The 54,918-nt window shown below is 48.4% G+C and carries 68 protein-coding genes and 1 pseudogene (2 of these 69 only partly in view); 63 read left to right on the top strand and 6 right to left on the bottom strand.

The genetic code is table 11. From position 1 onward, the window contains the following. The 44 genes and pseudogenes from rpsC to groL all read left to right on the top strand — a co-directional run. Positions 1-308, top strand: the 3' portion of a protein-coding gene (gene rpsC, locus A1sIA79_RS05605) for a 30S ribosomal protein S3 (RefSeq protein WP_095675217.1). Its footprint begins 493 nt before the window's first position; only the last 308 of its 801 coding nucleotides appear in the window; the start codon falls outside the window, past its left edge; the stop codon is at positions 306-308. Then, positions 308-721, top strand: coding sequence for a 50S ribosomal protein L16 (gene rplP / locus A1sIA79_RS05600; RefSeq protein WP_095675216.1), 414 nt, complete (start codon positions 308-310; stop codon positions 719-721). Before rpsC ends, rplP begins: the two co-directional genes overlap by 1 nt. A 2-nt stretch (positions 722-723) precedes the next feature. Beyond that, positions 724-936: a 50S ribosomal protein L29 gene (gene rpmC / locus A1sIA79_RS05595; protein ID WP_095675215.1), complete on the top strand. Its 213-nt coding sequence runs from the start codon at positions 724-726 to the stop codon at positions 934-936. Next, positions 936-1,208: a 30S ribosomal protein S17 gene (gene rpsQ, locus A1sIA79_RS05590; protein ID WP_095675214.1), complete on the top strand. Its 273-nt coding sequence runs from the start codon at positions 936-938 to the stop codon at positions 1,206-1,208. The genes rpmC and rpsQ overlap by 1 nt, the downstream gene beginning before the upstream one ends. A gap of 17 nt (positions 1,209-1,225) precedes the next feature. Then, positions 1,226-1,594, top strand: a complete 369-nt coding sequence (gene rplN, locus A1sIA79_RS05585) for a 50S ribosomal protein L14 (RefSeq protein ID WP_095675213.1) — start codon at positions 1,226-1,228, stop codon at positions 1,592-1,594. 2 nt (positions 1,595-1,596) lie between these two features. Further along, positions 1,597-1,908, top strand: coding sequence for a 50S ribosomal protein L24 (gene rplX, locus A1sIA79_RS05580; RefSeq protein ID WP_095675212.1), 312 nt, complete (start codon positions 1,597-1,599; stop codon positions 1,906-1,908). Continuing rightward, on the top strand, positions 1,908-2,465 hold the full coding sequence (rplE, locus tag A1sIA79_RS05575) for a 50S ribosomal protein L5 (protein ID WP_095675211.1): 558 nt from the start codon (positions 1,908-1,910) through the stop codon (positions 2,463-2,465). The genes rplX and rplE overlap by 1 nt, the downstream gene beginning before the upstream one ends. Before the next feature lie 2 nt (positions 2,466-2,467). Then, positions 2,468-2,653, top strand: a complete 186-nt coding sequence (locus A1sIA79_RS05570; RefSeq protein ID WP_018207218.1) for a type Z 30S ribosomal protein S14 — start codon at positions 2,468-2,470, stop codon at positions 2,651-2,653. 67 nt (positions 2,654-2,720) lie between these two features. Next, positions 2,721-3,125, top strand: coding sequence for a 30S ribosomal protein S8 (rpsH, locus tag A1sIA79_RS05565; RefSeq protein WP_095675210.1), 405 nt, complete (start codon positions 2,721-2,723; stop codon positions 3,123-3,125). Positions 3,126-3,132: 7 nt separating this feature from the next. Then, positions 3,133-3,672, top strand: coding sequence for a 50S ribosomal protein L6 (gene rplF / locus A1sIA79_RS05560; RefSeq protein ID WP_095675209.1), 540 nt, complete (start codon positions 3,133-3,135; stop codon positions 3,670-3,672). Next, on the top strand, positions 3,672-4,049 hold the full coding sequence (rplR, locus tag A1sIA79_RS05555) for a 50S ribosomal protein L18 (RefSeq protein WP_095675208.1): 378 nt from the start codon (positions 3,672-3,674) through the stop codon (positions 4,047-4,049). The genes rplF and rplR overlap by 1 nt, the downstream gene beginning before the upstream one ends. Next, complete coding sequence (gene rpsE / locus A1sIA79_RS05550) at positions 4,049-4,669, top strand: 30S ribosomal protein S5 (protein WP_095675207.1); 621 nt, start codon at positions 4,049-4,051, stop codon at positions 4,667-4,669. The genes rplR and rpsE overlap by 1 nt, the downstream gene beginning before the upstream one ends. Next, positions 4,669-4,851 carry a 50S ribosomal protein L30 gene (gene rpmD / locus A1sIA79_RS05545; RefSeq protein WP_017955281.1) on the top strand — a complete coding sequence of 61 codons (183 nt, stop codon included), beginning with the start codon at positions 4,669-4,671 and terminating at the stop codon, positions 4,849-4,851. The genes rpsE and rpmD overlap by 1 nt, the downstream gene beginning before the upstream one ends. Positions 4,852-4,853: 2 nt before the next feature. Further along, the gene (gene rplO, locus A1sIA79_RS05540; protein WP_095675206.1) at positions 4,854-5,294 is read left to right on the top strand and encodes a 50S ribosomal protein L15; all 441 of its coding nucleotides are present in this window, start codon (positions 4,854-4,856) and stop codon (positions 5,292-5,294) included. Between the two features lie 37 nt (positions 5,295-5,331). Further along, positions 5,332-6,627, top strand: a complete 1,296-nt coding sequence (gene secY / locus A1sIA79_RS05535; protein ID WP_095675205.1) for a preprotein translocase subunit SecY — start codon at positions 5,332-5,334, stop codon at positions 6,625-6,627. After that, the gene (locus tag A1sIA79_RS05530) at positions 6,627-7,262 is read left to right on the top strand and encodes an adenylate kinase (RefSeq protein ID WP_095675204.1); all 636 of its coding nucleotides are present in this window, start codon (positions 6,627-6,629) and stop codon (positions 7,260-7,262) included. Before secY ends, A1sIA79_RS05530 begins: the two co-directional genes overlap by 1 nt. A 9-nt stretch (positions 7,263-7,271) precedes the next feature. Beyond that, entirely contained in the window at positions 7,272-8,084 is an 813-nt protein-coding gene (gene map / locus A1sIA79_RS05525) for a type I methionyl aminopeptidase (protein ID WP_095675203.1), read from the top strand. A 161-nt stretch (positions 8,085-8,245) separates the two neighbouring features. Further along, a complete protein-coding gene (infA, locus tag A1sIA79_RS05520; protein ID WP_017955276.1) occupies positions 8,246-8,467 on the top strand; it encodes a translation initiation factor IF-1 in 222 nt (73 codons plus the stop codon). Between the two features lie 32 nt (positions 8,468-8,499). Next, positions 8,500-8,613 (top strand): 50S ribosomal protein L36, encoded by a 114-nt coding sequence (gene rpmJ, locus A1sIA79_RS05515; protein WP_017955275.1) that lies wholly within the window; start codon positions 8,500-8,502, stop codon positions 8,611-8,613. A gap of 135 nt (positions 8,614-8,748) precedes the next feature. Continuing rightward, entirely contained in the window at positions 8,749-9,126 is a 378-nt protein-coding gene (rpsM, locus tag A1sIA79_RS05510; protein ID WP_095675516.1) for a 30S ribosomal protein S13, read from the top strand. Then, complete coding sequence (gene rpsK, locus A1sIA79_RS05505; protein ID WP_095675202.1) at positions 9,126-9,545, top strand: 30S ribosomal protein S11; 420 nt, start codon at positions 9,126-9,128, stop codon at positions 9,543-9,545. Before rpsM ends, rpsK begins: the two co-directional genes overlap by 1 nt. Before the next feature lie 16 nt (positions 9,546-9,561). Beyond that, the gene (gene rpsD / locus A1sIA79_RS05500) at positions 9,562-10,188 is read left to right on the top strand and encodes a 30S ribosomal protein S4 (protein ID WP_095675201.1); all 627 of its coding nucleotides are present in this window, start codon (positions 9,562-9,564) and stop codon (positions 10,186-10,188) included. Between the two features lie 61 nt (positions 10,189-10,249). Then, complete coding sequence (locus A1sIA79_RS05495; protein ID WP_095675200.1) at positions 10,250-11,260, top strand: DNA-directed RNA polymerase subunit alpha; 1,011 nt, start codon at positions 10,250-10,252, stop codon at positions 11,258-11,260. Between the two features lie 11 nt (positions 11,261-11,271). After that, a pseudogene (gene rplQ / locus A1sIA79_RS05490) lies at positions 11,272-11,625 on the top strand (50S ribosomal protein L17); the annotation flags it as partial. A gap of 23 nt (positions 11,626-11,648) precedes the next feature. Beyond that, positions 11,649-12,488: a tRNA pseudouridine(38-40) synthase TruA gene (gene truA / locus A1sIA79_RS05485; RefSeq protein ID WP_095675198.1), complete on the top strand. Its 840-nt coding sequence runs from the start codon at positions 11,649-11,651 to the stop codon at positions 12,486-12,488. Between the two features lie 124 nt (positions 12,489-12,612). Further along, positions 12,613-13,065: a 50S ribosomal protein L13 gene (gene rplM / locus A1sIA79_RS05480; protein WP_095675197.1), complete on the top strand. Its 453-nt coding sequence runs from the start codon at positions 12,613-12,615 to the stop codon at positions 13,063-13,065. A gap of 17 nt (positions 13,066-13,082) precedes the next feature. Beyond that, positions 13,083-13,568, top strand: a complete 486-nt coding sequence (rpsI, locus tag A1sIA79_RS05475) for a 30S ribosomal protein S9 (RefSeq protein ID WP_095675196.1) — start codon at positions 13,083-13,085, stop codon at positions 13,566-13,568. 48 nt (positions 13,569-13,616) lie between these two features. Continuing rightward, entirely contained in the window at positions 13,617-14,963 is a 1,347-nt protein-coding gene (gene glmM / locus A1sIA79_RS05470) for a phosphoglucosamine mutase (RefSeq protein ID WP_095675195.1), read from the top strand. Positions 14,964-14,966: 3 nt separating this feature from the next. Further along, a complete protein-coding gene (gene glmS / locus A1sIA79_RS05465) occupies positions 14,967-16,805 on the top strand; it encodes a glutamine--fructose-6-phosphate transaminase (isomerizing) (protein WP_095675194.1) in 1,839 nt (612 codons plus the stop codon). A gap of 2 nt (positions 16,806-16,807) precedes the next feature. Further along, on the top strand, positions 16,808-17,476 hold the full coding sequence (locus A1sIA79_RS05460) for a phosphatase PAP2 family protein (RefSeq protein WP_223298142.1): 669 nt from the start codon (positions 16,808-16,810) through the stop codon (positions 17,474-17,476). A 20-nt stretch (positions 17,477-17,496) separates the two neighbouring features. Continuing rightward, positions 17,497-17,838, top strand: a complete 342-nt coding sequence (locus A1sIA79_RS05455) for a holo-ACP synthase (protein WP_095675193.1) — start codon at positions 17,497-17,499, stop codon at positions 17,836-17,838. After that, positions 17,835-18,938, top strand: coding sequence for an alanine racemase (gene alr / locus A1sIA79_RS05450; protein WP_095675192.1), 1,104 nt, complete (start codon positions 17,835-17,837; stop codon positions 18,936-18,938). The genes A1sIA79_RS05455 and alr overlap by 4 nt, the downstream gene beginning before the upstream one ends. 42 nt (positions 18,939-18,980) lie before the next feature. Continuing rightward, complete coding sequence (locus A1sIA79_RS05445; protein WP_095675191.1) at positions 18,981-19,778, top strand: ABC transporter ATP-binding protein; 798 nt, start codon at positions 18,981-18,983, stop codon at positions 19,776-19,778. Continuing rightward, the gene (locus A1sIA79_RS05440) at positions 19,771-20,484 is read left to right on the top strand and encodes an ABC transporter ATP-binding protein (protein WP_095675190.1); all 714 of its coding nucleotides are present in this window, start codon (positions 19,771-19,773) and stop codon (positions 20,482-20,484) included. Before A1sIA79_RS05445 ends, A1sIA79_RS05440 begins: the two co-directional genes overlap by 8 nt. Then, positions 20,484-21,395, top strand: coding sequence for a branched-chain amino acid ABC transporter permease (locus tag A1sIA79_RS05435; RefSeq protein ID WP_095675189.1), 912 nt, complete (start codon positions 20,484-20,486; stop codon positions 21,393-21,395). Before A1sIA79_RS05440 ends, A1sIA79_RS05435 begins: the two co-directional genes overlap by 1 nt. After that, positions 21,388-22,380: a branched-chain amino acid ABC transporter permease gene (locus A1sIA79_RS05430; protein WP_190277047.1), complete on the top strand. Its 993-nt coding sequence runs from the start codon at positions 21,388-21,390 to the stop codon at positions 22,378-22,380. Before A1sIA79_RS05435 ends, A1sIA79_RS05430 begins: the two co-directional genes overlap by 8 nt. A gap of 187 nt (positions 22,381-22,567) precedes the next feature. After that, a complete protein-coding gene (locus A1sIA79_RS05425; protein WP_190277046.1) occupies positions 22,568-23,929 on the top strand; it encodes an ABC transporter substrate-binding protein in 1,362 nt (453 codons plus the stop codon). Between the two features lie 4 nt (positions 23,930-23,933). Next, entirely contained in the window at positions 23,934-25,538 is a 1,605-nt protein-coding gene (locus A1sIA79_RS05420; protein WP_095675186.1) for a hypothetical protein, read from the top strand. 77 nt (positions 25,539-25,615) lie between these two features. Further along, positions 25,616-26,053, top strand: a complete 438-nt coding sequence (gene tsaE, locus A1sIA79_RS05415) for a tRNA (adenosine(37)-N6)-threonylcarbamoyltransferase complex ATPase subunit type 1 TsaE (protein ID WP_223298339.1) — start codon at positions 25,616-25,618, stop codon at positions 26,051-26,053. Beyond that, on the top strand, positions 26,050-26,583 hold the full coding sequence (gene tsaB / locus A1sIA79_RS05410; RefSeq protein ID WP_095675185.1) for a tRNA (adenosine(37)-N6)-threonylcarbamoyltransferase complex dimerization subunit type 1 TsaB: 534 nt from the start codon (positions 26,050-26,052) through the stop codon (positions 26,581-26,583). The genes tsaE and tsaB overlap by 4 nt, the downstream gene beginning before the upstream one ends. Continuing rightward, entirely contained in the window at positions 26,580-27,032 is a 453-nt protein-coding gene (rimI, locus tag A1sIA79_RS05405; protein WP_095675184.1) for a ribosomal protein S18-alanine N-acetyltransferase, read from the top strand. The genes tsaB and rimI overlap by 4 nt, the downstream gene beginning before the upstream one ends. After that, positions 27,032-28,060, top strand: a complete 1,029-nt coding sequence (gene tsaD, locus A1sIA79_RS05400; protein ID WP_095675513.1) for a tRNA (adenosine(37)-N6)-threonylcarbamoyltransferase complex transferase subunit TsaD — start codon at positions 27,032-27,034, stop codon at positions 28,058-28,060. The genes rimI and tsaD overlap by 1 nt, the downstream gene beginning before the upstream one ends. 148 nt (positions 28,061-28,208) lie before the next feature. Next, a complete protein-coding gene (groES, locus tag A1sIA79_RS05395) occupies positions 28,209-28,502 on the top strand; it encodes a co-chaperone GroES (RefSeq protein ID WP_095675183.1) in 294 nt (97 codons plus the stop codon). A gap of 3 nt (positions 28,503-28,505) precedes the next feature. After that, positions 28,506-30,140 carry a chaperonin GroEL gene (gene groL, locus A1sIA79_RS05390; RefSeq protein WP_095675182.1) on the top strand — a complete coding sequence of 545 codons (1,635 nt, stop codon included), beginning with the start codon at positions 28,506-28,508 and terminating at the stop codon, positions 30,138-30,140. Between the two features lie 69 nt (positions 30,141-30,209). On the opposite strand, the gene A1sIA79_RS05385 is transcribed toward groL, so the two are convergent. Then, positions 30,210-30,512 (bottom strand): WhiB family transcriptional regulator, encoded by a 303-nt coding sequence (locus tag A1sIA79_RS05385; RefSeq protein WP_095675181.1) that lies wholly within the window; start codon positions 30,510-30,512, stop codon positions 30,210-30,212. Positions 30,513-30,657: 145 nt separating this feature from the next. On the opposite strand from A1sIA79_RS05385, the gene A1sIA79_RS05380 reads away from it, so the two are divergent. The 6 genes from A1sIA79_RS05380 to A1sIA79_RS05355 all read left to right on the top strand — a co-directional run bounded on the left by A1sIA79_RS05380 (position 30,658) and on the right by A1sIA79_RS05355 (position 37,925). Next, complete coding sequence (locus A1sIA79_RS05380; RefSeq protein WP_095675180.1) at positions 30,658-31,545, top strand: MerR family transcriptional regulator; 888 nt, start codon at positions 30,658-30,660, stop codon at positions 31,543-31,545. A gap of 44 nt (positions 31,546-31,589) precedes the next feature. Beyond that, positions 31,590-32,705: an IMP dehydrogenase gene (gene guaB, locus A1sIA79_RS05375; protein WP_095675179.1), complete on the top strand. Its 1,116-nt coding sequence runs from the start codon at positions 31,590-31,592 to the stop codon at positions 32,703-32,705. A gap of 2 nt (positions 32,706-32,707) precedes the next feature. Then, on the top strand, positions 32,708-33,820 hold the full coding sequence (locus tag A1sIA79_RS05370) for a GuaB3 family IMP dehydrogenase-related protein (RefSeq protein WP_095675178.1): 1,113 nt from the start codon (positions 32,708-32,710) through the stop codon (positions 33,818-33,820). Continuing rightward, positions 33,810-35,360, top strand: a complete 1,551-nt coding sequence (guaA, locus tag A1sIA79_RS05365) for a glutamine-hydrolyzing GMP synthase (RefSeq protein ID WP_095675177.1) — start codon at positions 33,810-33,812, stop codon at positions 35,358-35,360. The genes A1sIA79_RS05370 and guaA overlap by 11 nt, the downstream gene beginning before the upstream one ends. 12 nt (positions 35,361-35,372) lie before the next feature. Next, positions 35,373-36,011 carry a peptidylprolyl isomerase gene (locus A1sIA79_RS05360; RefSeq protein ID WP_095675176.1) on the top strand — a complete coding sequence of 213 codons (639 nt, stop codon included), beginning with the start codon at positions 35,373-35,375 and terminating at the stop codon, positions 36,009-36,011. A 186-nt stretch (positions 36,012-36,197) separates the two neighbouring features. After that, positions 36,198-37,925, top strand: coding sequence for an IlvD/Edd family dehydratase (locus A1sIA79_RS05355; protein WP_095675175.1), 1,728 nt, complete (start codon positions 36,198-36,200; stop codon positions 37,923-37,925). 14 nt (positions 37,926-37,939) lie between these two features. Here A1sIA79_RS05355 and eno read toward each other — a convergent pair whose 3' ends face one another. The 5 genes from eno to A1sIA79_RS05330 form a co-directional block, all read right to left on the bottom strand. Then, positions 37,940-39,208, bottom strand: a complete 1,269-nt coding sequence (gene eno, locus A1sIA79_RS05350; RefSeq protein WP_095675174.1) for a phosphopyruvate hydratase — start codon at positions 39,206-39,208, stop codon at positions 37,940-37,942. Further along, positions 39,205-40,200, bottom strand: coding sequence for a phosphotransferase (locus A1sIA79_RS05345; RefSeq protein WP_095675173.1), 996 nt, complete (start codon positions 40,198-40,200; stop codon positions 39,205-39,207). Before A1sIA79_RS05345 ends, eno begins: the two co-directional genes overlap by 4 nt. A 3-nt stretch (positions 40,201-40,203) precedes the next feature. Further along, complete coding sequence (locus tag A1sIA79_RS05340; RefSeq protein ID WP_095675172.1) at positions 40,204-40,899, bottom strand: SDR family oxidoreductase; 696 nt, start codon at positions 40,897-40,899, stop codon at positions 40,204-40,206. A 3-nt stretch (positions 40,900-40,902) separates the two neighbouring features. Next, complete coding sequence (locus A1sIA79_RS05335; protein WP_095675171.1) at positions 40,903-41,826, bottom strand: U32 family peptidase; 924 nt, start codon at positions 41,824-41,826, stop codon at positions 40,903-40,905. Between the two features lie 80 nt (positions 41,827-41,906). After that, positions 41,907-42,797 carry an SMP-30/gluconolactonase/LRE family protein gene (locus A1sIA79_RS05330; protein ID WP_095675170.1) on the bottom strand — a complete coding sequence of 297 codons (891 nt, stop codon included), beginning with the start codon at positions 42,795-42,797 and terminating at the stop codon, positions 41,907-41,909. 84 nt (positions 42,798-42,881) lie between these two features. On the opposite strand from A1sIA79_RS05330, the gene A1sIA79_RS05325 reads away from it, so the two are divergent. From A1sIA79_RS05325 to A1sIA79_RS05265, 13 genes are all read left to right on the top strand, one after another. After that, positions 42,882-43,679, top strand: coding sequence for an SDR family NAD(P)-dependent oxidoreductase (locus A1sIA79_RS05325; protein WP_223298337.1), 798 nt, complete (start codon positions 42,882-42,884; stop codon positions 43,677-43,679). 243 nt (positions 43,680-43,922) lie between these two features. Beyond that, complete coding sequence (locus tag A1sIA79_RS05320; RefSeq protein WP_095675169.1) at positions 43,923-44,942, top strand: sugar ABC transporter substrate-binding protein; 1,020 nt, start codon at positions 43,923-43,925, stop codon at positions 44,940-44,942. Between the two features lie 79 nt (positions 44,943-45,021). Next, complete coding sequence (locus A1sIA79_RS05315; protein ID WP_095675168.1) at positions 45,022-45,792, top strand: ATP-binding cassette domain-containing protein; 771 nt, start codon at positions 45,022-45,024, stop codon at positions 45,790-45,792. A gap of 7 nt (positions 45,793-45,799) precedes the next feature. Continuing rightward, positions 45,800-46,804, top strand: coding sequence for an ABC transporter permease (locus A1sIA79_RS05310; protein WP_095675167.1), 1,005 nt, complete (start codon positions 45,800-45,802; stop codon positions 46,802-46,804). 18 nt (positions 46,805-46,822) lie between these two features. Next, positions 46,823-47,725: a dihydrodipicolinate synthase family protein gene (locus A1sIA79_RS05305; RefSeq protein ID WP_095675166.1), complete on the top strand. Its 903-nt coding sequence runs from the start codon at positions 46,823-46,825 to the stop codon at positions 47,723-47,725. Further along, a complete protein-coding gene (locus A1sIA79_RS05300) occupies positions 47,718-48,656 on the top strand; it encodes a sugar kinase (RefSeq protein WP_095675165.1) in 939 nt (312 codons plus the stop codon). The genes A1sIA79_RS05305 and A1sIA79_RS05300 overlap by 8 nt, the downstream gene beginning before the upstream one ends. Then, on the top strand, positions 48,653-49,273 hold the full coding sequence (locus tag A1sIA79_RS05295; protein WP_190277045.1) for a bifunctional 4-hydroxy-2-oxoglutarate aldolase/2-dehydro-3-deoxy-phosphogluconate aldolase: 621 nt from the start codon (positions 48,653-48,655) through the stop codon (positions 49,271-49,273). Before A1sIA79_RS05300 ends, A1sIA79_RS05295 begins: the two co-directional genes overlap by 4 nt. Beyond that, positions 49,270-50,433: a galactonate dehydratase gene (gene dgoD, locus A1sIA79_RS05290; protein ID WP_095675163.1), complete on the top strand. Its 1,164-nt coding sequence runs from the start codon at positions 49,270-49,272 to the stop codon at positions 50,431-50,433. Before A1sIA79_RS05295 ends, dgoD begins: the two co-directional genes overlap by 4 nt. A 4-nt stretch (positions 50,434-50,437) precedes the next feature. After that, entirely contained in the window at positions 50,438-51,196 is a 759-nt protein-coding gene (locus A1sIA79_RS05285) for an SDR family NAD(P)-dependent oxidoreductase (RefSeq protein WP_095675162.1), read from the top strand. Positions 51,197-51,289: 93 nt separating this feature from the next. After that, positions 51,290-52,501: a CaiB/BaiF CoA transferase family protein gene (locus tag A1sIA79_RS05280; protein WP_095675161.1), complete on the top strand. Its 1,212-nt coding sequence runs from the start codon at positions 51,290-51,292 to the stop codon at positions 52,499-52,501. A 3-nt stretch (positions 52,502-52,504) separates the two neighbouring features. Further along, on the top strand, positions 52,505-53,299 hold the full coding sequence (locus A1sIA79_RS05275) for an enoyl-CoA hydratase/isomerase family protein (protein WP_095675160.1): 795 nt from the start codon (positions 52,505-52,507) through the stop codon (positions 53,297-53,299). A gap of 4 nt (positions 53,300-53,303) precedes the next feature. Beyond that, positions 53,304-54,392 (top strand): glycoside hydrolase family 88 protein, encoded by a 1,089-nt coding sequence (locus A1sIA79_RS05270; RefSeq protein ID WP_095675159.1) that lies wholly within the window; start codon positions 53,304-53,306, stop codon positions 54,390-54,392. Next, positions 54,389-54,918, top strand: the 5' portion of a protein-coding gene (locus tag A1sIA79_RS05265; protein WP_095675158.1) for a FadR/GntR family transcriptional regulator. 190 nt of this gene lie beyond the right edge of the window; only the first 530 of its 720 coding nucleotides appear in the window; its start codon is at positions 54,389-54,391; the stop codon falls past the right edge of the window. Before A1sIA79_RS05270 ends, A1sIA79_RS05265 begins: the two co-directional genes overlap by 4 nt.

Here is a 54,918-nt window from a genome sequence, read left to right as displayed (position 1 = left end):
AGTTCTATCGTGAAGGTCGCGTTCCACTACACACACTTCGCGCTGATATTGATTACGGCTTCTACGAAGCTGCAACAACCTTCGGTCGCTTGGGTGTAAAGGTCTGGATCTATAAGGGTGAAGTTATTGGTTCACGCGCAGAGCGTGCTGAAAAGGCACTTGCAGAAGCACGCGCACCAAAGCCAGAACGTCGCGGACCACGCACACCACGTGCTCCACGCGCTGAAGTAACAACTTCACACGTTGCAACTGCAGATTCAACTCCTGCAGCTCCAGCAACAGAGACTTCAGAAGGAGGAGCGCAATAATGTTAATTCCTCGCAAGGTTAAGCACCGTAAGCAGCACCACCCATCACGTTCAGGTGCGTCAAAGGGTGGAACACAGGTTGCATTTGGAGACTTCGGTATCCAGGCACTTGCTCCTGCTTATGTCACTAACCGTCAGATTGAGGCAGCGCGTATCGCGATGACTCGTTATATCAAGCGTGGTGGAAAGGTTTGGATCAATATCTATCCAGATCGCCCACTCACAAAGAAGCCTGCTGAAACTCGTATGGGTTCCGGTAAGGGTTCTCCAGAATGGTGGATCGCAAACGTGAAGCCAGGTCGCATTATGTTTGAAATTTCAGGCGTAACAGAGGCGGTAGCTAATGAAGCTATGCGCCTTGCGATTCACAAGCTCCCAATGAAGTGCCGCGTTGTAAAGCGTGAGGAGGCATAACCATGGCGATTACTACTGAAGAACTTCGTCAACTGTCAGCTGATGAGTTAACTGCAAAGCTTCGTGAAGGTAAAGAAGAACTCTTTAACCTTCGCTTCCAAGCAGCAACAGGTCAGCTTGAATCACATGGTCGTCTCGGTGCAGTTCGTAAAGAGATTGCTCGTATCTACACAATTATTCGTGAACGCGAACTAGGAATTGGAGGCGCTGCGTAATGGCTACAAATCCAACAGAAGATCGCGGATCCCGCAAGACTCGTGAAGGCATCGTTGTCTCAGACAAGATGGATAAGACCATCACCGTTGCAGTATCAAACCGTGTTGCACACGGTATGTACTCAAAGGTTATGAGCCGCACACACAAGCTCAAAGCACATGATGAGACAAACTCAGCAGGCACAGGCGATCGCGTATTGATCATGGAAACACGACCAATATCAGCCTCAAAGCGCTGGCGTTTAGTTCAAATCATCGAGAAGGCTAAGTAAGGGAACGGGTGGAATAAATGATTCAACAAGAATCGCGCCTACGCGTCGCGGATAACACAGGAGCTAAAGAGCTTCTCTGTATTCGTGTGCTCGGCGGAACCAAGCGCCGTTACGCCGGTATCGGAGACATCATCGTATGTTCAGTCAAGGATGCAATCCCTGGTGGACAGGTAAAGAAGGGTGAAGTCGTCAAGGCTGTCATCGTTCGCACAGTAAAAGAACGTCGTCGTCCAGACGGTTCTTACATCAAGTTTGACGAGAACGCGGCAGTTATCCTCAAAGCGGATGGCGAACCACGCGGAACTCGTATCTTCGGACCAGTTGCTCGCGAACTTCGCGACAAGAAGTTCATGAAGATCATTTCACTCGCTCCGGAGGTGCTCTAACCATGGCGAAGATTAAGAAGAATGACGAAGTTTTGGTTATCGCTGGCAAGAACAAGGGCGTAACCGGCAAGGTTCTTCATGTAGATGGAAGCCGCGTCACTGTTGAAGGCGTTAATCGCATTCAGCGCCACACAAAGGAATCAACTTCTGACCGTGGCGTCAAAGTAGGCGGAATCATCACACAAGAAGCATCAATTCATATTTCAAATGTCATGGTCGTAGATGGAGATGGCAAGGCAACACGTCTTGGCGTTCGAGTCGATGAAGAAGGCACAAATGTTCGCATCTCACGTCGCACAGGAAAGGACATCTAATGAGCACTGCTACAGATGTTCGTCTCAAGGCTCGCTATAAGAGCGAAATCCAAGCAACTCTTAAGGGTGAATTTGGATATAAGAATCCAATGCAGATTCCTACGCTGACAAAGATTGTTGTCAACATGGGTGTTGGTGAAGCTGCGCGCGATGCCAAGCTCATCGAAGGTGCAATCCGCGACCTAGCAATCATCACTGGCCAAAAGCCACAGGTTACTAAGTCACGTAAATCAATTGCCCAGTTCAAGCTTCGCGAGAACATGCCAATTGGTGCACACGTCACTCTTCGTGGAGATCGCATGTGGGAATTCGCAGACCGTCTTCTCTCAATCTCTCTGCCACGTATCCGCGACTTCCGTGGTCTTTCTCCAAAGCAGTTCGATGGAAAGGGCAACTACACCTTCGGTCTCACCGAGCAGGTTGTATTCCCAGAAATCGAACAGGACAAGATCGATCGCACTCGCGGTATGGATATCACAGTTGTAACAACAGCTAAGAACGATGACGAAGGTCGCGCACTACTTAAGGCGCTCGGCTTTCCTTTCAAGGAGGCATAAGAATGGCTAAAACATCACTCAAGGTTAAAGCTGCTCGCAAGCCAAAGTTCAAGGTTCGCGGTTACACACGTTGCCAGCGTTGCGGCCGTCCGCATGCTGTCTATCAAAAGTTTGGAATCTGTCGCGTCTGTTTCCGTGAAATGGCGCACCGCGGCGAGCTTCCAGGTATCACCAAGGCTTCTTGGTAATAGTACAAACGAAAAAAGTCCAAGCAGATCGCTTGGGTACTAATTCGAGAAAGGCCACAGGCCACGTATGACAATGACAGATCCGATCGCAGACATGTTGTCTCGTCTGCGCAATGCGAACTCTGCCTACCATGACACGGTTTCAATGCCGTCATCATCGGTCAAGGTACGTATTGCAGAGATCCTCAAGCAAGAGGGTTTCATTGCAGAATACCGCGTTGAAGCAATGGCAACTGGAGTAGGCAAAAACCTCACTCTTGACCTTAAATTCGGCACAAACCGCGAACGTTCAATCGCTGGTCTTCGCCGCGTGAGCAAGCCAGGACTTCGCGTATACGCAAAGTCAACTGCGCTTCCTAAAGTTCTTGGTGGTCTCGGAGTTGCAATCATTTCAACTTCATCTGGACTACTGACAGATAAGCAAGCCAATAAGAAGGGTGTAGGCGGAGAAGTTCTCGCCTACGTATGGTAAATCTCCCATGTCACGTATTGGTCGTATGCCTATCACCGTTCCAAGTGGTGTAGAAGTTTCAATCACAGGTCAGAGCGTTGCAGTGAAGGGACCTAAGGGTTCACTCGCAATTGCAGTTCCAGCACCTATCCAAGTTTCACAAGCAGACGGTGTTATCACCGTTGCTCGTCCAAATGAAGAGCGCGTAACACGTTCACTCCACGGTCTATCTCGCTCACTCGTAGCGAATATGGTCGAAGGTGTAACAACTGGTTACTCACTCACAATCAACATCGTTGGTGTTGGTTACCGTGTGGCTGAAAAGGGCAAGGATCTTGAATTCCAGCTCGGTTACAGCCACTCAATTCTTTTCCCAGCCCCAGAAGGAATCTCCTACAAAGTTGAATCACCAACTAAGTTAATTATCAATGGAATTGATAAGCAGCTTGTTGGAGAGACAGCAGCGAAGATCAAAAAGCTTCGCAAGGCTGATCCATATAAGGGTAAGGGCTTGCGTCTTGAAGGCGAAGCAGTTCGTCGCAAGGCTGGAAAGGCAGGTAAGAAGTAATGGCAATCGGAGTTAAGGTCCGCAAGGGCTCAGCGCAAAACGCGCGTGCTCGTCGTGCTTTCCGTCTTCGTAAGAAGATTTCAGGCACACCATCACGTCCACGCCTAGTCGTTTCACGTTCATCACGTCACCTCTTCGTACAGGTTATTGATGACACCCAAGCAAAGACAATTGCTTACGCATCAACAATGGAGCTCGAACTTCGCAAGTCATCTGGCGATAAGACAGATAAGTCGAAGCAAGTAGGAGCACTCATTGCTGAACGCGCTAAGAAGGCTGGAATTTCGACGGTTGTCTTTGACCGCGCAGGTAATAAGTACCACGGTCGTATTGCTGCAGTTGCAGATTCTGCACGAGAGAATGGATTGGAGTTCTAATGGCTGTTAATCCAACTAACGATGCAGCGTCCACAACAGGCGCACCTTCAAATAAGGGTCGCGGCGAACGTCGCGAACGTCGTGATGATCGCGAGAAGGAGAAGTCTCCATACACCGAGCGCGTGGTTTTCATTAACCGCGTGTCAAAGGTGGTAAAGGGCGGACGTCGCTTCTCATTCACAGCACTCGTTGTTGTGGGAGATCAGAACGGAACCGTTGGCGTTGGCTACGGAAAATCTAAGGAAGTTCCACAAGCTATCGCTAAGGCAGTTGAAGAAGCTAAGAAGTCATTCTTCGTAGTGCCGCGCGTTCAAGGAACAATTCCTCACCCAGTACAGGGTGAAACAGCAGCGGGTGTAGTTCTACTTCGCCCAGCTAGTCCAGGTACCGGAGTTATTGCCGGAGGCCCTGTTCGCGCCGTACTTGAGTGCGCTGGTGTTCACGATGTACTGACAAAGTCTCTCGGTTCTTCAAATGCAATCAACATGGTTCACGCCACTGTTGCAGCACTGAAGATGCTTGAGTCACCTGCACAAATTGCAGCACGCCGCGGTCGTCCGTTGGAAGATGTTGCTCCTGCAGCAATTATTCGCGCCTCACAGATGACAGTTGGTGTCTAATGCCACGTTTAAAGATCACACAGGTCAAATCAACAGTCGGCAATAAGCCAGAGATTCGCAACACCGTTCGTTCACTCGGACTCAAGCGCATCAATGACGTTGTTGTCAAAGAAGATCGTCCGGAAATTCGTGGCATGGCAGTAGCTGCTCGCCACTTAATCAAGGTAGAGGAGGTCGAATAAAGATGACACTTAAACTTCATCATCTTCGTCCAGCTCCAGGTGCTAAGAAAGACAAGACTCGTAAGGGTCGCGGAGAAGCATCAAAGGGTAAGACTGCTGGTCGTGGCGGTAAGGGAACACATGCTCGTAACACGGTTCGTCCTGGTTTCGAAGGTGGTCAGCTTCCACTCGTCATGCGTCTACCAAAGCTTCGCGGCTTTAAGAACCCGGCACGTATTGAGTACCAAGCAGTGAATGTCTCAACAATCAACGCACTCTTTCCAAAGGGTGGCGCTGTAACAGTTGCAGATCTCATTGAAAAGGGTGCAGTTCGCGATTCACTACCTGTAAAGGTTCTTGGAAATGGCGAAATTGCAGTTAAGGTATCTATTACGGCACATGCATTTTCTGCATCAGCGATTGAGAAGATCTCAGCTGCTGGTGGATCGACAGCAACTCTGTAATACAAACAAACGCTATTGAGCTAGAGGGAGAAGATTGATGCTTTCAGCATTTGGAATGGCATTTAAGACGCCTGAACTTCGTAAGAAAATCTTCTTCACTCTCTCAATCATGGCCCTCTTCCGCTTTGGTTCCGTCGTTCCAACACCGGGTGTTTCATACACAGCGGTAAAGGGATGTCTTGCCCAAGCGCAGACTGGCGGCCTATTCGGGCTTATCAATCTTTTCTCAGGTGGAGCGCTCTTGCAGCTCTCTGTCTTTGCACTTGGCATCATGCCTTACATCACCAGCTCAATCATTATTCAGTTGCTGACCGTTGTTATTCCTCGCTTTGAAACACTGAAGAAGGAAGGACAGTCAGGTACTGCAAAGCTCACTCAGTACACCCGCTACCTCACCATCGGACTTGCAATCTTGCAGTCAACAGGTCTTGTTGCAGTTGCTCGTACACCTGGTCGCTTGATTTCCGGTTGTAACGTTCCCATCATTCCTGACACTTCATGGCAACGTATCTTGACCATGATTGTTGTGATGACAGCAGGAACATCAGTAATTATGTGGCTCGGTGAGCTCATCACTGATCGCGGTGTTGGTAACGGAATGTCCATTCTCATCTTCACATCAATCGCATCAACTTTCCCCGGTCAGCTCTGGTCAATCAAGCTTCAAAAGGGCCTCTTCGCATTCCTATTCGTTTGCGCAGTAGGAGTCGTTGTAGTTGCCGCTGTTGTATTCGTTGAACAGGCGCAGCGTCGAATTCCGGTTCAATACGCCAAGCGCATGGTGGGACGTCAGGCATATGGCGGAACATCAACCTATATTCCAATTAAGGTAAACCAGGCTGGTGTTATCCCGGTTATCTTCGCATCATCACTTCTCTATATTCCATCGCTGATTGTGAACTTCACTAATAGCCAAGCAGGATGGGCAGTCTGGATCTCACGTAACTTAGTGACCGGTGATCACCCAATTTATATGGTTACCTACGCAGCTCTCATTATTTTCTTCACTTACTTCTACGTTGCAATCACATTTAACCCAGAAGAGGTTGCAGATAATATGAAGAAGTACGGTGGATTTATTCCAGGAATCCGTGCCGGACGACCAACAACTGAATACCTTCAGTATGTTCTCTCTCGTATTACCGCCCCTGGTGCGCTCTATCTGGCACTTGTTGCACTCATTCCAGTCTTCGCACTCGTTCTCTTCGGTGCCACCCAGAACTTCCCATTCGGTGGAACTGCAATTCTGATTGTGGTTGGCGTTGGTCTAGATACAGCAAAGCAGATCGAGAGCCAGTTGCAGCAGCGTTCATATGAAGGTTTCTTGAAGTAATGCGTTTAGTCCTGGTAGGTCCACCAGGTGCCGGTAAAGGAACTCAAGCTCAGTTCCTGGCTGCGCACTATTCAATTCCACATATCTCCACCGGTGATATTTTCCGGGCAAACCTCAAAGCCAGCACACCGCTCGGTCTTAAGGCAAAAGGATTTATGGATTCCGGACAACTAGTTCCTGATTCAGTGACTAATGAGATGGTCAAAGATCGCCTTACTCATGACGATGTTGCAAACGGATTCCTACTCGATGGCTTTCCACGTAACACCGTGCAAGCTGAAGTCTTGCGTGCTTTCTTAACTGAAAAGGGCGCACCGCTTCAAGCTGTCCTAGAACTAGCGATTGAAAATGAAATCATTATCAAACGCCTATCCTCGCGCCGCACCTGTAAAGAGTGTGGGGCACCGGCTGCCGCCAACCTTGAGAAGTGTGCGGCATGTGGTGGTGAGCTCTACCAACGCGAAGATGATAAAGAAGAAGTGATTGCAAAGCGCCTTGCTGTCTATGAAGAGCAGACTGCGCCAATCGTCACTTTCTATCGCAACGAAGGTTTGCTTATTACTATTGGCGCCGATGGCGATGTAGCAGATATAACTGAGCGCGCGATTACAGCGTTAAGTCGCGTTCACGGCTAAGAAATAACTATGGCAATTCAAATCAAAGACCTTGAGCAACTCAAGGTGATGCGTCGTGCCGGTCTTTTGGTCGGTCAAACATTGCAACTTCTGCGGGAAAATATCAAAGCTGGCATGACAACAGCTGCCCTGGACGCAATAGCGGCAGCAAATATCAAACGTGGGGGAGGCACCTCAAACTTCCTTGGCTACCACGGCTTTCCAGCAACTATCTGCGTCTCAATCAACGATGAAATCGTCCACGGCATACCTGGTACGCGCGTGATTAACGACGGGGATATTGTCTCTATTGATTGCGGAGCGATTATCGATGGTTGGCATGGAGATGCCGCATTTTCTATCGGCATCGGAAACCTTGATCCAGCTGATCAGAAATTGATGGATACATGCGAAGAATCGATGTGGGTTGGTATCGCAGCCGGCAAAAACGGCGCTCGACTTTCCGATATTGGTCACGCAATCGAGCAATACATTGATTCGCAAGGTGAGTATGGAATCTTGCAAGAATACGGTGGCCATGGAATCGGCACTGAGATGCACCAAGAGCCACATGTGCTTAACTTTGGAAAGGGCGGAAATGGCCCAGAAATCATTCCTGGAATGGCACTTGCCATCGAACCGATGATTACTCGGGGATCGCCCAAGACCAAAGTCTTGAGCGATAAATGGACCGTGGTTTCAACGGATCAATCTCGTGGCGCCCACTTCGAAAACTCATATGTCATCTGCCCTGATGGAAAGCCTTTTGTGCTGACCGCACTCGATGGTGGCAGGTCCGAACTTGCTCGCTTTGGCATAGAGACCTCCGAACTCCTCGCCTAGGCGGCGTGTTGGGTGCGGTCAATACGCTCTTTTTGGGCGATTTCCCTTTATAAGGGGCTCTGCCATAGAATGACCCTTCGCGCCACATTCAATTCCTTCCGGTTTTGAGCGTGGTTCGACCCTGTTCGTTCACATGAAAAAAGAGAAGAAGGTATTGATCCTTGGCAAGTAAAGATGGTGCGATCGAAATCGAAGGCACTGTTGCTGAGGCGTTACCTAATGCGATGTTCCGTGTTGAACTTACAAATGGACATAAAGTCTTGGCACATATCAGTGGAAAGATGCGAAAGAACTACATTCGTATTTTGCCGGCAGATCGTGTGATTGTAGAACTTAGTCCATATGACCTTACAAAGGGTCGAATTATTTACCGTTACAAGTAAATCTTTCGCCCCCACTAACAAAAGGAAAACACGTGAAGGTTAATCCAAGCGTGAAGAAGATTTGCGACAAGTGCAAAGTCATTCGTCGCAAGGGTCGCGTAATGGTGATCTGCGAAAATCTTCGTCACAAGCAGCGTCAAGGGTAACTCCGAGACAAAGATAAGTACGCGTGATGCGACTTAACTAGAAATAGTTAAGACCCCCGGACCGGTAGGCCAGGGCTCGATAAATATGTCGAGGAGCATTGCGAAGGACCTCCGGATATAGAAATGGTTGAACATATGGCACGTCTAGTCGGTGTCGATCTTCCACGTGAAAAGCGTGTTGAGATTGCACTCACATACATTTTCGGAATGGGTCTTACCCGTTCCCACGAAACTCTCGCGGCAACTGGTATTTCACCAGATACTCGCGTAAAAGATTTGCAAGAGTCAGAACTTGCTCAGCTTCGTGAATACATCGAAGCCAATTACAAAATCGAAGGAGATCTTCGCCGCGAAGTTGCTGGCGATATCCGTCGTAAAGTTGAAATTCAAAGCTACCAAGGTATTCGTCACCGCAAGGGACTTCCTGTACGTGGTCAGCGCACTCACACAAACGCTCGTACTCGTAAGGGTCCACGTAAGGCAATTGCCGGCAAGAAGAAGGTGACTAAGTAATGGCCACTCCTAAAGCAAAAACAGCAGCCCCAGCAAAGGGCAAAGTAAAGCTTCGTAAGAAAGAGAAGAAGAACGTTGCAGTAGGTAAGGCTTTCATCAAGTCAACCTTCAACAACACAATCATCTCAATCACTGATCCAACAGGGGCTGTTATCTCTTGGTCATCATCTGGCCAAGTAGGTTTCAAAGGCTCACGTAAGTCGACTCCATTCGCAGCACAGCTTGCAGCAGAAGCAGCAGCTCGTCGCGCACAGGAGCACGGCCTAAAGAAAGTAGATGTTTTCGTAAAGGGACCTGGTTCCGGACGCGAAACTGCAATCCGTTCATTGCAAGCAGCAGGCCTAGAAGTTGGAGCTATCTCAGATACAACTCCAGCTCCACACAATGGCTGCCGCCCACCGAAACCACGTCGAGTTTAAGGAAGGAAGAGAATAAATGGCTCGTTATACCGGAGCAGACTGCAAGCGTTGCCGTCGCGAAAAAGTAAAGCTCTTCCTTAAGGGCTCAAAGTGCGATGGACCAAAGTGTCCGATCGAATCTCGTCCTTATCCACCAGGACAGCACGGCCGCGGCCGTTCAAAGGAATCTGAATACCTATTGCAGATGCGCGAAAAGCAAAAGTGCGCACGTATTTATGGTGTTCTCGAAAAGCAGTTCCGTGGTTACTACGAAGAAGCGAACCGCAAGCAAGGTAAGACTGGTGAAAACCTTCTTATTCTTCTTGAGACTCGCCTCGATAACGTTGTATTCCGCGCAGGATTTGCAAAGTCTCGTGACATGGCGCGCCAGTTGGTTCGCCACGGTCACTTCGTTGTCAATGGTAAGAAGGTAAACATTCCTTCATATCGTGTATCTCCAATGGACATCATTGATGTTCTTTCAAAGTCACACGACCTCACACCATTTATCGTCGCAAGCGCAGAGTTCGGTGAGAAGTCTGTTCCAGCGTGGATGGAAGTTGTTGCAGCACAGATGCGCATCATCATCCACGGTGTACCTGCTCGATCAGTGATCGATACCCAGGTTCAAGAACAGCTCATCGTTGAGCTCTACAGCAAGTAATTTTTCAACCCCCTAGAGGAAATCAAATAGAGGATTTCCACGAGAAGAAAGAGGAGCACAAGTGCTAATTGCACAACGCCCAACGCTTAGCGAAGAAGTAATTTCCGAGAACCGCTCACGTTTCATCATCGAACCACTTGAGCCAGGTTTCGGCTACACACTCGGCAACTCAATGCGCCGTACTCTGCTCTCATCTATTCCAGGTGCTGCAGTAACAAGCATTCGCGTTGCTGGAGCTCTCCACGAGTTCACAACTCTTGAGGGTGTAAAGGAAGATCTCACAGATATCGTCTTGAACATTAAGAACCTTGTTCTTTCAAGTGATAATGATGAACCTTCAGTAATTTACATCCGTAAGTCAGGTACTGGTGCTGTCACAGGTGCTGATATCGCTGTTCCAAGTGGAGTAGAAGTTCACAACCCAGAGCTTCACATCGCAACACTAAACGGCAAGGCAAACCTTGAAATCGAGCTTACAGTCGAGCGCGGTCGCGGATACGTAACTGCAGTTCAGAACAAGCAAGCTGGCGCAGAGATTGGTCGCATTCCTGTTGACTCAATCTATTCGCCAGTTCTTAAGGTGACCTACAAGGTTGAAGCAACTCGCGTTGAACAGCGCACAGACTTCGATCGTCTTGTTGTTGATGTTGAGACAAAGCCATCAATGAAGCCACGCGATGCCGTTGCATCTGCTGGAAAGACACTTGTTGAGCTCTTCGGACTTGCTCGCGAACTTAATCTTGATGCAGAAGGTATTGAGATGGGGCCATCTGTTATGGATGCCGCCCTCGCTGCAGACCTTGCTCTTCCTATCGAAGATCTCGATCTCACAGTACGTTCATATAACTGCTTGAAGCGCGAAGGCATTCACACAGTGGGTGAACTCGTTAATCGTTCAGAGGCTGACCTACTTGATATCCGTAACTTCGGATCAAAGTCAATCGATGAGATCAAGGCAAAGCTTGTATCAATGGGAATGTCACTTAAGGACAGCCCAGCAGGATTTGATCCTTCACAACACCAGAACTACAACGTGTCAGATGAAGACTTCGCTGACGCAGATCAGGCATAAAGGAGAAAACAATGCCAAAGCCAACTAAAGGCCCACGTTTGGGTTCAGGCCCATCACATGAGCGCTTGATTCTTCGTACTCTTGCCGAGCAGTTGTTCGAGCATGGAAAGATCACAACTACCGAAGCAAAGGCGAAGCGTCTTCGTCCACTAGCTGAAAAGTTGATTACCTTCGGTAAGAAGGGTGACCTCTCTGCTCGCCGTGAAGTAATGGCGCGTATTGCTAACAAGAGCGTTGTTCACACACTCTTTACAGTAATCGCTCCAACCTTTGCTAACCGCGAAGGTGGATACACACGAATTACAAAGATTGGTCCACGTAAGGGCGATAACGCTCCTATGGCAGTTATCGAACTCGTAACAGATAAGTAAAAACACTTACCTTTACCATGGCGGCGCCCACTCTCTTTCCTGAGAGTGGGTTTCGTCGTTTACGGCTCGATATTGCCTACGATGGCACCCACTTCTTTGGCTGGGCAACACAACCAGGCCACCGAACACTGCAAGATCTTATTGAAGAAGCTATTTCCCGAATCTCACAGACAAATATTGATTCAATAGTTGCCGGGCGCACCGATGCCGGAGTCCATGCAACAGGGCAAGTAATTCATGTTGATGTGCCTGATGCTATGTTTGAGCGAGACCTCACCTACCTAGATCTGCGCTATAAACTAAATAGAATTCTTGATGAAGATGTGCGCATCATGAATGTCAGCGATGCCCCTGAAGGCTTTCATGCCCGTTTTTCTGCCTTGCGCAGGTATTACAGCTACAAGATTCTTGATAACAACGATGTCATCGCACCTCTTTCTCGCCACGATGTCGCATCCTGGTATCGCCCACTTAATGCTGATCGCATGAATGAAGCTAGTGCGCTGCTTTTAGGCCACCATGATTTTGCTGCATTCTGTAAATTTAAGGTAGGCGGAACAACTATCAGAACTCTAGAAAAATATGAGTGGCACCGTAGTGACGAGGGCTTGCTGGTTGCCGATGTTGTTGCCGATGCCTTCTGTTACTCCATGGTGCGCAATCTTGTGGGCGCAGTTGTCTGTGTTGCTGACGGGCGGCAAAGCCCTGCCTGGATTGCGCAATTACTGGCCAATAAAGAGCGAGTCTCAGATTCCCTGGTATTTCCCGCCCGCGGCCTGACTCTGTATCAAGTTGATTACCCCAATAATGATCAGCTGCTAGAGCGGGCTAAAATCACTGTCGCCAAGCGTGGATAAAGCGTTTTTCACGCTCAGAGGCCGATTTGGCCTGGCACTCCAGGGCAGGTAAAGTTCATCCCCTGCGCCAGATTAGGTGCCGAAAGTAGTCCCCAAGATAAAGAAAAGAAGAAGGTAATAAAGCATGCGTACATATAGCCCCAAGGCAGGCGACGCCGACCGTAAGTGGCACGTTATTGATGCACAGGATGTTGTGCTCGGTCGTCTTGCAACCCATGCAGCCGTTCTTCTACGCGGAAAGCACAAAGCAACATTTGCACCGCACATGGATATGGGCGACTTCGTTATCGTCATCAACGCCGAAAAGATCGCGCTCTCTGGCAACAAGGCGCTGACAAAGTTTGCACACCACCACTCAGGTTTCCCAGGCGGCTTAACTTCAACTGTCTACGGTGAACTGATTGAAAAGCACCCAACCCGCGCTGTTGAAAAAGCGATCAAGGGAATGCTTCCAAAGAACCGTCTTGGTGCACAGGTTGCATCAAAGCTCAAGGTCTATGCCGGACCAGAGCATCCACATGCAGCACAGTCACCAGTTCCATATGTATTCACTCAAGTTTCTCAAGTAGCCAAGTAAGGGATAAGTAAATAAACATGTCAGATACAACTTTCAACGAGATCGACGAGACAGAGACACTTACTTCCTACTCTTCAGCCACTCCTGCTGCTGCAACTAACCGCAAGGCAATCACAGCACCAGGTGCTGGCACAGGTCGCCGCAAGGAAGCAGTTGCTCGCGTTCGCCTAGTTCCAGGTACAGGCCGCTGGGTTGTAAACGGCAAGACACTCGATGGTTATTTCCCAAATAAGGTTCACCAACAACTAGTTTCAGAACCATTTCGCACAGTAGGTGCAGAGGGTCTTTACGATGTTTTTGCTCGCATCAACGGTGGTGGAGTTTCAGGTCAAGCTGGCGCACTACGTCTTGGTGTTGCACGTTCACTTAACGAGATCGATACAGAGGCTAACCGTCCAGCACTTAAGAAGGCTGGCTTCCTCAAGCGCGATGCTCGTGTGATTGAACGTAAGAAGTACGGCCTTAAGAAGGCACGTAAGCGTTCACAGTACTCAAAGCGTTAATTCTTTTTATCCAGATATCCCGTTTGTTCCTGCAGTAAAGGAGTTGTTATGGCTCTCTTTGGAACAGACGGGATTCGTGGTTTAGCAAACGGGCAAACACTTACCGCTGAAATAGCAGTTGATGTGGCGGTAGCGGCAGCGCATATTCTCGTTGAATCATCGAGTAATAAAGGCAAGCGCCCTAGAGCCATAGTTGGTCAAGATTCACGTGCCTCAGGAGAATTCTTAGAAGCAGCTGTTGCTGCCGGTTTAGCCAGTGCAGGTATCGATGTGTATCGAGTCGGTGTATTACCAACCCCAGCGATTGCCTATCTTGTGGGTGAATCAGGGGCCGATCTCGGGGTCATGATTTCAGCATCGCATAACCCGATGCCAGATAACGGAATTAAATTGTTCTCTCGCGGAGGTGGAAAGCTTGATGATTCCATTGAAGCGGCTATTGAAAAGCGTATGGGTGAACCATGGACACGTCCTACCGGGCGAAATGTTGGACGCATTACCTTTGATGAGACCGCCAGCGCTCGCTATCTCAACCATCTAGCTGCTTCGGTAACTACACCCCTTAAAGGTCTGAAAATTGTTGTTGACTGTGCAAACGGAGCATCTTCTTTTGTCGCACCCCTTGCATATGAAAAAGCTGGTGCAACCGTAGTTGCAATCCATCGTTCTCCAGATGGCTGGAATATTAACGAGAACTGTGGTTCTACCCACTTAGAAGATTTACAGGCAGCTGTTGTTAAAGAGGGCGCCGACTTTGGAATTGCCCACGATGGCGATGCTGATCGATGCCTGGCTATCGATGGTGCCGGCAAGGTTGTCGATGGCGATGCCATCATGACAATTCTTGCTATCGGATTCAAAAACCGCGGTGGCCTTACAGCTAACACAATCGTTGGCACTGTCATGAGCAACCTAGGTTTTATGCACGCTATGAAAGATGCTGGCATTTCAGTCATCAGCACAGCAGTCGGTGACCGCTATGTCCTGGAGAAGATGATTGAAGGCGATTTCTCACTAGGTGGAGAACAATCAGGACATTTGATTATGCGCGAATTTGCCAACACTGGCGACGGAATTCTTACCGCCCTGCAATTGGCACAAGAAGTAGTTCGCAGCGGGAAGTCGCTGGCAGAACTAGCTTCACAAATGCAACGCTTCCCACAGGTTTTGATCAACGTCTCTGATGTGAAGAAAGATAAGTTGGATGAATCAGCAGCGATTGCAAAGGCTGTGGCTACTGCCGAATCAACTCTTGGCGAGAATGGTCGAGTCTTATTGCGCGCATCTGGTACTGAGGCGCTGGTAAGAGTGATGGTTGAGGCCGCGAGTGATAACCTTGCGCAAGACATCGCAACATCTCTTGCAGCTGTTGTGAAAGCAGAACTGGGGAACTAATTCGTGTGCGGAATCGTGGGTTACACCGGACCACAATCTGCAATCACGCCCATCGTTGAAGGTCTTCGCCGACTTGAATATCGCGGATATGACTCTGCCGGAATCGCACTTGGTACCAACAACTCTCTCTTTGTGGAAAAGCGCGCCGGCAAACTTGCAAATCTTGAAGCCGCGCTCCCAGCAAATTTACCTACTGTACATTCTGGAATCGGACACACGCGTTGGGCAACACACGGTGGCCCCACTGACAGTAATGCCCACCCTCACTTAGATAATGAAGGCAAGCTGGCAGTTATTCACAATGGAATCATTGAGAATTATTCAGAGCTACGCAAAGAGTTAGAAGCTCGCGGTCATGCCTTCTCATCTGAGACAGATACCGAATCTGTAGCCCACTTACTTTCTGACCTTCACAAAGAACATGGTGGTGATCTCACCGCGGCCATGCGGGCAGCGGTCAAGCGACTGCGTGGCTCTTTCACGCTTCTTGCCATTCACGCCGATGCCCCACAAACAATCGTGGGAGTGCGCCGTAATTCGCCATTGGTAGCCGGTATTGGCAAGGGTGAAAATTTCTTAGCATCTGATGTCGCTGCCTTTATCGATTACACCAAGCGCGCAGTTGAACTTGGCCAAGATGAAGTTGTCACTATCAGCCCGGAAGCAATCACAATCTGTGACCTCGAAGGCCGGGCTGTTGCACTTCGTGAATATGAAATCACATGGGATGCAGCCGCTGCGCAAAAAGGTGGTTTCACCCACTTCATGCTCAAAGAGATCTTCGATCAACCAAAAGCAATAGCCGACACTCTTATTGGCCGCCTGAGTGATAACAACCAGATACTTCTTGATGAATTACATATGAGCGATGATGAAATGAGACAGATTAAGAGAATTTCGGTCATTGCTTGCGGCACCGCCTATCACGCAGGCATGGTGGCAAAGTATGCAATCGAAAAATGGGCAAAGATTCCCGTTGATGTGGAGATCGCTTCCGAATATCGCTATCGTGATCCGATTATTGATAAATATTGCCTCGTCATTGCAATCTCACAATCAGGTGAAACTATGGATTTGCTGATGGCGGTGCGCCATGCAAAGGCAGCTGGCGCTCGAGTATTGGCAGTCTGTAATACAAACTCATCTACGATTCCACGTGAGTCGGACGCGGTTCTCTATACCCATGCAGGTCCTGAAATTGCTGTTGCATCAACGAAAGCTTTCCTCACACAAATTGTTGCTATCTATCTCATCGGTCTAAAACTGGCACAGGTGCGAAAGCAGCTCACCGAAAAAGAAGTACGCGATCTATATAGCCAGATGCTTGAGCTTCCTGGCAAGGTGGAACAAATCTTGGAAACAATCGAACCCCTTCGTGAGTTAACTCGTAAGTTTGTAAAGAACGACACCATTCTCTTTCTAGGGCGCGGAATTGAATATCCCGTTGCACTTGAAGGGGCACTCAAATTAAAAGAGCTTGCATATATTCATGCTGAAGGTTTTGCGGGCGGCGAACTTAAACATGGGCCTATCGCTTTGATTGAAGAAGGCACTGCTGTGATTGCAATCTTGCCTCCTGCCGATGAGCATGGCTTGGATGAGAAGATGCTCAGCAACATTCAAGAGGTAAAGGCACGCGGTGCTCGTGTAGTTGTCATCGCCCCAGAAGGTGCCGAAGTCATTGGCGCAGAACACATTATTCGTATTCCTGTGACATCTTCCTTATTCCAGCCGGTCCTTGCAACCGTTCCACTGCAGGTCTTTGCATATGAAATAGCTGTGGCTCGTGGTACAGATGTAGACCAACCTCGTAACTTGGCTAAATCGGTCACCGTCGAATAACTATGTCAACGATTGTCGATCCTCGCCAGCGCCAAATGCGCCGTGCTCTGAAATGGTCAGCAAGCCTATTCGCAGGTTACTTATTTGTTACTTATCAGGTACTCACCAACGGATTTCTCATTGAGATTGACCGCACTTTTAACGATGTAGATCACCCGAAATTCCAAGGTTTATCTAACTTTGTTATTCGCAGGCTAGATGACCTAGGTCTGCGTGGCGTCTCTGGGGTTGCGCTGCTTATTGTTGCCGTTTACATCTCGCGCCGATTTAAAACATGGCGGCCAATTAATTTAGGAGTGCTCTCATTTCTTGCCCTCAACGTAGTTGTTGGTGCATTTAAATATGGGTTAGGCCGCACAAAGCCAAAAGAGGGTTTCGATCTCTTGCATGCTGGTGGAATGTCATATCCCAGCGGTCATGCATCAAATGCCATTCTTATTTGGGGGATGGTTGCATATTTGATTTACCGATACGCCCATGTCAATCGCTATCAAGGAAGGCTTGCTAGCGCCGGCGTTGGCCTGCTCGCCTTAACTGTTTGTGTAGTCTCATTGCTGCGAAATACCCACTGGTTCTCAGATCTCTTCGGTGGCCTCTTACTTGGGGGTTCCCTTTTGGTTTTGATAATCGCGATAGACCGATATTTCCCATCTGATAGCCAACTTCACTAACCACTAATAGACTCAGTGTCATGATTGATGGAATTGGCATCGATGTCGTAGACATTGCCCGATTTAAGCAATCCCTCGAGCGCACCCCACATTTGGCGCAAAAACTATTTACCGAATCTGAACGGACCAAATCCGCACCATCACTTGCCGCCCGCTTTGCCGCCAAAGAGGCGCTCTATAAAGCTTTGAGTCCAACTCATGGGCTGCAGTGGCACGATGCCGAAGTCATTAACCATGAAAACGGAAAACCCGACTTTCTCTTTCGTGGTGCAATCGCAGAACTCATTGACGGCGCCACCGTGCACCTTTCACTTTCACACGACGGTGGTATCGCATCGGCGATGGTGGTGATTGAGCGATGAGAGCAGAAGCACTTATTGATCTCAGTGCAATTAAACATAACGTTGAACTACTTAAAGACGTTTCCGGAACAAATCTTCTGGCAGTTGTGAAAGCCGATGCCTACGGCCATGGACTCATTCCGGTTGCAAAGGCAGCGCTATCAGCCGGTGCTTCATACCTTGGCGTTGCCCTCCTGGAAGAAGCAGTTGCCCTGCGTGAAGCAGGAATTACTGCGCCAATCTTGGCGTGGCTTGTGCAACCTGGCTCAGATTTTGCACAAGGCATTGAGTTAGATATTGAAATTGCGGTCGCATCACTAGCTGCGCTGCAAGAAATTTCGGCAGCAGCTAAGTCTAAGAAAGCGCGCATTCACTTGGAAGTTGATACCGGAATGACCCGAGGTGGGTTTCTGAATGAATGGGATCAACTCACTACAGAGCATCTAAACGGTGTGGACGTTGTCGGAATCTTCTCGCATTTTGCCCGGGCAGATGAGCCAGCTGAAAAACAAAACAGTGATCAACTGGGGCGATTTAGCGCTGCCGTTGCACATCTGAATTCTCTTGGCCACGTCAACATCATGAGACATTTATCGAACTCAGCCGCAACACTTAAAAATGGTGCTGCTAGCTTTGACATGGTGCGCACGGGTATTGCGATGTATGGACTTTCTCCCGATGTGCAGACACTCGGTGATTCGAAATCACTCGGCCTTCGTCCAGCTATGCAGCTACGGGCTGCTCTCTATTTAGTTAAAGATGTTCCAGCCGGATCACCTGTTGGTTATGGGGCAACCCAGAGCACAACGGTCGACACCAAGTTAGGTGTAGTTGCGATGGGGTATGCAGATGGAATTCCACGGATCGCGCGCACTGCTGGGGTGTGGTCTGCAGGAAAGCGCACACCCATTATTGGTCGAGTATCGATGGATCAATTTGTTGTCGATTTAGGTGCAGATTCCAAGGCTCGCTCGGGAGACTGGGTGACAGTTTTCGGTAACGGTTCACACGGTGAATACACAGCAGATGACTGGGGAGCAGCGTCTCAATCAATTAATTATGAGATAGTCACACGAATAGGCCCGCGTGTGCCTAGAATCTACGCGCCCCATGTTTACTAATTCCAGATTGAATGCTCTGAGATTGATGAAAGAGAGGTTGTTATGAGTGCTGGTCCTGCTCTATCAATTTCTCATCTCAGCGTTAAATTCGGCGGCCTTACCGCACTCGATGATGTATTTCTTGAAATCGCACCCAACACAATTGTGGGTCTGATTGGCCCCAATGGTGCGGGTAAGACAACAATATTTAATGCGATTTCAGGACTTGTCACGCCTGCTTCTGGGGCAATTGCTATTCATGGCAAAGAGATGAAATGGCCAGCAAGTCATGATTTGGCCGGACTTGGCATAAGTCGCACATTGCAAGGTGTTGGACTCTTTAGCGGATTGAGCGTTATTGAAAATGTCATGATGGGCGCCAATCACAGCAGCGGTACCAACTTTTTTAGAGATTTATTAGGACTCTCAGGGCGAGCAGAAGCAAAGCTGCGCCGGCGTGCAAGTGATGCACTTGCGTGGGCTGGTGCGCTGGATTTAGCCGAGAAGATGCCTGGCGAACTTACCTATCCAGAGAGCAAGCGAGTTTCTATTGCTCGGGCGCTAGTTTCTCAACCCGAGATACTTCTTCTAGATGAACCTGCTGCCGGATTAGGTCAAGATGACATTGATAAATTTGCTTCACTTCTCAAGCAATTAAAGCAACGCTGTGCAATCGTCATTGTCGAACATCATGTGGACTTTATTGGCGCGATCTCAGACCAGGTCTATGTTTTAAACTTTGGAAAAGTCATCTCAAGTGGAAGCTTCGACACCGTTAAGCGCGACCCAGCTGTGCTCGCTGCCTACCTGGGCACCTCACAGCAAACCGGCAGTGAAAAGTTGGGCGGTGCGCATGCTTAAGATTGACAATCTCGTCACTCGCTTCGGTTCTGTTGTGGCCATTGATGGCGTATCGATGCAGGCACAGGAATCAAAGATCACTACCGTGATTGGCGCCAACGGCGCTGGAAAGAGCACGTTACTGCGCACGATTTCAGGTCTGGAACATCCCAGTTCCGGTTCCATCACATGGAAAGGGCAATCAATCCTAGGAAAGCGCCCAGAAGATATTGTCCGATTGGGAATCGCACATGTTCCTGAGGGGCATGCAGTTATTTCAGAGTTGAGCGTGGAAGAAAATATCTCGATGGGTTCTCTTTTCCGCCGTAGAAAATTTAAGTCAGATATAACAACTGCAATAGATGAGATGTATGCACTCTTTCCGCGACTTAAAGAGCGCCGTAAGCAATTAGCAGGCACGCTCTCTGGCGGAGAACGTCAGATGTTGGCTATCAGCCGCGCCTTGGTCTCGCGCCCACAACTGCTTCTTCTAGATGAACCATCACTGGGATTGGCACCTCTTGTTGTTGAACAAATCATTGATTCCGTAAATATCCTGTGTCGCAGCACTGGGCTTTCGGTTTTACTTGTCGAGCAAAATGCCAATACCGCACTCGGTGTGGCAGACCACGGTGTGCTGCTCGCACTTGGAAAAGTTGTGGCAGATCGCCCTGCAGCAGAGCTCAAAGCTGATGCAAAACTACGCGCTGCATATTTGGGGTATTGATGAATACTTTCTTAGCAGCCCTATCTTTAGGCACATCTCGTGGCGCGATCTTCGCACTCGTTGCGCTCGGGCTTGTCATTGTCTGGCGCGGTGCCGGCATTGTTAACTTTGCCCAAATGGGTCAGGCGATGTTTAGCACCTACATCGCTTCAACGCTGATCACTAACGGCTATTCATATTGGCTTGCCTTCTTTGTAGCCCTTCTTTCTGGGGCCGCACTTGGTGCGCTCCTTGATATTTTCATCATGCGACCGCTCTCAAATAAGAAGCAGAGTGAGTTACTGAGCAGTGAATCAATGCGGGCGGCAGTTCCTGTTATTGCATCCCTTGGAATCCTAGGCGCGCTGCAAGCACTTGCCGGAATTATCTGGGCTGCAGAAGAGCGAGGATTTCCCTCACCAGCAAAGCAGGAAGGCTTCACTGTGGCCGGCAATGTTTTGCCCTTTACCTCATTCGATGTTTTCGTAGTGTCAATTGTGGCTGTCACATTAATTCTCACAACACTCTTCTTTACCAAGACTGGCATTGGCCTAGCAATGCGCGCAACAGCGCTTAATCAAGAAGTAGCAAAACTCAGTGGAATTCGAACAAATCGCACTCGCACAATTAGTTGGGCTATATCAGGTGCGGCATCTTCACTTGCTGGACTTCTCATTACTCCCATATCAAATTTATCGCCGAACACACTTGATCTCGTTCTCATCGTGGGCTTTACCGCTGCAGTTGTTGGCGGACTCGATAGTCCGGCAGGAGCAGTACTTGGAGGATTCATTCTCGGAATGGTTATCTCATTTGTGACCTTCTATGACACCCCAGAAGATGTATATCTGGCTATCTTGGCGGTGCTTCTCCTGGTTTTGATTATTCGCCCGCGTGGCATTCTCGGATCAAAGGATGCGCGCCGTGTCTAATCTCAAAGTGAAATCAATAGCACGCACCAGCCTTATTCGCACGCTAATTTTCTCAGCCCTAATACTGCTGGTTGGTCTGCAATTTGATGCCTACAACCAAGCACAACTAGCTGTGGTGCTGATTTTGTTTATTGGCGTTCTATCAATCACGTTGCTGACTGGAATTTCAGGGCAATTGTCCTTGGGTCAAGGCGCACTGATGGCGGTGGGCGGATATTCCACAGCGCTGCTGATGATTAATTACAAACTTTCACTCTGGGTTGCGATTCCGCTCTCAATTATTTCTTCAGCCATTGCTGGCCTTCTACTCGGTGTTGCGGCAGCTCGACTGCGTGGTCCCTACCTTGCCGGAACCACGCTAGTAATTGCACTTGCAATTCCAACTATTGCAAATAGATTTATGTCAGTCTTTAAAGGCGATGAAGGGTTGCAAGTAGATGTGGGGTATCCACCACAGTGGTTCTCCTCTCTCTTTGGCGAACCCACCTACGAGCAATGGCAGCTCTACGTGGCACTGCCATTTGCAGCGGTAGCACTCTTTTTTGCATCCAACATTCTCTTATCGCGCACTGGGCGGATGTGGCGATCTATTCGAGATCATGAAAGTGCGGCATCACTTGCCGGTGTGAACTTCGCTCGCCAGAAGATTTATGTCTTTGTTATCTCATCAACATTTGCCGGGTTATCTGGCGCCCTCTACGGGCTTCGTGGATTAGTGGGTCCCAGCGTCTATCCAGTTTCACTCTCACTGTTGTTATTGACCGCTGCAGTACTTGGCGGAATCCGCAGTATTGCCGGCGCCTTTATCGGTACTGTCATCGTTGTTTTCTTACCTGACTGGATCGAGCTAATTCTTGGAAACTTCGAATTAAGCGAACAGGTCTCCAACTACTTACCGGCGCTAATCTCTAGCCTCTTACTTATTCTCACAGTGGTGATAAACCCTGCTGGAGTAGCTGGTGTGAAGCTTCACAAACATAAATAAGTTATATATCTTTTTGTTATAAACAAAAATTATAGGCATTCCCGTAGGCAGGGACTCGCCCGTGAGGACTCTTTCCGTTCACTTACCGTTCGGTATCTGTTAGCGTGAGGTCGTTCTAGCCCACCTCGGGGCTAGTGGCGATATGGCGGCTTATGTCCCCTTATCGCATATAAGGCAAAGAGAAAGAGTGAATGCAGTGAAAAATCGTGCATCTCTGTCCCGATCACCTCGTAAGTCCATCGTAGTTATCTCTGTAGCCCTCGCTGGCGCGCTCGCGCTCACAGCGATGCCGGCTCAGGGTGCGAGCACACCAGGTGTAAGTGACACTGAAATTGTTTTAGGAATGCAGCTGCCACAGACAGGCGCAGCGAGCCCGGGATATAACAAAGTAGATGACGCCATGCGCGCCTACTTCGACTACGTCAATTCAAAGGGCGGCGTCTATGGCCGCAAGATCACTTTGGTTGCCAAAGATGACGCATACAAGGCTGGCCTCACAGTTTCAACTGCGTCAGCACTGATTAATAAGGATAAAGTCTTTGCGATGGTGGGCTCTATTGGAACCCAGACACATATCTCTGTTATCAAGGATATTAATCGTCGTGGAATCCCTGACCTATTCGTCCTAAGTGGATATAGCGGTTTCTACACAGATCCTAAGAAGTATCCAACAACCTTCGGTTCTTTGGGAACCTACGTTGTTGAAGCGAAAATTCTTGGAAAGTACATCAAGGAGAATCTGTCTACAAAGAGCGTTGGAATTCTCTATCAGACCGATGACTTCGGTCGTAACACTGTGGAAGGTCTAGCAACTGCTGGAGTAACTTTCACAGCGAAGAAGAATGCCGCAACATTTATCGCTGGCGCTCAAGCTGGTGGACTCGATGCTCAGATGCAACAGCTAAAAGATAATAACGTCGAAGTTGTTGTAGTTGGCGCCACTGCTTCAGCATTTGCAGCAGCTGTGGGTTCAGCGAACAAGATTGGCTACAAGCCACAGTACATAGTCATCTCTGTGGGATCAGATGCCACCACCTTCCAGACAATTCTCAGTACAAAAGGAATCCCTGCGGCTGTATCAGCAGGGCTCCTAGCTGGAACGATTTCAGCATCACATGCTCCGTCACCAGGTGAAGCAGATGACGAATTCGTCAAGGCATTTAAGAAGATAAATGATGAATTCAACACCGGCCCAGCCACAGGCAAGGCTTGGGATAACAATGTTCTGCAAGGAATGAACATTGGCTACACCATGACAGCTGCTCTTATGGGTGCTGGTAAAGACCTCACACGTCCAGGAATCATCAAATACATCGAAAACAATCCAGCTAAGTTATCGAGTGCAGCTCTTGCTCCACTCGGATACTCTGCAAAGACCCACGAGGCTTATACGGGCTTCTGGATCGGAAAATATGATGCAACGGCAGTACTTAAGCCAATCGATGGCACACGTAAACTGTGGACAACTGATTCAGCTAAAGGTCCTGTAACCGAACTCAAATACACACGTCCTGCAATCGCAGCCGATTCACTACCAAAGGTTGGTTAATCAGATGAAACTATCAATGCGTAAATCAATCGCAGCTGTGAGTGCGGCAGCACTTGTAGCAGCAGGTGTTCTTGTATCTGTTCCTGCAGCAAACGCTGCGGAGCCAACATGTACAACTGACAAAGCAGCTCTTGAAACCTGTACGGGCACGCTTGCTAATGGTGCTGGATATGTATTTAAGATGCCATTTAACTTCAAGGGAACTATGTTCTTCTGGGAGCATGGAATCCGTTGGACTTATCCGGGTGTATCCGCAGTTCCTACGGGTGTAGAACAAACTGCACCTTCGAGTGTCAACGGCAATTTTGATATCTCAAAGGAGATGCTCCTCGCGGGTTACGGACTAGCCGCCTACGATGGAACAGTTAAGGGCCTTCGAGGCTGGAACAGCGCCTACCGAATTGACATGATCAAAGAGGTCATTGATATAGCGAGCGCTAAGTATCCAAAGATTAAGAAGAAGGTTCTGTACGGAGCATCACAAGCTGGATCCACCATTACCCCTTTCGTTGAGAAGTATCCAACGTATGCGGATTCAGTGGGAATCATGGCTGGTGTAACTCCTTCAATTGCCGACGCAATACAGTCTGCTTGCGACATTTTCTACATCCTGAGCGTCTTTGCTGATCCAACCATTAAAGGTTGCGCAGCATTTGGTCTTAAGGGAGTAGCCGGTCACATGGCATCTGTCGGTGAATTGCAGAAGGTAGCTGCGCTTCTCGGTGCTTGGAGCAAGAACCTTGGTGCTCCAGGACTTGAATATCCTGCAGCCTTGAAGGGTTCTGGGATTCCACAACGCTCAGCACTTCTACTTACCGGACTCCTCTCTGGTATTCCAACGAAGAGTGCTCACATGGATGGAATCTCGACAAATGCCGTGATTGCTGAACACAGCATCAATGCAACAGTGGCTGTTCTAGAAAACATAGGTTCAGCTCTTGGAAGTGGCGTGCTTGCTGGTCAGTCGCTCTCTGAAATTACTGGAGCAGGGTTCTATGACAACACCAAGACAAACTGGGCATCGCTGCTCGATGAGGCCGATGCTGGTCGTTACAACCTTGGACTATCAGGTGATGAGGCAATCACAGCGATGCTTGGAGTGCTTTCCATGGCTCCTCGTGTTACAGGTGATGCCGCCGCAATTGCTAAGTTCAAGGCACTTGATAAGTCGTCGTTTACCTCAACACATCCAACGATTCTGCTTCATAATGAAGCAGATCGCCTCGTCTTTCCAGGCCAAACTGTTCGCTATGTAGATCGCAAGCGCGAAGTCTATGAAAAGGCACTTTCATCGTGGGAGAAGACAAGGACTGGCAAGAAGCCAATCTGGAACACTCTCGCTCTATGGACTTTGACTCCAGAGACCTACACAAAGTTCACCGCTGCTGGTCTACCAGACCTAACAGGGCCAGTTGCTGCATCTGGGGTAGACCATGAATCCTTTACGAAGAAGCAGTTGAAGGCGTGGGTAGATATGCTCGCAGTCGCTGCTAAATCAGGAAAGGTTCCAACAAGTGAGTATGTTCAATACATCGCAGAAAAGGTTCCTTACCTCAATGGCGATATTGATTACCGTCCAGCCGATCTGAAGTATGACTTCGGCTATTAATTCAGCAATAAGTTAAGAAGAAGGGCCCTGGGAGACTGGGGCCCTTCTTCTTTTTCACTATGAACTATCCTTCACGAGTGAGAATCGAGACTGCTGCAGATATGCATGCACTAGGTATGCGCATCGGCGCCAAGTGCCGCGTTGGAGATCTCATCTTGCTCAACGGCCCACTGGGCGCCGGCAAAACTGTTTTGGTTCAAGGTATTGGTCAAGCACTCGGCATCAACGACATTACATCGCCCACCTTTGTGATCTCCCGAATTCATCAGGCTGCACTCACACTTATTCACGTCGATGCCTACCGACTACTTGAAGGTGGCAACGCAGCTGTTTACTTAGATGATTTGGATCTTGATACGGCGCGCGAAGATGCCGTGACGGTTATTGAATGGGGCGGGGCTGAATCTGCACGATTAAGTGATGAACGCCTTGAAATCACCATTGATCGCACTGAAGAAGTTCGTGAAGTACTAATCAATAAGGTTGGCGCGCGCTGGCAGGGTGTTGAGCTATGACAATCTCACTCGCTATCGATACCTCAACTTCAAAGACGATTGTTGGAATTATTGAAAATGGCGTAGTTCTTTTTGAGAAGGCACATGAGGGAGCAACTGATCACGGACGCGCACTTTCAGAGTTAGTTGCAGATGCGCTGAAGGTTGCCAAGCCTCCGCACCAAGTAGTTGTGGGAATGGGTCCGGGGCCTTTTACCGGTCTTCGTGTGGGGATCGCATTTGCGCAGTCATTTGCTCTCGCCCGCCAGATTCCTGTTATTGGAATCTGTTCACTCGATGCGATTGCAATTGATAAAGATCAGTACACAGTGGCAATTGATGCCCGCCGGAAAGAGATTTACTGGGCTAGTTACCAAGATGGCATCCGCGTTGCTGGCCCCTCGGTCAATAAACCGGCTGAAGTTGCCAACTTCATCATTGATGTTTTTCCCGATATGCAAAAACTAGTTTCACTGGCAGCAAGCCAGAGCATTACTGAGCCTATGTATTTACGTCGACCTGATGCTGTGCCCACCGCGGAGCGGCCATGATTACTTATCGCCAGCCCATCGCATTGGATATTCCAGTTCTTGTCGGTTATGAGAAAGAGTTATTTCCATATTCACCGTGGAACTCTGCCCAATTTAAAGAAGAGTTTGCTGGCATTCCTCGCACCCGATTTATGTCGGTGGCCGAAAGTGATAATCGCATCGTGGGATATTGCGGTGTATTTCTGCCAGCACCAGGAGTTGAGGCAGATATTCTCACCGTGGCAGTACTTCCTGAATTTCGCAGACAAGGGATAGCCCGCGAATTTATGCGACAAATTGAGCAATGGTCAGAAGAGGGCGGCGCCAGTGCCATGATGCTGGAAGTCGAACATACCAACGCCGCCGCCATCGAGCTCTATCAGGCACTTGGATATATGCAGATTTCGGTACGTATGAATTATTACGGTCCTGGCAGTGACGCTCTTGTCATGCGCAAGGAGTTCACATGATGCAGCCGATAGTTCTGGGAATTGAAACTTCGTGTGATGAAACGGCAATAGGAATTGTGCGCGGTCGCACCTTATTAGCCAATGTCATTGCATCAAGTGTGGAAGAACATGCACGCTTTGGGGGAGTAGTTCCTGAAATCGCTTCCCGTGCACATTTAGAGGCGATGCTTCCCAGCATCCAACGCGCAGTAACTGATGCCAAGATTTCACTTAAAGATATAGATGCTATTGCTGTGACAGCTGGCCCCGGATTAGTGGGGGCACTCCTTGTCGGTGTTGCCTCAGCAAGTGGGCTAGCGCAAGGTCTTGGTCGCCCGCTCTATGGTGTGAACCATTTAGCAGCTCATGTATCAGTTGAATACTTAACCCATGACAAACCCACAGATCCAACTATTGCGTTGCTGGTTAGTGGTGGTCATTCTTCCCTTTTGCAAGTTGATGACATCACGGGTTCCATTACCAAACTAGGTGCAACGATGGACGATGCGGCAGGTGAGGCCTTCGATAAGATTGCGCGGTTATTGGCGTTAGGTTTTCCAGGCGGGCCAGCAATCGATCGAGAAGCACAAGGCGGATCACCAACTGCAATTGATTTTCCAAGAGGGCTGACAACTTCCCAAGATTGGCAGTCTCGCCCTTATGAATTTTCTTTCTCTGGACTTAAGACTGCAGTGGCTAGATATTTAGAGAACACGCCAAGATTTGTTCGCGCAGATGTGGCAGCATCATTTCAAGAGGCGGTAGTTGATGTCTTGCTGCTTAAGGCACTGGCTGCATGTAAATCAACTGGGATTAATTCATTGGTAATTGCCGGTGGGGTAGCTGCTAATTCACGTCTTCGCGCGGTGGCAGCTGATCGCTGTGAAAAAGCCGGGGTGCAGCTTCGTATCCCTGCCGCTGGCCTTTGTACCGATAATGGGGCGATGGTGGCGGCTCTGGGCTCCCTGATGCTCAGTTCGGGCAGACCAGCCACACACGGTGCCTTTGATGCCGATTCGAGCCTGAAGGTGGAGCAGGTCAACCTTTAGCTCCTGGATTTGCCGGGTGGAATAAGCGCCCCTAGGCTTGGCGTTAGCACTCTCGGGCCCACACTGCTAACGGCAGGTAAGTCCCGACATAGTGGAAATATCAAAGCTAAGACTCGAAACACACACTCGAATAAGAAGGAGTACCACCATGGCAGTTGCCATTAAGCCACTCGAAGATCGCATTGTTGTTAAGGCAAATGAAGCTGAGACCACAACTGCATCAGGTCTTGTTATCCCAGATACCGCGAAAGAGAAGCCACAAGAAGGCACAGTTGTTGCAGTTGGCCCAGGCCGCTTCGATGATGGCGTTCGCGTACCAATGGATGTAAAAGTTGGCGACGTTGTTCTCTATAGCAAGTACGGCGGAACTGAAGTGAAGTACAACAACGAGGAGTACCTCGTTCTCTCTGCTCGCGACATCCTCGCGATTATCGAGAAGTAATCCATGGGAAAAATGTTGGAATTCGACGAGCATGCTCGTCGCGCAATGGAACGTGGAGTTAATCAACTCGCGGACACAGTCAAGGTAACACTTGGGCCCAAGGGTCGTAACGTGGTTATCGCTAAGTCATTTGGTGCGCCAACTATCACTAACGATGGTGTGACAATTGCAAAAGAGATCGAACTTTCAGATCCAGTAGAGAACATGGGCGCTCAGCTCGTTAAGGAAGTTGCCACAAAGACCAACGATGTCGCTGGTGATGGAACAACTACTGCCACAGTTCTGGCTCAAGCAATGGTCAAGGAAGGTCTTCGTAACCTTGCTGCCGGCGCCCAGCCAATGGATCTCAAGCTCGGTATCGAAGCAGCTGTGGAAGCAGTTTCAGCACGCCTTCGCGAAAATGCAACAGTAGTTAAGGACAAGGCACAGATTGCTGACGTCGCAACTATCTCTGCTCAAGATCGCGCAATCGGTGACCTCATTGCAGAAGCAATGGACAAGGTCGGCAAAGATGGCGTCATCACTGTGGAAGAAGCATCAACTACCGCACTTGAACTTGAGTTCGCAGAAGGTATGCAATTCGATAAGGGTTACATCTCCCCATACTTCGTTACAGATCCAGATCGTATGGAATCTGTATTAGATGATGCTTATGTGCTCATTTCTGCAAATAAAATCTCAGCTCTACCTGAACTCCTACCTCTCCTAGAGAAGGTCTCACAGGCAGGAAAGCCGCTTCTGATCATTGCCGAAGATGTTGAAGGTGAAGCACTTTCAACGCTGGTGGTAAACCGCATGCGCGGAGTATTTACTTCAGCAGCCGTTAAGGCACCTGGCTTTGGAGATCGTCGCAAGGCAATGTTGCAAGACATCGCAATCTTGACGGGAGCCACAGTCATCTCAGGTGAGATTGGCATGAAGCTAGAGGCAGCAACTCTGGAAGATCTCGGTCGCGCTCGTCGCATCGTGATCACCAAGGATGCAACCACAATCGTTGATGGAGCTGGCGATAAGGCACTAGTTGCTGGTCGCGTGAGCGAAATTCGCAACGAGATAGCAACCTCTGATTCTGATTGGGATCGCGAGAAGCTCCAGGAGCGCGTTGCAAAACTCGCTGGTGGCGTCTGTGTTATCAAGGTTGGAGCACACACTGAAGTTGAGTTGAAGGAGAAGAAGCACCGCTTAGAAGATGCTATCTCTGCAACTCGCGCAGCTGTGGAAGAGGGAATCGTTATTGGTGGAGGAGCAGCACTTGTTCACGCTGCCGATGCTCTCAATGACAACCTCGGCTTCACCGGTGATAAGGCAGTTGGTGTGGCACTCGTTCGCAAAGCTTGCGATGAACCACTTCGCTGGATTGCTGAAAATGCTGGACTTGAAGGCTACGTAGTAGTTGCAAAGGTTCGCGCGCTGAAATCACATGAGGGCTTCAACGCTGCAACTGATGTCTATGGAGATCTTGCAAAAGATGGCGTCATCGACCCAGTGAAGGTAACTCGCTCAGCACTTGCAAACGCTGCCTCTATCGCTGCGATGTTTATTACAACAGAAGCTGTTGTATTTGAGCGTCCTGCTGATCAAGAGCCAGCAGCTGGTGGACATGGACATTCCCATGGTCCTGGCGGGCACGGACACTAATAAAAAAGTTAATAAGAAAACCCCCGTACTGAGTACGGGGGTTTTTCTCTTCTAGTAATTATTTGATAATTATGATGCGTGTGAAATAACTGGTATGCCGCGCTGTATCAAGATTGCGCTGCGATCATCTTCTGATAGACCGCCCCAGATTCCATAGGGTTCTTGGACGGCGAGCGCGTGGGCGCGGCAGGCTGCAATGACCGGACATGATGCGCAGATAGTCTTCGCGGCATTCTCGCGATTGCGACGACGGGGTCCACGTTCTCCATCAGGATGGAAGAACTTCTCAGAGTCCATCGATCGGCAGGCACCTTGGTACTGCCATTCCCATTGCTCAGCAATAGGTTGAGGAAGTCGTGATAGTTCAGCCATGATGGTTCTCCTTTTCCCTAGGGATATCAGAGGGTACAATCGTTTCATAGGTTGTTCAAGAGGCAATCGTTCCGTGTCTTGTTCAAGGGCCAAAATGTCCGTTTTTCAGGTGGTGAGTTGAGCCACTTTCCGACAGGATTACGTCATGGCTGCCATAGGTGAAGAGAAACTCACCGTGGCGGCGGTGGCTCGCCGGATTGGCGTAGCCCCGGCAACTCTTCGCACCTGGGCCCGCAGATATGGCCTTGGTCCATCGGGCCACGAAGCCGGTGAGCATCGTAAGTATCTCCCGCAAGACCTCGCCAAATTGATCATGATGCGACGGTTGATTGTTGCCGGAGTGAGTCCGGCAGAGGCTGCCGAACAAGCCCTATCTCATAAGGGCAGTCTCAACCTGGAGCAGATCGTTGAGACGGTTCACGAGCGCTCTGATGTGGTGGATGCGATTGTGAGCGCTGCGCAATCACTTGATCACAATTTTGTTGAGGCGTTATTGCGTCAGGAGATTTCTCAATTCGGAGTCATTGATAGTTGGCATGAGGTAATGGTTCCGGTCTTAATTATCGTTGGCGATATCTGGGCGCAAACTGGTGAAGGAATTGAAGTAGAGCACTTACTTTCGGAATCAATCACAAATGTTTTGCGTGATTTCTCAAGGGAGATTAAGAGCCCTATCAATCCTCGTCCGGTGCTGCTGGCATCTGTCGGGGAGGAGCTGCACTGTCTAGCCTTGCATGCACTTACCGCCGCACTTGCTGAATTAGATATCGAATGTCAGGTAATGGGGGCGCGAACTCCGCTGGCAGCGCTATCTTCGGTCGTAACTCGCAGCGCCCCACCTGCGGTATTTCTCTGGGCACAGTTAGCAAAAAATGGCGATCCTAAATTCTTTAAGGATATTCCGAATGTTCGCCCAGCCCCGCGAGTTGTCCTTGGTGGCCCTGGCTGGGACCGAGATCAATGCCAAGAGGTTGCCTTTGCTGAGGATTTAGCGCTCGCCTGTTCTGAAATCAAGCAGGCAATCGGCGCTTAATTCTCAAGTTAGACTAGGGCGCTCAACCACAGTATGGAGGGCTCATGAGCGGCGATAACGACAAAGTCGCGATGCTCGGGCTGACCTATGACGATGTCCTGCTTTTACCTGATGCATCCGATGTTGTTCCCTCTGAAGTAGATACCTCCACTCGCCTAACTCGAAACATCACTTTGGCCGTGCCACTAGTTTCATCTGCCATGGATACCGTGACTGAATCCACGATGGCAATAGCAATGGCTAAAGCTGGTGGAATTGGGATTATTCACCGTAACTTGCCGATCGATGAGCAAGTCACGCATGTGAAGTTAGTGAAAGGCGTTGGTCTTGCTGGGGCAGCAGTTGGTGTGGGCGATGATGGATTTGCACGCGCACAAGCACTCATTGAAGCGGGCGTAGATGTTGTTGTCGTAGATACAGCTCACGGACATCACCGCGCAGTACTCGATGCAATTGCGCGAATAAAGAAGTTTTCTTCCACCATTGAAATCATCGGTGGCAATGTGGCAACTCGCGCCGGTGCCCAGGCACTGATCAACGCTGGCGCCGATGCCGTCAAAGTAGGCGTTGGTCCCGGATCAATTTGCACAACCCGCGTTGTTGCAGGTGTGGGTGTTCCGCAAGTGACTGCGATTATTGAAGCAGCAAAAGCATGTAACAAGGCCGGCATTCCACTCATTGCAGATGGTGGACTTCAATATTCAGGTGACATCGTGAAAGCAATTGTTGCTGGGGCACACTCTGTGATGCTCGGTTCATTACTTGCTGGGTGCGAAGAATCTCCTGGCGAACTTGTAGAAATTGATGGACGCACATACAAGGCATACCGCGGTATGGGTTCCCTCGGTGCGATGCAATCACGCGGTGAACAGAAGTCATATTCGAAAGATCGATATATGCAAGATGATGTTCTTTCCGAAGACAAACTTGTCCCCGAAGGTATTGAAGGAAAAGTTACCTATCGTGGCCCGGTTGCAGATGTTGTTCACCAACTCGTTGGCGGACTTCGAAGCGGCATGGGTTATGCCGGTGCACCCGATATAGAAACGCTGCGACGTGAAGGTCGCCTCATTCAAATTACTGCAGCTGGCTTACAAGAGAGCCACCCACATGATGTTCTGCATGTGGCCGATGCCCCCAACTACAGCAAGAAGAAATAGCTATGGATTACGAAATCGCACCCGGAAAAAGAGCCCGTCACGCCTATTCATTTGACGATATCGCCATTGTGCCAAGTCGTCGTACTCGTACCCCGGAAGATGTTTCCACTACCTGGCAGATAGATGCCTATAAGTTTGATCTGCCACTGATTGCAGCACCTATGGATTCAGTGGTCTCACCAGAGACTGCGATTGCGATAGGAAAACTGGGCGGGCTTGGAGTTCTCAATCTCGAGGGCTTGTGGACACGTTATGAGGATCCACGTATTCCACTGGGTGAAATCGCATCGATGCCAGATCAACATGCAACACGTCGTATGCAAGAGATTTATGCCGCACCTATCCGCCCCGAACTTATTAAAGAACGTATTAAACAGATTAGAGATTCAGGTGTCACTGTTGCGGCATCACTTTCACCACAGCGCACCGCCCAACTTCACAAGGCTGTCATCGATGCAGGTGTAGATATCTTTGTGATTCGTGGAACAACAGTGTCAGCTGAGCATGTTGCCGCCGAAAATGAAGCACTGAACTTGAAGAAGTTTATCTATGAACTAGATGTGCCAGTGATTGTGGGCGGGGTTGCAACAACAACTGGTGCACTACACCTCATGCGCGCCGGTGCAGCTGGAGTTCTTGTCGGTTTTGGCGGCGGAGCTGCTCACACCACGCAAACTGTTTTGGGAATTCAAGTTCCGATGGCAACAGCAGTTGCCGATGTTGCAGCAGCGCGTCGTGAATACCTCGATGAATCTGGCGGACGTTATGTCCATGTTATTGCCGACGGCGCCGTTGGAAAATCTGGAAACATTGCAAAGGCAATTGCATGTGGAGCAGATGCGGTCATGATGGGCGCAGCACTTGCAAAGGCTGTCGAATCTCCAGGTCTTGGTTGGCACTGGGGTTCTGAGGCATACCATCCTGAGGTTCCTCGTGGTCAGCGCATGAATGTGGGAACCGTCGGAACGCTGGAAGAAATTTTGAATGGGCCATCACATGCATCCGATGGTTCTATGAATTTATTTGGTGCACTACGTCGTGCGATGGCCACCTGCGGATACTCAGATGTGAAGTCATTCCAGCGCGTAGAAATCGTTATGCAGCATGGCCGATAAGCACGGAGTACTTGTCGTCGATTTCGGCGCGCAGTATGCACAGCTCATCGCCCGTCGCGTGCGGGAAGCAAAGGTATATTCAGAGATAGTTCCATCATCTATTACGGCAGCTGAAGTAAGTGCAAAGAACCCAGAAGCAATCATTCTCTCGGGTGGCCCATCTTCAGTCTATGCAGATCACGCACCAAAAGTTGATGCAGCAATATTTACACTCGGCATTCCGGTTTTCGGAATCTGTTACGGATTTCAAACAATGGCCGCCGCCCTTGCTGGCGTAGTTGCCCAGACCGGTAAATCAGAGTTTGGTCGCACGCCACTTGAGGTAAGGGCCGGATCTAAGATTTTTGCTGGACTTCCTGCATCACAATCCGTATGGATGTCACATGGTGACGCTGTCTCGGAAGTACCGCGTGGCTTTAGCATCTCGGCATCCACTGCCGACACTCCAATTGCCGCCTTTGAAGATGCAAGTGGAAAATTAGCTGGCGTGCAATTTCACCCAGAAGTTCTGCACTCAGAACATGGCCAGGCGATTTTGCAGAATTGGCTTATTACCATCGTAGGGTGTATTCCATCATGGACGACTGCAAATATTGCCGAAGAAGAAGTTGCCAAAGCGAAAGCTGCAATTGGCGCAAAGCGAGTAATTTGTGGCCTCTCTGGTGGGGTTGACTCTGCAGTTGCCGCAGCAATTGTGCAAAAGGCAGTCGGAAACCAACTCACCTGTGTCTTTGTCGATCACGGTTTACTGCGCAGCGGAGAATCTGAACAAGTCCAACGTGATTTTGTCACCGCAACTGGAATCGAACTCGTTGTAGTTGATGCGCGGGAGCAATTCCTTTCCGCCCTTGCTGGCGTGATTGATCCGGAGACAAAACGAAAGATTATTGGCCGCGAATTCATTCGCTCATTTGAAGCGGCAGCCCGCGATATTGCAGCTGGGGGAGATGTTGAATTCCTCGTGCAAGGCACCTTGTATCCGGATGTTGTGGAATCAGGGGGTGGCACCGGAACTGCCAATATTAAATCTCACCATAATGTGGGCGGCCTGCCCGATGATTTAAAGTTTGCATTAATTGAACCGCTGCGCACTCTCTTTAAAGATGAAGTACGTCAGGTCGGCCTTGAACTTGGATTACCGGAAGAGATTATTTGGCGCCAACCATTTCCTGGGCCAGGCCTTGGCATTCGCATCATTGGTGAAGTAACACAAGAGCGTTTAGATATCTTGCGCGAGGCGGACCTGATTGCTCGCCAAGAGCTAAAAGCTGCTGGCCTTGATCGTGAAATTTGGCAGTGCCCAGTAGTTCTGTTGGCCGATGTTCGAAGTGTTGGCGTGCAAGGCGACGGACGCACATATGGCCATCCCATCGTGCTGCGTCCGGTTTCAAGTGAAGATGCAATGACAGCCGATTGGTCGCGAGTTCCCTATGATGTGCTCGAGAAAATTTCTACCCGCATTACCAATGAAGTTCGTGAAGTAAATCGCGTTGTCCTTGACGTCACAAGCAAGCCACCCGGCACGATTGAGTGGGAATAGGAAAAAAAGAGAATGAAAAAAGTAAGTGTGATTGCAGTATCTGTATTGGTTCTAGCTGGTGCACTCATTTCAGTGCCACAGGCAAGTGCTGCGCCTATAGTTTGCAAGCCAACAACGGCTAAAGCGCACGCGCCCTTAAAAACAGTTCCGCCACAGAAGCCTGCTAAGCCTCTTCCCAAGTCAATGACACTTAAAACAAACTGTGGCGATGTAGTAATAGCACTCGATGCAAAGGCACCATTTACTGTTACTCAAATTACCGCACTAGCTAAAGCTGGTTACTACAACAAGAGTCTCTGTCATCGAGAAGCGGTATCTGGCTTTGAAATGTTGCAATGTGGCGATCCAACTGCGCAAGGTGCCGGTGGTCCGGGATTTACATATCCTGATGAAAATTTGCCGATAGGTAAATCCTTGGCATATCCAGCAGGCACAGTGGCAATGGCAAACGCTGGGCCAAATACAAATGGCAGCCAGTTCTTCCTCGTATTTGGAGATTCACCTGCTCTGGGGCCCTCATATTCAATTTGGGGAAAGATTACAAAGGGCCTTGATGTGTTGAAATACATCGCATCCAAAGGCGTTAATGATCCAAGTGGAATCGGAGCGCCAAAGATAAAGGTTGCTATCGAATCAGTTGTTGTTAAATAACGTAACGTTGCAAACTTTGAGAAGAACTTTCCTTCATTTGTCATAAATAATGGCCTGAATCTCATAACAAAAGTGAGCAAGCCGAGGGACCTATCTTCAGGGATGCATTTGCTATTAGAATCATGACATTAAGGTAGACAGGTAGCTAGTCACGCTAGTTGGTGAACTCAATATCAGGAGGCAATTGTGTCCGAAGAAGTATTTGCTCGTAGAAGTGAAAACTGGTTTGCGCTAAAGGACAAGCATGGATTCATTTATCGCGAACGCTTACGCAATCAAGGCTACGCCCCAGATGTCTTCATCAATAAACCTGTCATTGGTATTGCGTCTACTTGGTCTGAGCTCAATCCTTGCAATGGCCACCTCAACCGAGTCGCAGAGGCTGTTAAGCGTGGAGTCTGGGAATCTGGTGGTTTCCCACTTGAATTTCCTGCCATGTCATTGGGTGAACCAATTATGCGCCCAACAACTATGTTGTATCGCAATTTGCTTGCAATGGAGGCCGAAGAATTAATTCGTGCTAATCCTTTAGATGGCGTTGTACTTCTTGCAGGTTGCGATAAGACACCTCCGGGATTGCTTATGGGAGCTGCAAGTGTGGATCTTCCAACTCTGATGATTACCGGTGGACCAATGCTCAATGGTCGCTATCAAGGAAAGACTCTTGGTTCTGGCACTGCAGTGTGGAAATACAGCGAAGAACTTCGCGCTGGCAAAATGACAATCGAAGAATTCTTTGCGATGGAGAGCTGCTCAGCTCGTTCCAACGGAAGTTGTATGACTATGGGAACCGCGTCCACAATGGCATGTGTTACCGAAGCGCTCGGCGTGCAATTGCCAGGAAGCGCCGCAATTCCGGCAGTTGATGCTCGCAGATACTCAACTTCCCATGAAGCTGGCCGTCGCATTGTTCAGATGGTCCATGAAGATCAACGACTTTCTAAAGTCCTCACCCGAGAAGCTTTTGAAAATGCGATCCGGGTAAACGCCGCTATTGGTGGCTCAACAAACGCTGTTGTTCACCTCCTTGCAATCGCCGGCCGTATTGGCGTGAAACTAGAGCTCGATGACTTCGACCGACTAGCACGCGACGTTCCAGTCCTAGTAAACCTCATGCCATCAGGTAAGTATTTGATGGAAGAGTTCTTCGATGCTGGTGGCCTTCCTGTGGTTATGAAAGAAATTGAAAGCTTGCTCCATACAGATCACATCACTGTTTCTGGAAAAACTGTTGCAGAAAATATTGCGAACGCTAAATCATGGAATGACGATGTCATTACTCCCATGGCCAAGCCGTTCCAGAAGTCGGGCTCGGGCATCGTTGTCGTACGTGGCTCGCTGGCACCAAATGGTGCTGTTCTAAAAATTTCGGCAGCTACTCCTTCGCTCCTGCAACATCGCGGTGTGGCAATGGTCTTTGACCGCATAGAAGAGTATTTAGAAGTTGCAGATGATCCAGATCTAGATGTCACTCCAGATACTGTTCTCGTTCTTCGCAACGCTGGCCCAATGGGTTATCCAGGTTTTCCGGAAGTTGGAAACATGCCCCTTCCTAAGAAGATTCTTGAGATGGGTATTACCGACATGGTGCGCGTCTCTGATGCTCGCATGAGCGGAACTGCCTATGGAACAGTTGTACTTCATGTTTCACCAGAAGGTGCCGCAGGTGGCCCACTTGCGCTGGTTGAAAACGGCGATGAGATTGAACTCGATGTTGCGAATCGATCACTTACGCTACATGTGAGCGAGGAAGTGCTGGCCGAGCGCCGAGCCAAGTGGAGTAATCCAAATCCGCTTCCCGATCGTGGTTGGTCACGGCTTTATGTGCAACATGTTCAGCAGGCACATTTAGGTGCAGACTTTGACTTCCTGGTAGGTGGAAGTGGATCGGGAATTCCGCGTCACTCACACTAACTAAATCGCATTACCTAGAATGGTTGAGCGAAGCTCGTCTCTTCCGTAGCTTCTAACTCAAGTAAGCGGTTCCATTTTGCAGTGCGTTCTGAGCCATGGGTTGAGCCCACTTTAATTTGCTGCGCCTTCCAACCTGTTGCTAAATCTGCCAGCCAACTATCTTCCGTTTCACCAGAGCGAGCGGAGACAACAGTCTTAAAGCCCGCCCCATGGGCGCTTTCGAGGACGCGAAGGGTGTCAGAGACCAGCCCATTTTGGTTTGGTTTGATGAGAATTGCGTTTGCACTCTTCTCCGCAATCCCACGCTCAAGTCGCGACTGGCTCGTTGTAAACAAATCATCACCAAGTAATTGCAAATGTGGCGGTGCAACTGATGCAAAATTTTTCCATGAATCCCAGTCATCTTCAGCGAAAGGATCTTCAATCGAGATGATGGGTTGGTTCTTCACAAGATTGGTGATGAAATCTACAAATTCTGCTGATGTGTAACTCTGCTTTGCATTATGAAGTTGATACTGGCCATTTTCAAAGAATTGTGTGGATGCAATATCTAGCGCAAGGGAGACATCGACACCTGGCTTTAGGCCAAACCCCTCAATACATGAGACCACAAAAGAGCAAGCTTCCTCTATCGAATCAAATGGAATTCCGAGACCACCTTCATCTGCAACTAGGTGAGTAACTAGGCCTCTCTCCTTGCCTCGAACCGCAGCAAGCTCTCGTATTGCAACAATCCAGGAAAGGGCTTCTGAGAAAGATTTAGCACCATGTGGAAGTACAAGTACATCTTGAATATCCAATGTGCGGTTGGCATGAGCACCACCTGAGAGGATATTGACCATCGGCATCGGAAGTAAGAGATTGCCGGTGGGGGTGAAAAAACGAGCCAGTGATTGGTTCTTACTATGTGCCTCCGCTTTTGCGCCAGCAAGTGAGACTGCAAGCGTGGCGTTTGCTCCTAACCCCTTACGGCTGGTACTCGGATCAATTTCCCTTATTTGATTGTCAATTGTGTGGAGGGCAACTTCTTTACCTACAAGTGCTGGTGCAATTTTTGTATTTATATTTGCAACTGCGGCAAATACTGATTTGCCACCATAGAACTTCTCGGCAAGAGCAGTGCCGGCATCTCGTAATTCAAGTGCTTCGTGAGCACCTGTCGAGGCACCTGATGGAACTCGAGCGGTATGAACAGATGCGTCAGCAAGGGAGATCGCTGCAGCAACTGTTGGGCGACCCCGGGAGTCAAGGACTTGGAATGCCTGAACTCTTGTGATCTTCATTGAGATTCCCCGTTAAATAGTTCTAATAAATTCATGGGAGCTGTCTCAGAGAGCGCACCCTTGCATAGCTTGGTCAGCCCGATTTGAGCTGATTCATCTAAGTAATTTACTAGTGAAGTTCCCTCAACTCGGGCAAGTGCGATGAGCGCGGTGTGCCAAGCAAGAGAGGGTGCATGTGTAATCTCGCTCTCAGCATCGTATGCCTTAAGGAAATCCTGCGCTGTTTGACGAAGGAGTCCTCGGTTATGAGAATCTTGCGCTCGATGAAATTTACAGAGTAAGTGGGCAGTGAGAAACGCTAAGTCAAATACTGGATTACCAGTATGCGTCACTTCAAAATCTAGAATGTATACATCTTGTGCTTCACTGATCATTATGTTCTTCGGTGAAAAGTCGCCATGAACTAGCGTCGTTTTTTCACTCTTTAACTCCTTGACCAAGCTCATAATTCTTGGAGATAACGGCGGATTCTTACCAGCAACGGTGCCATAAAAGGGAGTAATGCGAAGTTGTTCAAAGAGTAAATCTTCCGAGAATTTCTTTCTTGATTCTTCGGAGCTACGCCCAAAGTTATGCCACGTGGCTAGCGTGTGGCCAAGTTTTGCCCCAATCTCTGGATAGATAGTTCCTTCAAGTAAATCTGACTTCCAGACCGTTGCAGAATGTGGAACTCGCTCGAGTACGAGGGTAAATAAGTCAGGATCGTAATCAACAAGTGCCGGGACTTGTTGAGGGGAGAGTGCATGGAAAGTCTCTATCGCATGGGCTTCAACGATGGCCCGGCGTTGATCTGCCTCCCATTTTGTTGCCACCTTCAATTCTGCAAGTGCCTGCTTTAATACCAAGTCTTTCGATGGAGTCTGAACAGCAAGAACTACATTGGAAACTCCACCAGTCAGGATTTCAACTGTCGCTTTTTCAGTGTCAGAAATGACCCCTCTAGCTTGAAGATATGCAACTACCGTATCTTCAGTGAGAAGTTCAACACTCATTACTTAAATAACTCTCGAAACCGAGAATGCATTATCTACGAAGATGCTTTGTCCTGAAATCGCTGTATTTGATTCGCTGGCTAATAAGTAAGCGCTATTTCCTACATCTTCCGGAGTAACCAATCTTCCACCTGGGGTTGCATTTTCCACATTCGCTATCTGTGCAGCTGTAAGCAATTTCTCCGCCATTGGTGTTTTTACGATTCCGGGGAGGATTCCGTTAACAAGAATTCCTTTTGCACGACCAAGATCTACCGCCATTGACCTTACTAGTCCGCCTACCGCGGCTTTAGAGACGGTGTAAGACATTTTATCTTGGCGAGTAGATAGCTCCCACAGTGAACTTAAGATAACTATTCGCGCACCTTGTTTGATTTTATCGTGGTGCATCAATCCAGCAGTTGCCTCGGTGATTGCGACCACGTTACCTTCGAATACACGTAGCAGCTCTTGAGTCTGACCGCTTATCACACTGTCATTTGTGTTCGTTCCTTGCGCAAAAATAACGGCATCGAATTCAACATCTGCAATCTCAGCCGGAAGATGGTCCTTGGTTATTGGCAAGAGAAAAGAGTGGGCAAGTGTTGATGGTGAACGCACCGCGCAGTAAACGTTCCAATCGGCTTTCACAAATCGAGCATGGATAGCGCCTCCTAGGGCACCCGTTGCACCAAAGATTAGAACGTTATTTGTTGCCACAAATTAACCCTTGTAGTCATAGCGCGTAAGCATGGAGTGACCAATTGATGCTCTACGCACACGTTCGCGCGCTGTTGATTCAACGAGACCTTGGATATGGCCGCCGGATGGATAGAGACCAGGAGAGTTGCGCACCGTAAATTTCAGATACACAGGGGCGGCAACTCGTACTAAGTCTGGAACTTCATAGTGACGAACAGCCCCACCGAAATCATCGGGACCCTCAACGTAAACATCGAGTGGAACATCTACCTGGGCACGAATTGCAGCAATCTGTTGCAGCGATAGATCTGTTGCAAGATTAAGAGTTGATGCACCTAGCTCTTCCAAAATCTTTGCCGTAGCTGGATTAGTGCAGGGAAGGGCAACTGAGGTCTTTAAAATGAAATCTTTAGGCAAGTCGCCTTTCTTCTTCGCTTCACCAAGAACGGCAAGTAGTCCTAGATCTCCAACAAGAACGGAGCGAAGTCCAAGGCTTGCACCATGGAGCACATCTTCAACTGCATAACGAAGTTGATCAGCACCACGAAGAGTAGGCGCGGCTACTCCGCCAGCGGATGAGACAGGTTGCTTTCCGATATCCCATGCAGCGCGCGGGCCAACAAAGAGACAGACCTCAATCTTTTCTTTCTTGCCTATCGCCACCATCTCCGCGATTTCATCATCAGTCTGCATCATGATGCCGGAACCTTGGGAGATGCGATCAATCTTTAGTTTACGTTTCTTTGCTTCTTCAAGAACAACCTTGAAAGCTGCTGGACCTTCGACAGATGGAATCTCAATTTTCCAACGACTGCCATCTTTAAATCGCTTTGCAGATTCGGGAATTGCATCTGCATCTTGGCTCTGCACACCTTGGTTCTTAAGAAGTGAAATTGACTTCTTCATCGGTCCTTTTGGATCTCGAGTTGAAGGCCAGTTAGCCATAGGTGTAGCCCAATCTGTGGAGGCGAAAATCTATTTCCGCAGTGAATAAAAGTTAAGCGTAAGTGTAACCACCCCTGGACTTACATAGGGAAGAGGTTGGTCGCAACCCCTTTGACACCGGGCTTGCAGATAAAGGTCATACCGGACTGTGGCACGGCATCTGCTTGGCCATTATGTGCGGTTGTGATTATCAAAGTATCTAAATCAGGACCGGCAAATACACAGCTCGTGACAAAAGGAGCAGGAATATCAATTTCAGCGGTAATTCTGAAATCTTTATCGAAGCGTCGCACAACAGAGCCACCCCAGAATGCAACCCAAAGGCCGTCTTGCTCATCTATCGCCATGCCATCAGGAAGAGCCGGGTCTCCTTCGGGGACTTTCCACATCGCTCTTCGGTTGGAAATTGTTCGACCATCGGCAGCCACATCAAATCGATCGATACTCAGCGCCATGGTATCGATGTAGAAGAATGCGTCATTTTTAAATGACCAATCCATTCCATTGCTGATTGTTATATCACTAACAATGCGCTCTAGAAAAGAACTATTAGGCGTGTATCGATATAGCGCACCTGCATGAGGCTCCACGTCATAAGCCATTGTGCCAAGCCACAGGTCACCGTTGCGAGAAACTTTTGCATCATTCCAGCGAGTAGGAGTTGTATCTACATCGCCTACGACAGTTGATCGTGTTGGTAGCTGGTGAATTTTTCCGTCAGGATCTCGCAATACCGGCCCACTGACAGTTCCTAAAACTTCACCACCATGTGTGCGAGGAATAGCGAAGGAGACATGCTCTGAGGTGTCGTAGCCGCCTGCAATCCCAGTTTCAAGGTTGCGCCACATGACTTGGTTCTCAAGAATATTGACCCACATCACGTGGTTGTTTCCTGGTCCTGAAGATGTAGGGCCTTCACCGAGAAGGCATTTTCGCTCGTCAAAGACTTCCACTGAGATTTTAGTCGACATCTGCCAGCCCCTTAAAAAAAGCACTAAAAAAGGTTTCTACTGTATTCAAGTTAGTGTAAATTGCCGTGAATACTCAATAGGTGAATGAAACTTTTTACGCCAACCGAAGGGCTCATCATGACCGAAGACCTCATATCACTCGCTGGGCAGATCTCAGTAGTTACTGGCGCCGCCAGTGGCATCGGGCGAGCATCGGCGATTCTGCTTGCTCGCCGTGGTGCTCATGTCATTGCACTCGATGTCAACGAAACTGGCTTGAAATCTGTTGTGGATGAGATAAAAAGTAGTGGCGCCAGCGCCGCCTACCACCTCTTTGATTTGGGTTCTGAGGAAAATGTACGTCAAAGGATTAAAGCTATTGAGAAAGAGCACGGCCGAATTGATTCAGTGGTGAATGCCGGTGGAATTACGGGACCAACTGGAATGCAGACAGAAGATATAACCTGGGAACAATTCCTCAAGCCACTAACAATCGATCTCTTTGGTGCGATTTGGATTACGCAAGCAGTGATGCCACTGATGAAAGAGCGCAAGTATGGTCGCATTGTGCAAGTTGTTTCTATTGCAGGCAAAGAAGGCAACCCTGGAATGTCGCCGTATAACACTGCGAAGGCTGGATTAATTGGCTATGTAAAAGGTGTAGCAAAGGAAGCTGCCGCATCTGGCGTAGTGATTAACTCATTGGCCCCTGCGGTAATTCGAACCGCGATAAATGAAAATACAACTGAAGATACGATGAAATACATGATCTCTCGAATCCCGATGGGCCGAATCGGAGAGTCAGAAGAAGTCGCTGAGATGATTGCCTTTATGGCATCACCGGCATGTTCCTTCACCACAGGATTCACCTTTGATATCTCAGGCGGGCGGGCAACGTATTAGCCGTAAGGAGTACTAGGCAAGCCCTACAGGAGGGTCTAAGAGTTTGTCTAGTGGGGTGCGGTATTCATTCTTTTTTTCTTAGCGATAAGTCTCAATTAATGTGCGCTCAGAAGTGCCCTAAAGATGCGTTATGCGGAGTTATCTAATCGTTACTCAGCCGTGATGCAAACCCCTTGTTTCTCCATTAAGTATGAAGTATAAAAGGGGTGGGTCGATTCACGATTCAAACTCTAGGAGGAATAAATGTCAATCAAGAAAGCTAAAGTTGGCTTTGTTGCACTTGTCTTTGCAGCTTCTTCACTTGTCGCATTTAACAGTGCAACATCTGCAAATGCAGCAGCAACAGGCCAGTGGTGCAAAGGTGTAAAGATCGCCGCATTCCCTGGTGGTCCACAAGGTGGTGTCTTTGCAAATAACGTTTATAACGGTTATCGCCAAGCTCAAAGAGATCTAGGCCCAACAGTGAAGTACTACTTCTCAGATTGGGATCCTGCAAAAATGGTAACCCAGTGGAAAGAAGCGATTGCAACAAAGCCAAACGGCATTGCAATGTACGGCTTCATGGGACCAGAAGCTGCTAAACCACTCGTCGAGGAGTCTTTCAAGAAAGGCATCATCGTCACAACATTGAACACATCACTCGTAGATCTACAAGCCCAGTATTCAACACAGGGATTTGGCTATGTCGGTGCGGTTAACTACAAAGCTGGAGTAGATCTAGCATCAGAGATGGTTAAGCGTGGAAAACTTTCTGCTGGCGACTCAGCATTCGTTTGGGGCCTTAAGGGTCAAGGCGGAGATCGCGGTCAGCGTACAGTTGGTGTAATTGATGGCTTCGAAAAACTGAAGGTTAAAGTTATCTATCAGGAAATCGATCAAGCTACCAACACAACACCTGCATCAGGCGGTCCAACATTTGCTGGAATCATGGCAAAGAACCCTAATGTGAAGGCTGTTGTTACTGATCACGGTGGCTTAACTGCTACTGCAGCAACATATATGAAGGCAGCAAACTTGAAGGCAGGATCTGTCTACTTCGGTGGATTCGACGTATCTCCTGCAACAACAACTGCTATCGAGAGTGGCTACCTACAACTCGTAATCGATCAGCAACCGTTCTTACAGGGATACCTACCAATCCTTCAAATCTGTCTAACCAAGAAGTTTGGTTTCTCAGGTCTTGATGTGAATACAGCTGGTGGATTCGTTGATAAGTCAAACGTTGCAGTCGTAGCACCACTTGCAAAGGTAGAAATCCGCTAATAAATAGCTGATAAATTAGTGTGTGTCGGTTGGGAAGGTAATTCCCAACCGACACACCTTTTCGAAGGGGTTCAGACATATGTCCGGTAGTGCACCAGTAATTCAATTGAAAAATGTTTCAAAAACATTTGGCGAGGTTCGCTCTCTATCTGGAGTTGATCTAGAAATTTATCCTGGCGAGATTGTTGGCCTACTTGGCGATAATGGCGCTGGCAAATCAACCCTAGTTAAGACAATTATGGGTTTCCACAAGCCAGATGAAGGCGGCGAGATTTGGTTTAAGGGCGAGAAGATAACCGACTGGAGCGTGGCTAAAGCCCGCGACCTTGGAATTGAAACTATCTATCAGGAGCGAGCACTCTGTGAACTGCAACCAATCTGGCGCAATATGTTCATGGGCAGAGAGATTAAAACTAAATTTGGTCGATTAGACGTTAAGAAAATGAGAAGCGAAGCAACCCGCCTCATGAGCGAACACATGGGTTTCACATCAACGGCAGTGCATCCTGATAATGCAGTCTTAACTATGTCCGGCGGTGAAAAACAAGGAGTGGCAATCACAAGAGCCCTTTATTTTGATGCCGAGCTCGTGATTTTGGATGAGCCAACAGTAGGCTTGTCTCTATCAGAAACTAAGAAGACGCTAGATTTTGTTCAAAACATCAAGAAATCTGGTCGTTCGGCAATCTTTATTGACCACAACATTTTCCATATCTACCCGGCTGTTGACCGGATGATTGTGCTCGATCGCGGCAAAGTGGCCGGCAACTATAAAAAGAGTGAAATTACAATGGATGAATTAATCGAGAGCATGTATCGAGTTGCTCGCACCGGGTCTATAAAGGAGTAATGAGATTATGAGCGAAAAAACTGATTCAAAGGTAAAGAACAACGCAGCACGTCCACCATCATTTTGGCGCAGATTCGGCATGCAATTTGGTATCTGGGGAGTTGGAATTGCGATGTGGCTCGTTTTTGTGGTCACAGCCTCCGAAGCATTTACCTCTAAGGATATTTATTTAGCCTTTGCTTCGAGTACCCCACTGTTTGCCCTGATGGCAATTCCACTCACACTTATTGTTATTACCGGTGAGATCGATCTTTCATTCCCTGCCGTGATGGCGCTATCCACAGCAACATTTGCAAAGATTTATTCTGGGACGGGAAATATCTGGCTGGGCTTTGCAGGGGCACTGATTGCCGGAACTCTCTCTGGATATTTCAATGGCTGGCTAGTAACTTACTTTGCTATTCCATCACTTGTAATCACTATAGGTACTGGTTTTCTATTCCGCGGAATCGAACTTGCTTGGATGAACGGCTCCGGAGTTGGCCTTACAGATAAGGAGCTAGCCGGCGTCTCTAACCTTCTTGTAGGTAGATCCTTTTTCGGTATCGCAAATCAATTTTGGTGGGCAGTCCTAGCCACAATCATTTTGTGGTTTGTACTCAATAGAACTCAATTTGGTGCGCATGTTTTCTTAACTGGCGACAATAAAACATCTGCCCAATTGATGGGTGTGAATGTCAACCAAGTGAAGAGACGTACCTTTGCAATCATGGGATTCTTCGCGGCCTTTGCCGGCCTAGTAGCATCCTTTGAGGTTTCATACTTCTGGCCAACGCTAGGCGAGGGACTTCTGATGAACTCAATTGCATCAGTGTTCTTGGGTGGCACCTCTGTATTCGGTGGTATCGGAACCGTCACTGGCACATTTGTTGGCTCATTCATTATCGGAGCTATCAATGCCGGAATTGTTGCCTCTGGAATCAACGCCTTTTACACCCAAGTATTCTTTGGGCTAGTAATCATTTTATCCGTGATTATGCAGGCAGTTATTTCTAAGAAAATCAAGCGCTAGTAATTAGGATAAGACCGGGTGAGCATCAAAGGCGTTTGCCCGGTTTTATCTGTTCCTTTCACAACAAAAGGTGAAGTCGATTACGAAAGCTTTCGCGCGCTCTGCCGTTGGATTATCGAAATCGGAACGAAGTCCACTCTGTTCTTCGGGGTGGCAAGTGAGAATATAAAACTCTCCGACCCAGAGCGTTATCAACTCTTGGATATCCTGCTGACCGAACGTGCTGGCTCAGATCTGAAGATCATTACCACGGTGGCAGATCACTCATCAGAGCTGGCAGTAATTCGAGCAAAAGACTATGAAGCAATGGGTGTCGATTACATCAATATTTTGCCACCGACATTCTTTGCGCCAACTGCTGCGCAAATAGATTTTCATCTTGAATCTATTTTGAAGTCGGTCAAAATTCCAGTGGTAATTCAACACCTTCCGCAAGCCGGTGGAATGGCTGATGTTTCAGGGCTTGTCAATCTTGCAAATAAATATGAGAATCTGCAAATTATTAAATGTGAAGCGAATCCACCTACAGAATCAATCAAGACTGTTAATTCCTTAACTAACGGTCGAGTCAGAACTCTTATTGGCTGGGGTGGAATCTTTTGGAAAGAGGGAGTTGCCGCAGGTGCTGACGGACTTCAGCCGGGGTGTGGTCTCACTGATCTGTATCTCTGGGCAGAGCGAGCATTGCTCGCAGGTGATCACAAGGAGTTTGATTCACGGCTAGATAGGTTTATCCCGCATATCGCTCGATGGATATCAAATCTCGACTTACTTATCGCTGCCGAGAAAGATGTTCTTTTTAAGCGCGGAATTATTGAGACGAACTACTGTCGGAATCCGACCGTATCACTTGATGTAGATACGTTAAGAGAGATTGAAGAAATGCTCGCACTCGTTGAAGAGGTGCAGACAAATGTCTGATCTCTATACCCTAGGTGAAATCATGGGGCTCTTTCTTGCAACTGATACTGATGATGTGGCAACAGCTGAAAAATTCGAGTTATCTGTTGCCGGCGCCGAAGTAAATGTTGCAGTTGCGGTGACGCGCCTTGGGCTGCGTGCAACTTTGATTTCGCGGCTCGGAGCCGATCAGCTGGGAAAGAATATTCTTGCAAAACTGAAAAATGAGGGACTGAGTCTTGATGGAATTAAAACCGTTGATTCTTATACCCCTGCATTGGTGCGTAATCGTGGCAAAGAGAATCCGATAGATGTGACCTACCTTCGTAAATCATCTGCCGGCTCAACAATCTCGGTAGCAGATATCAAAGAGGAAGAGATTGCCTCTGCTCGATGGGTGCATATGACTGGAATATCTGTTGCAATCTCGGAAAGTTCTGCTGGCGCAGTTGCAAAGGCGATGGATGTAGCCCGCAAGCACAACATTCCAATTAGCTTTGATATCAATCTGCGCCGCAAACTATGGAGTGAATCGCAAGCTGCTCAGGCACTTCATTCACTCATTCATGATGTTGAAATCGTTATCGGTGGCGTGGACGAATACGCCGTTGTCTGGGGAAGTAGCGACCCGGAAGAAAATCTTCGACTAGCTGGTGCTGCGGGTGCAAAAACAGCAATCATGACTGCGGGTGATCAGAAAATGCGCGTGCTGCACAATGGCGAAAGGTTCGACATATCCCCAGAAGTTGTAGAAACTGTGGATCCTGTTGGTTCTGGGGATGCTTTTGTGGGAGGTACGATTTCTGGAATTTTAGGTGGACTTTCAATGCGAGAATCAATTTTACAAGGAAGTACATGTGGCGCTCTCGTTGCATCACACTTGGGGGACTGGACAGGTCTTCCATTTGGCACATCAGGTGTCATCTCTCAGAGATTGGTAAAGAGTTCATGAGCGCACTAGAGGAATTTGAGAAGAGTTCGATAGTTGCCATTATTCGTACTAAGACATCGGCTGAAGGCAGGAGCGCGGCGCATGCCTTACATAGTGCAGGCATTACCTCTTTTGAATTTACGACAACAACACCCGATGTCTTTGATCTGATTGAAGAATTCTCAGCCATCAAGGGAATCACAGTTGGAGTTGGAACAGCTATGAGCCCTGCACATGTCATTAGCGCAAAGAAGGCGGGAGCTACATTTGTTCTCTCACCACATACAGATGCTGCAGTCATTAAGAAGACCCTTGATCTCAACCTTCTATCAGTTCCAGGTGTTGCCACGCCTACCGATGTGGCTCGTGCGCTGCAGGCTGGTGCGAAAGTTTTGAAACTCTTTCCAGCCTCACACTTTGGCCCCGCATATTTGAAGGCGGTTCGAGATCCATTCCCAGAAGCCAAATGGTTGGCTACCGGTGGAGTAAGTGTAGAAAACATTAAGGATTGGTTTGCTGCAGGTGTTTTAGGCTTCGGAGTCGGGGGACCTTTACTAGGTGGCGGAATTCCAGAAATTCCTACAAGAGTTGCAGCTTTCATCGCAGAAATTAAGAGAGTGAAATCGGGTGGAAAATGAAGATCACTAAAATAACAACAACTGTTGTCAATGCCAAGATGCGCAATTGGGTTGTTGTCCGGGTATATACAGATGTCGCAGGACTTATTGGAATTGGTGAAGCTACTCTGGAGTTTCAAACACAAGCGGTCGTTGGTGCGGTAGAAGATTTAGCGCCGCTACTTGTAGGCCGCGACCCACGTGAAATCGAGCGCAATTGGCAAATTCTTTACCGGCACCCATTCTTTAAAGGTGGAGCTGTGACAATGTCTGCAATAAGCGGAATTGATCAAGCGCTATGGGATATTTCGGCAAAAGATCTCAATGTTCCACTGTGGCGCATTCTTGGTGGCTTAGCCCGAGATCGAGTGCGCATGTATGACCACCTTGGTGGTGGGAATTCTGATGCCGTTTATAACTCTGACAGTGTCTCTTCCTTTGAAGATAAGATGAAGCAGAGCATCAAAGATGGATTTACCGCAGTGAAAATTCTTGCGGTTCCGCAATCGGCACCGCTTGGAGATGCACAAAAACTTCGCCATGCAGGAGAGTTGATGGAATCAGCCAGACGTGCTGCTGGACCAGATGTAGACATCATGATTGATTTCCACGGGCGAACAACTGCTGCGATGGCGATTCAATTCGCTGAGGTTTTAGCTCCTTATAAGCCACTCTTTCTCGAAGAAATTGTTCCACCCGATCAACATGAAGCGCTGAAGCGGGCTCGAGCAAAGATTACTGTTCCGCTTGCCACGGGTGAGCGCCTGCTTCACCGTGAGGATTTCCTGCCGCTCCTCGAAGATGGTCTTATTGATGTCGCTCAACCGGATGTGTGTCATGCAGGTGGCATTACAGAGCTACGAAAGATTTCAGCGCTCTGTGACACATATGGAGTCACGATGGCCCCACATAACCCACTTGGCCCTATTGCAACTATGGTCAACGTACATCTTGGTCTCACTACACCGAACTTCCTCATTCAAGAAGTGATGCGCTCGGATGTTTCTTGGCGTTCAGAAGTATTTTCTGGCGTCCCAGAAATCAAAGATGGACATATTTATCCACCGACTGCGCCAGGTATCGGCGTTGAGATGGATGAAAAAGAAGCAGCGAAACACCCATTTGTATCGGGTACTCCGGTTCAATGGTTCCACAACGACGGCTCAGTAGCAGATTGGTGAAAAAATGAAACTTCAAAATGAACATGTTTTTGTCACAGGTGGAGCATCTGGAATTGGTGCAGCAATTGTTTTAGATGCTGTTCAACAAGGAGCTCGAGTTTCGTTCTGTGACATCGTAGTCCCAGCTGGTGAAGCTTATGCAGCTGAATTGACGGCGCAAGGATTTAAAGTAATGTTTCATCAAGCAGACGTGGGCAAGTTTGATTCACTTAAGACGGCCCACGATGCGATTGTAAAAGAGCTCGGTCCCATCACAGGCTTAGTCAATAACGCAGGTGTGAATTCAAATGCAGATGCAGTTGAAATGACCGATGAAGAGTGGAACAAATTCTTTGATGTAGATTTAAAGAGCGTCTGGCATACTGCAAAATTAGTATTACCTTCAATGCGAGCAGCTAAGAAGGGTGCGATTGTTAATATTGCATCAATCCATGCGCGCATGACCTACCCAAAGTATTTCCCATATGCAGCTGCAAAGTCAGGCGTCATTGGTTTGACCCGCAACTTGGCACTTGATGAAGGCATCCACCAGATCCGCACCAACGCGGTCTCACCTGGATACACCCTCACCCCGTTACTGCTGTCGTGGTTTGAAATGCTGCCTGAAAAGAAGGCCGAATCAATGGCGGTGCAACCAATGGCTCGCATGGCACAGACATCAGAGATCGCAAAGGTTGTTACCTTCCTTCTCTCCGATGATGCCTCATTTGTGAACGGGGCAGATTGGATCGTTGACGGCGGCCTGAGCTGCCGATTTGCATAAATGGGATAAAACCCCAGTTCAGCAAGGTAATAACCCGGTAGATGGCAGCGAAATTTCGTTGACATTGAATTCTTCATAAGAAAGTATCTATCCATGAATTCAGCTAAAGGCGCCCTAGATAACCTGCGCGTAATCGATGCAACACAGATGTTGGCAGGACCCATTGCCGGAACTCGACTTGGTGATCTTGGCGCTGATGTAATAAAAATTGAGCCGCCCGTTAATGGTGAATTTAATAGAACTCGCGGATTCGAAGATCGACAGAGTAATGGCGAGATGACCACATTTCTTGCAGTCAATCGCAATAAGAGATCGCTTTCAATCGATCTTAAGAGTGCTGAAGGAAAAGAAGTTCTCTATGAGCTAGTGAAGAAATCTGATGTCTTCTTGCAAAACTTTAGATTTGGAACTGCAGACCGCCTGGGAATTGGTTACGCGGACCTTAAGAAGATAAACCCCAAAATTGTTTACTGTTCTATTTCGGGTTACGGATCCACTGGACCTTATCGCGATCGCCCAGGGCAAGACCTCATTGTGCAGGGTTATAGCGGTTCGATGTTTAGCGTTGGAGCAATAGGTGATGACCCAACTCCGAGTGCGCTCTGGGGCGCCGATGTGATGACTGGATATCAAGCAGTTATTGGAATTCTTGCCGCAATTGAATCACGCCATCAGACAGGCACTGGTCAACACGTTGAAATCGATATGTTGTCAGTCGTGATGGATTGTCAGCTTCAAGAGATTGTGACTTTCTTAAATACAGATCGTATGCCAACTCGTATGGAAGAACGAAGTGCGCATGCCTCAATTCCAGCACCATATGGCGTGTATAAAACAAAAGATGCTTGGCTAACTTTGGCCATGGTGCCGCTCTCAATTCTGGGCGAAGTTCTGGATAATGATTTCCTGCGAACCTTGACGCACTACAACGACGGACATAAACATCGTGATGAGATTTATAAGCTAATTCGACATAGTTTCCAAGAGAAGACCACTGCTGAGTGGATTGAAATCTGTGATCGAGTCGGAGCATGGTGTGGGCCGGTCTATGACTACGAAGCTCTTGTGAAAGATCCACATATTATTGAAACAAAGTACATCTGGGAACAACCGCAGCTGCGGGGTGGAAGTGCAAAAACTGTACGCCCTCCGGTGCGTCTTTCTGATACTCCACCAACTATTCGCCGCGGGGCACCTGCTTTAGGTGAACATACGAAGGAAATTTTGATTGATCTTCTTGGAATGCCGGCCACGAAGGTTGAAGAGCTCATTAAGTCTGGCGCCGTCGGAACAGTGAAGGAGTAAGAAATGGCTACACCACTTACAGGACAGGTCGATTTTGAAGTTCATGGAAAAGTTGCCCATCTCATTCTTAATCGCCCCGAGAAGATAAATGCGATGACCGTGACTATGGATGAGCAGATGAATAGCTACATCTATGAGATCAATAACAACTTAGAAATTCGCTCTGTTCTTCTTTATGGCAAAGGCGAGAAAGGTTTTTGTGCTGGCAGTGACCTCACTGATTTAGGTGAATATGGAAGTAATTGGGAATATCGCAATCGCTTTGATCGTAATCTTGATTATGCCCGTGCAATCTGGCTTATCAAGAAACCTGTCGTTGCATCTCTTCACGGCTGGGTAATTGGTGGCGGACTTGAAATGGCATGTGCTTCAGATATTTGCGTGGCTTCTCCTGATGCAAAGTTTTTAGCAGGTGAGATTAGATGGGGTTGGCATGGTGGTTCCGGCCAGACTCAATTGCTCTCACACAGAGTGGGTCCTGGAAATGCCTCGCTCTTTCTATTGCACGGAGAACCCGTCTTGGCAGCTGATGCACTTCGCATGGGTTTGATCCAAGAGTTAGTACCCAGAGAAGAAGTGCTTAATCGCGCCATTGTTATTGCGGAATCTATCGCTGAGAAAGCTCCCATTGCGGCGCAAATGACCAAGCACATGGTGCGAATCTCACAAAGCATTCCGCTAGAAACCGGACTGCTCTACGAAAATGATTCTTTTGCATACTGCATGACAACTGAAGATGCAGCTGAAGGCCAAAGAGCTTTTGCAGAAAAACGTAAACCAGAATTTAAGGGACGGTAAATAGATGACTCAGGCACCCGCACTCCCATCGCGAGAAGAAAGACTTCTACTTCTAGAAAAGGTAGGCAAGTCTCTGCTTGCAATGCCGTACAAGAGTTGGAATTTTGGCGATTCCACAGGATTTGAGGGAATTCTGGAAGCAGGCCGACTACTCAAGGATCCCACTTATTTTTCATTTGCAAATGGCTGGATTCGCGCCTGGGCAAGCCGACCAGAACCATTTCGACGCCTTGATTGCACAGCACCCGGTGTTGCAATGGTGGAAATCGCTCATGAGACAAAAGATAAAGCGATTATCGATTCACTCAATCTATTAGCTGCATATCTAATGAGCCGCACAAAAGACCGTGGAATTTATGACACCTGGGAATCACTCTGTTTGATTCCACCATATGGCGGGGAAGAGCTTCCAACAAATGAAGCAAAGTGGCTGGCAAACCCACCAGGGGGAACATGCATCGACTGTCTTCACTTTGATCCACCATTTTTCACCGCACTTGGTAAAGAAACAGGTAGAGAAGATTTGGTTACCGTTGGAGTCGAACAGGCCCACGCATATATTGATGCGCTACAAAAAGAAAATGGAATCTTTGATCACTTCTTTATGAATGGCGTCGAAGGAACTTGGGCGCCAGGTTGGGGTCGTGGCCAAGGATGGGCTCTTCTCGGAATGATGGATGTGCTGAAGAACATTTCACTCAATCATCCGGGACGCAAAAAAATTGAAGATGCTTCAACGAAACTGATTTATTCCATGATTAAACTTCAGCGCGAAGATGGTCGCTGGTGGTGTGTTGTTGATAGCGAACGATCAGGTGAAGAAGGTTCCACTGCAGGCTTTATGGCAACTGGTTTTGCTCGCGCAATCAAGCTTGGAATAGTTGATGAGGCGATTGTGAAACCAGCCATGATCAAAGCACTTGCCGGAGTGATTGCAGATACAGATTCTGCCGGTGAACTTCAAAATGTGACTGCCGCAGTCATGGCATCAACCCGAAAGTCACATTATGAATTTACGCCACGTGGATTCTCAGTTCCTTGGGGACAAGGACCTGTCGCACTTGCTATCTGCGAAACTGATTCACTCCTATGAAAACTAAGATGGCGCGCAACCTGCCAACCCAGATTGTCATCTCACTGGGCAACCAAATAGTCTCAGGACAGGTTGCGCCGGGCTCAGTGATTACATCTGATGTGTTGGAAGCTCAATTTGGAGTTAGTCGCACCGTAGTCCGGGAAGCTCTCAAAGTGCTTCACGACAAGGGTTTAACTCGTGCTCGCACTAAGACCGGAACGATTGTGCTGGAGCGACATGAGTGGAATTTATTGGATCCCGACGTTATCTCTTGGCTTCAGGCATCTGGGCTTGGCCGAGAATTGGTTCGTGATTTAGAAGAAGTTCGAGCGAGCTATGAACCATGGGTAGCTCGAATTGCTGCGAAACGACGCGGAAGTAAAGATATCTCTGTCCTCACCAATTCATTGAAGAAAATGACGGATGCCTTTTATCAAGAGGGGCCACAATCTGAAGCAATCGGTGAAGCAGATGCTGCATTTCATCAAGCTCTTTTGGATGCTACGCAGAATGAGTTGATGAAACGTATTGGAAAACTATTCAT

The organism is Candidatus Planktophila versatilis, assembly GCF_002288105.1.
Taxonomy (GTDB): domain Bacteria; phylum Actinomycetota; class Actinomycetes; order Nanopelagicales; family Nanopelagicaceae; genus Planktophila; species Planktophila versatilis.
The sequence above is the reverse complement of the archived record's forward strand: the minus strand, read 5'-3'. Positions and strand labels throughout refer to the sequence as shown.

Bases quoted from the DNA above. Each gene is read 5' to 3' on its own strand.
- rpmC (WP_095675215.1), top strand. From the start codon at position 724: ATGGCGATTACTACTGAAGAACTTCGTCAACTGTCAGCTGATGAGTTA.
- rpsH (WP_095675210.1), top strand. From the start codon at position 2,721: ATGACAATGACAGATCCGATCGCAGACATGTTGTCTCGTCTGCGCAAT.
- eno (WP_095675174.1), bottom strand. From the start codon at position 39,208: ATGAAGATCACAAGAGTTCAGGCATTCCAAGTCCTTGACTCCCGGGGT.
- glmM (WP_095675195.1), top strand. From the start codon at position 13,617: ATGGCTCTCTTTGGAACAGACGGGATTCGTGGTTTAGCAAACGGGCAA.
- A1sIA79_RS05440 (WP_095675190.1), top strand. From the start codon at position 19,771: ATGCTTAAGATTGACAATCTCGTCACTCGCTTCGGTTCTGTTGTGGCC.
- rpsI (WP_095675196.1), top strand. From the start codon at position 13,083: ATGTCAGATACAACTTTCAACGAGATCGACGAGACAGAGACACTTACT.
- A1sIA79_RS05380 (WP_095675180.1), top strand. From the start codon at position 30,658: ATGGCTGCCATAGGTGAAGAGAAACTCACCGTGGCGGCGGTGGCTCGC.
- rplR (WP_095675208.1), top strand. From the start codon at position 3,672: ATGGCAATCGGAGTTAAGGTCCGCAAGGGCTCAGCGCAAAACGCGCGT.
- rplF (WP_095675209.1), top strand. From the start codon at position 3,133: ATGTCACGTATTGGTCGTATGCCTATCACCGTTCCAAGTGGTGTAGAA.
- A1sIA79_RS05315 (WP_095675168.1), top strand. From the start codon at position 45,022: ATGTCCGGTAGTGCACCAGTAATTCAATTGAAAAATGTTTCAAAAACA.
- A1sIA79_RS05570 (WP_018207218.1), top strand. From the start codon at position 2,468: ATGGCTAAAACATCACTCAAGGTTAAAGCTGCTCGCAAGCCAAAGTTC.
- rplE (WP_095675211.1), top strand. From the start codon at position 1,908: ATGAGCACTGCTACAGATGTTCGTCTCAAGGCTCGCTATAAGAGCGAA.
- A1sIA79_RS05345 (WP_095675173.1), bottom strand. From the start codon at position 40,200: ATGAGTGTTGAACTTCTCACTGAAGATACGGTAGTTGCATATCTTCAA.
- A1sIA79_RS05280 (WP_095675161.1), top strand. From the start codon at position 51,290: ATGAATTCAGCTAAAGGCGCCCTAGATAACCTGCGCGTAATCGATGCA.
- guaA (WP_095675177.1), top strand. From the start codon at position 33,810: ATGGCCGATAAGCACGGAGTACTTGTCGTCGATTTCGGCGCGCAGTAT.
- rpsE (WP_095675207.1), top strand. From the start codon at position 4,049: ATGGCTGTTAATCCAACTAACGATGCAGCGTCCACAACAGGCGCACCT.
- dgoD (WP_095675163.1), top strand. From the start codon at position 49,270: ATGAAGATCACTAAAATAACAACAACTGTTGTCAATGCCAAGATGCGC.
- A1sIA79_RS05270 (WP_095675159.1), top strand. From the start codon at position 53,304: ATGACTCAGGCACCCGCACTCCCATCGCGAGAAGAAAGACTTCTACTT.
- A1sIA79_RS05295 (WP_190277045.1), top strand. From the start codon at position 48,653: ATGAGCGCACTAGAGGAATTTGAGAAGAGTTCGATAGTTGCCATTATT.
- rplP (WP_095675216.1), top strand. From the start codon at position 308: ATGTTAATTCCTCGCAAGGTTAAGCACCGTAAGCAGCACCACCCATCA.
- rplO (WP_095675206.1), top strand. From the start codon at position 4,854: ATGACACTTAAACTTCATCATCTTCGTCCAGCTCCAGGTGCTAAGAAA.
- rpsK (WP_095675202.1), top strand. From the start codon at position 9,126: ATGGCCACTCCTAAAGCAAAAACAGCAGCCCCAGCAAAGGGCAAAGTA.
- A1sIA79_RS05370 (WP_095675178.1), top strand. From the start codon at position 32,708: ATGGATTACGAAATCGCACCCGGAAAAAGAGCCCGTCACGCCTATTCA.
- A1sIA79_RS05385 (WP_095675181.1), bottom strand. From the start codon at position 30,512: ATGGCTGAACTATCACGACTTCCTCAACCTATTGCTGAGCAATGGGAA.
- A1sIA79_RS05275 (WP_095675160.1), top strand. From the start codon at position 52,505: ATGGCTACACCACTTACAGGACAGGTCGATTTTGAAGTTCATGGAAAA.
- rplN (WP_095675213.1), top strand. From the start codon at position 1,226: ATGATTCAACAAGAATCGCGCCTACGCGTCGCGGATAACACAGGAGCT.
- rpsQ (WP_095675214.1), top strand. From the start codon at position 936: ATGGCTACAAATCCAACAGAAGATCGCGGATCCCGCAAGACTCGTGAA.
- secY (WP_095675205.1), top strand. From the start codon at position 5,332: ATGCTTTCAGCATTTGGAATGGCATTTAAGACGCCTGAACTTCGTAAG.
- groL (WP_095675182.1), top strand. From the start codon at position 28,506: ATGGGAAAAATGTTGGAATTCGACGAGCATGCTCGTCGCGCAATGGAA.
- A1sIA79_RS05435 (WP_095675189.1), top strand. From the start codon at position 20,484: ATGAATACTTTCTTAGCAGCCCTATCTTTAGGCACATCTCGTGGCGCG.
- map (WP_095675203.1), top strand. From the start codon at position 7,272: ATGGCAATTCAAATCAAAGACCTTGAGCAACTCAAGGTGATGCGTCGT.
- groES (WP_095675183.1), top strand. From the start codon at position 28,209: ATGGCAGTTGCCATTAAGCCACTCGAAGATCGCATTGTTGTTAAGGCA.
- A1sIA79_RS05445 (WP_095675191.1), top strand. From the start codon at position 18,981: ATGAGTGCTGGTCCTGCTCTATCAATTTCTCATCTCAGCGTTAAATTC.
- guaB (WP_095675179.1), top strand. From the start codon at position 31,590: ATGAGCGGCGATAACGACAAAGTCGCGATGCTCGGGCTGACCTATGAC.
- tsaD (WP_095675513.1), top strand. From the start codon at position 27,032: ATGCAGCCGATAGTTCTGGGAATTGAAACTTCGTGTGATGAAACGGCA.
- rpsD (WP_095675201.1), top strand. From the start codon at position 9,562: ATGGCTCGTTATACCGGAGCAGACTGCAAGCGTTGCCGTCGCGAAAAA.
- rimI (WP_095675184.1), top strand. From the start codon at position 26,580: ATGATTACTTATCGCCAGCCCATCGCATTGGATATTCCAGTTCTTGTC.
- alr (WP_095675192.1), top strand. From the start codon at position 17,835: ATGAGAGCAGAAGCACTTATTGATCTCAGTGCAATTAAACATAACGTT.
- rpmD (WP_017955281.1), top strand. From the start codon at position 4,669: ATGCCACGTTTAAAGATCACACAGGTCAAATCAACAGTCGGCAATAAG.
- A1sIA79_RS05325 (WP_223298337.1), top strand. From the start codon at position 42,882: ATGAAACTTTTTACGCCAACCGAAGGGCTCATCATGACCGAAGACCTC.
- A1sIA79_RS05330 (WP_095675170.1), bottom strand. From the start codon at position 42,797: ATGTCGACTAAAATCTCAGTGGAAGTCTTTGACGAGCGAAAATGCCTT.
- rpsM (WP_095675516.1), top strand. From the start codon at position 8,749: ATGGCACGTCTAGTCGGTGTCGATCTTCCACGTGAAAAGCGTGTTGAG.
- A1sIA79_RS05285 (WP_095675162.1), top strand. From the start codon at position 50,438: ATGAAACTTCAAAATGAACATGTTTTTGTCACAGGTGGAGCATCTGGA.
- A1sIA79_RS05335 (WP_095675171.1), bottom strand. From the start codon at position 41,826: ATGGCTAACTGGCCTTCAACTCGAGATCCAAAAGGACCGATGAAGAAG.
- tsaB (WP_095675185.1), top strand. From the start codon at position 26,050: ATGACAATCTCACTCGCTATCGATACCTCAACTTCAAAGACGATTGTT.
- A1sIA79_RS05420 (WP_095675186.1), top strand. From the start codon at position 23,934: ATGAAACTATCAATGCGTAAATCAATCGCAGCTGTGAGTGCGGCAGCA.
- A1sIA79_RS05300 (WP_095675165.1), top strand. From the start codon at position 47,718: ATGTCTGATCTCTATACCCTAGGTGAAATCATGGGGCTCTTTCTTGCA.
- A1sIA79_RS05460 (WP_223298142.1), top strand. From the start codon at position 16,808: ATGTCAACGATTGTCGATCCTCGCCAGCGCCAAATGCGCCGTGCTCTG.
- truA (WP_095675198.1), top strand. From the start codon at position 11,649: ATGGCGGCGCCCACTCTCTTTCCTGAGAGTGGGTTTCGTCGTTTACGG.
- A1sIA79_RS05360 (WP_095675176.1), top strand. From the start codon at position 35,373: ATGAAAAAAGTAAGTGTGATTGCAGTATCTGTATTGGTTCTAGCTGGT.
- rplM (WP_095675197.1), top strand. From the start codon at position 12,613: ATGCGTACATATAGCCCCAAGGCAGGCGACGCCGACCGTAAGTGGCAC.
- A1sIA79_RS05455 (WP_095675193.1), top strand. From the start codon at position 17,497: ATGATTGATGGAATTGGCATCGATGTCGTAGACATTGCCCGATTTAAG.
- A1sIA79_RS05320 (WP_095675169.1), top strand. From the start codon at position 43,923: ATGTCAATCAAGAAAGCTAAAGTTGGCTTTGTTGCACTTGTCTTTGCA.
- A1sIA79_RS05310 (WP_095675167.1), top strand. From the start codon at position 45,800: ATGAGCGAAAAAACTGATTCAAAGGTAAAGAACAACGCAGCACGTCCA.
- A1sIA79_RS05530 (WP_095675204.1), top strand. From the start codon at position 6,627: ATGCGTTTAGTCCTGGTAGGTCCACCAGGTGCCGGTAAAGGAACTCAA.
- rplX (WP_095675212.1), top strand. From the start codon at position 1,597: ATGGCGAAGATTAAGAAGAATGACGAAGTTTTGGTTATCGCTGGCAAG.